The 57,671-nt window shown below is 41.3% G+C and carries 41 protein-coding genes and 2 pseudogenes (1 of these 43 only partly in view); 22 read left to right on the top strand and 21 right to left on the bottom strand.

From position 1 onward, the window contains the following. From IR083_RS03880 to IR083_RS03865, 5 genes are all read right to left on the bottom strand, one after another. Nucleotides 1-5,048 carry the 5' portion of a hypothetical protein gene (locus IR083_RS03880; protein WP_194223309.1) on the bottom strand. The gene continues 1,066 nt to the left of window position 1, outside the view, so only the first 5,048 of its 6,114 coding nucleotides appear in the window; it begins with the start codon at nucleotides 5,046-5,048; the stop codon falls past the left edge of the window. Nucleotides 5,049-5,510: 462 nt separating this feature from the next. After that, nucleotides 5,511-7,304: a fimbrillin family protein gene (locus IR083_RS03875; protein WP_194223308.1), complete on the bottom strand. Its 1,794-nt coding sequence runs from the start codon at nucleotides 7,302-7,304 to the stop codon at nucleotides 5,511-5,513. Between the two features lie 288 nt (nucleotides 7,305-7,592). Then, complete coding sequence (locus tag IR083_RS03870; RefSeq protein ID WP_194223307.1) at nucleotides 7,593-8,834, bottom strand: DUF5119 domain-containing protein; 1,242 nt, start codon at nucleotides 8,832-8,834, stop codon at nucleotides 7,593-7,595. A 113-nt stretch (nucleotides 8,835-8,947) separates the two neighbouring features. Beyond that, the gene (locus IR083_RS24765; RefSeq protein WP_262893152.1) at nucleotides 8,948-9,073 is read right to left on the bottom strand and encodes a hypothetical protein; all 126 of its coding nucleotides are present in this window, start codon (nucleotides 9,071-9,073) and stop codon (nucleotides 8,948-8,950) included. A gap of 130 nt (nucleotides 9,074-9,203) precedes the next feature. Further along, nucleotides 9,204-10,421 (bottom strand): DUF3575 domain-containing protein, encoded by a 1,218-nt coding sequence (locus tag IR083_RS03865; protein ID WP_194223306.1) that lies wholly within the window; start codon nucleotides 10,419-10,421, stop codon nucleotides 9,204-9,206. Between the two features lie 1,121 nt (nucleotides 10,422-11,542). Between IR083_RS03865 and IR083_RS03860 the strand changes: the two genes are divergently transcribed. After that, nucleotides 11,543-13,072: an IS1182 family transposase gene (locus IR083_RS03860; RefSeq protein ID WP_242052355.1), complete on the top strand. Its 1,530-nt coding sequence runs from the start codon at nucleotides 11,543-11,545 to the stop codon at nucleotides 13,070-13,072. A gap of 83 nt (nucleotides 13,073-13,155) precedes the next feature. On the opposite strand, the gene IR083_RS03855 is transcribed toward IR083_RS03860, so the two are convergent. The 10 genes from IR083_RS03855 to IR083_RS03810 form a co-directional block, all read right to left on the bottom strand. Further along, nucleotides 13,156-13,374, bottom strand: a complete 219-nt coding sequence (locus IR083_RS03855) for a hypothetical protein (protein WP_242052354.1) — start codon at nucleotides 13,372-13,374, stop codon at nucleotides 13,156-13,158. A gap of 379 nt (nucleotides 13,375-13,753) precedes the next feature. Further along, nucleotides 13,754-14,062, bottom strand: a complete 309-nt coding sequence (locus IR083_RS03850; RefSeq protein ID WP_194223305.1) for an RNA recognition motif domain-containing protein — start codon at nucleotides 14,060-14,062, stop codon at nucleotides 13,754-13,756. A 29-nt stretch (nucleotides 14,063-14,091) separates the two neighbouring features. Further along, nucleotides 14,092-14,916: an IS982 family transposase gene (locus IR083_RS03845; protein WP_194223304.1), complete on the bottom strand. Its 825-nt coding sequence runs from the start codon at nucleotides 14,914-14,916 to the stop codon at nucleotides 14,092-14,094. A gap of 102 nt (nucleotides 14,917-15,018) precedes the next feature. Then, nucleotides 15,019-15,351: a cold-shock protein gene (locus IR083_RS03840; protein ID WP_410492846.1), complete on the bottom strand. Its 333-nt coding sequence runs from the start codon at nucleotides 15,349-15,351 to the stop codon at nucleotides 15,019-15,021. 142 nt (nucleotides 15,352-15,493) lie between these two features. Next, nucleotides 15,494-15,667 carry an RteC domain-containing protein gene (locus IR083_RS03835; RefSeq protein WP_242052357.1) on the bottom strand — a complete coding sequence of 58 codons (174 nt, stop codon included), beginning with the start codon at nucleotides 15,665-15,667 and terminating at the stop codon, nucleotides 15,494-15,496. Between the two features lie 34 nt (nucleotides 15,668-15,701). Continuing rightward, on the bottom strand, nucleotides 15,702-15,995 hold the full coding sequence (locus IR083_RS03830; RefSeq protein ID WP_194223303.1) for a hypothetical protein: 294 nt from the start codon (nucleotides 15,993-15,995) through the stop codon (nucleotides 15,702-15,704). 109 nt (nucleotides 15,996-16,104) lie between these two features. After that, the gene (locus IR083_RS03825) at nucleotides 16,105-16,773 is read right to left on the bottom strand and encodes a ParB N-terminal domain-containing protein (protein WP_410492845.1); all 669 of its coding nucleotides are present in this window, start codon (nucleotides 16,771-16,773) and stop codon (nucleotides 16,105-16,107) included. Continuing rightward, nucleotides 16,770-18,074 carry a DUF3440 domain-containing protein gene (locus tag IR083_RS03820; protein ID WP_194223302.1) on the bottom strand — a complete coding sequence of 435 codons (1,305 nt, stop codon included), beginning with the start codon at nucleotides 18,072-18,074 and terminating at the stop codon, nucleotides 16,770-16,772. Before IR083_RS03820 ends, IR083_RS03825 begins: the two co-directional genes overlap by 4 nt. Further along, nucleotides 18,071-18,472 (bottom strand): hypothetical protein, encoded by a 402-nt coding sequence (locus IR083_RS03815; protein ID WP_194223301.1) that lies wholly within the window; start codon nucleotides 18,470-18,472, stop codon nucleotides 18,071-18,073. Before IR083_RS03815 ends, IR083_RS03820 begins: the two co-directional genes overlap by 4 nt. Nucleotides 18,473-18,481: 9 nt before the next feature. After that, nucleotides 18,482-20,065 (bottom strand): hypothetical protein, encoded by a 1,584-nt coding sequence (locus IR083_RS03810; protein WP_194223300.1) that lies wholly within the window; start codon nucleotides 20,063-20,065, stop codon nucleotides 18,482-18,484. Nucleotides 20,066-20,618: 553 nt separating this feature from the next. On the opposite strand from IR083_RS03810, the gene IR083_RS03805 reads away from it, so the two are divergent. Both IR083_RS03805 and IR083_RS03800 read left to right on the top strand, forming a co-directional pair. Next, entirely contained in the window at nucleotides 20,619-21,659 is a 1,041-nt protein-coding gene (locus IR083_RS03805; RefSeq protein ID WP_194223299.1) for an endonuclease/exonuclease/phosphatase family protein, read from the top strand. A 253-nt stretch (nucleotides 21,660-21,912) separates the two neighbouring features. Continuing rightward, nucleotides 21,913-25,953 carry a two-component regulator propeller domain-containing protein gene (locus tag IR083_RS03800; protein WP_194223298.1) on the top strand — a complete coding sequence of 1,347 codons (4,041 nt, stop codon included), beginning with the start codon at nucleotides 21,913-21,915 and terminating at the stop codon, nucleotides 25,951-25,953. A gap of 42 nt (nucleotides 25,954-25,995) precedes the next feature. On the opposite strand, the gene IR083_RS03795 is transcribed toward IR083_RS03800, so the two are convergent. The 3 genes from IR083_RS03795 to IR083_RS03785 form a co-directional block, all read right to left on the bottom strand. Beyond that, nucleotides 25,996-28,287 (bottom strand): glycosyl hydrolase family 95 catalytic domain-containing protein, encoded by a 2,292-nt coding sequence (locus IR083_RS03795; RefSeq protein WP_194223297.1) that lies wholly within the window; start codon nucleotides 28,285-28,287, stop codon nucleotides 25,996-25,998. A 105-nt stretch (nucleotides 28,288-28,392) separates the two neighbouring features. After that, entirely contained in the window at nucleotides 28,393-30,294 is a 1,902-nt protein-coding gene (locus tag IR083_RS03790; protein WP_194223296.1) for a RagB/SusD family nutrient uptake outer membrane protein, read from the bottom strand. Between the two features lie 17 nt (nucleotides 30,295-30,311). After that, on the bottom strand, nucleotides 30,312-33,692 hold the full coding sequence (locus IR083_RS03785) for a SusC/RagA family TonB-linked outer membrane protein (RefSeq protein ID WP_194223295.1): 3,381 nt from the start codon (nucleotides 33,690-33,692) through the stop codon (nucleotides 30,312-30,314). Between the two features lie 224 nt (nucleotides 33,693-33,916). Here IR083_RS03785 and IR083_RS03780 point away from each other — a divergent pair, with 224 nt between their 5' ends. From IR083_RS03780 to IR083_RS24760, 12 genes and pseudogenes are all read left to right on the top strand, one after another. Next, the gene (locus IR083_RS03780) at nucleotides 33,917-35,170 is read left to right on the top strand and encodes a DUF2264 domain-containing protein (protein ID WP_194223294.1); all 1,254 of its coding nucleotides are present in this window, start codon (nucleotides 33,917-33,919) and stop codon (nucleotides 35,168-35,170) included. Nucleotides 35,171-35,179: 9 nt separating this feature from the next. After that, nucleotides 35,180-37,093: a heparinase II/III-family protein gene (locus IR083_RS03775; protein WP_194223293.1), complete on the top strand. Its 1,914-nt coding sequence runs from the start codon at nucleotides 35,180-35,182 to the stop codon at nucleotides 37,091-37,093. 4 nt (nucleotides 37,094-37,097) lie between these two features. Then, nucleotides 37,098-38,354 (top strand): glycoside hydrolase family 88 protein, encoded by a 1,257-nt coding sequence (locus tag IR083_RS03770; RefSeq protein WP_194223292.1) that lies wholly within the window; start codon nucleotides 37,098-37,100, stop codon nucleotides 38,352-38,354. 40 nt (nucleotides 38,355-38,394) lie between these two features. Continuing rightward, a pseudogene (locus tag IR083_RS03765) lies at nucleotides 38,395-40,285 on the top strand (beta-galactosidase). A 41-nt stretch (nucleotides 40,286-40,326) separates the two neighbouring features. Continuing rightward, the gene (locus IR083_RS03760) at nucleotides 40,327-41,007 is read left to right on the top strand and encodes a TIM-barrel domain-containing protein (protein ID WP_194223291.1); all 681 of its coding nucleotides are present in this window, start codon (nucleotides 40,327-40,329) and stop codon (nucleotides 41,005-41,007) included. Then, the gene (locus tag IR083_RS24980; RefSeq protein ID WP_410492848.1) at nucleotides 40,994-41,350 is read left to right on the top strand and encodes a TIM-barrel domain-containing protein; all 357 of its coding nucleotides are present in this window, start codon (nucleotides 40,994-40,996) and stop codon (nucleotides 41,348-41,350) included. The genes IR083_RS03760 and IR083_RS24980 overlap by 14 nt, the downstream gene beginning before the upstream one ends. Nucleotides 41,351-41,525: 175 nt before the next feature. Then, nucleotides 41,526-41,918, top strand: a complete 393-nt coding sequence (locus IR083_RS03750) for a hypothetical protein (protein WP_194223289.1) — start codon at nucleotides 41,526-41,528, stop codon at nucleotides 41,916-41,918. A gap of 6 nt (nucleotides 41,919-41,924) precedes the next feature. After that, a complete protein-coding gene (tnpB, locus tag IR083_RS03745) occupies nucleotides 41,925-42,287 on the top strand; it encodes an IS66 family insertion sequence element accessory protein TnpB (RefSeq protein ID WP_194223288.1) in 363 nt (120 codons plus the stop codon). A 71-nt stretch (nucleotides 42,288-42,358) separates the two neighbouring features. After that, complete coding sequence (gene tnpC / locus IR083_RS03740; RefSeq protein WP_242052352.1) at nucleotides 42,359-43,732, top strand: IS66 family transposase; 1,374 nt, start codon at nucleotides 42,359-42,361, stop codon at nucleotides 43,730-43,732. After that, nucleotides 43,720-43,890, top strand: coding sequence for a transposase domain-containing protein (locus IR083_RS24580; RefSeq protein WP_242052351.1), 171 nt, complete (start codon nucleotides 43,720-43,722; stop codon nucleotides 43,888-43,890). The genes tnpC and IR083_RS24580 overlap by 13 nt, the downstream gene beginning before the upstream one ends. 431 nt (nucleotides 43,891-44,321) lie before the next feature. Next, nucleotides 44,322-44,579, top strand: coding sequence for an IS66 family insertion sequence element accessory protein TnpA (gene tnpA / locus IR083_RS24975; protein WP_410492844.1), 258 nt, complete (start codon nucleotides 44,322-44,324; stop codon nucleotides 44,577-44,579). A gap of 115 nt (nucleotides 44,580-44,694) precedes the next feature. Beyond that, a complete protein-coding gene (locus IR083_RS24760) occupies nucleotides 44,695-44,820 on the top strand; it encodes a hypothetical protein (protein ID WP_262893151.1) in 126 nt (41 codons plus the stop codon). 155 nt (nucleotides 44,821-44,975) lie between these two features. Here the strand turns inward: IR083_RS24760 and IR083_RS03735 are convergent, their stop codons facing one another. The 3 genes from IR083_RS03735 to IR083_RS03725 all read right to left on the bottom strand — a co-directional run bounded on the left by IR083_RS03735 (nucleotide 44,976) and on the right by IR083_RS03725 (nucleotide 46,801). Continuing rightward, nucleotides 44,976-45,878: an IS3 family transposase gene (locus IR083_RS03735; protein ID WP_194223324.1), complete on the bottom strand. Its 903-nt coding sequence runs from the start codon at nucleotides 45,876-45,878 to the stop codon at nucleotides 44,976-44,978. Further along, nucleotides 45,800-46,321, bottom strand: coding sequence for a helix-turn-helix domain-containing protein (locus tag IR083_RS03730; RefSeq protein ID WP_194223287.1), 522 nt, complete (start codon nucleotides 46,319-46,321; stop codon nucleotides 45,800-45,802). The genes IR083_RS03735 and IR083_RS03730 overlap by 79 nt, the downstream gene beginning before the upstream one ends. A 93-nt stretch (nucleotides 46,322-46,414) precedes the next feature. Next, nucleotides 46,415-46,801, bottom strand: coding sequence for a DUF5856 family protein (locus IR083_RS03725; protein ID WP_194223286.1), 387 nt, complete (start codon nucleotides 46,799-46,801; stop codon nucleotides 46,415-46,417). A gap of 359 nt (nucleotides 46,802-47,160) precedes the next feature. Here IR083_RS03725 and IR083_RS03720 point away from each other — a divergent pair, with 359 nt between their 5' ends. The 7 genes and pseudogenes from IR083_RS03720 to IR083_RS03690 all read left to right on the top strand — a co-directional run. After that, the gene (locus tag IR083_RS03720) at nucleotides 47,161-47,748 is read left to right on the top strand and encodes an RNA polymerase sigma factor (RefSeq protein WP_194223285.1); all 588 of its coding nucleotides are present in this window, start codon (nucleotides 47,161-47,163) and stop codon (nucleotides 47,746-47,748) included. 79 nt (nucleotides 47,749-47,827) lie between these two features. Beyond that, a complete protein-coding gene (locus IR083_RS03715) occupies nucleotides 47,828-49,021 on the top strand; it encodes a FecR family protein (protein ID WP_194223284.1) in 1,194 nt (397 codons plus the stop codon). A gap of 242 nt (nucleotides 49,022-49,263) precedes the next feature. Further along, a complete protein-coding gene (locus IR083_RS03710) occupies nucleotides 49,264-52,545 on the top strand; it encodes a SusC/RagA family TonB-linked outer membrane protein (RefSeq protein ID WP_242052350.1) in 3,282 nt (1,093 codons plus the stop codon). 31 nt (nucleotides 52,546-52,576) lie between these two features. Beyond that, complete coding sequence (locus tag IR083_RS03705) at nucleotides 52,577-54,388, top strand: RagB/SusD family nutrient uptake outer membrane protein (RefSeq protein WP_194223283.1); 1,812 nt, start codon at nucleotides 52,577-52,579, stop codon at nucleotides 54,386-54,388. A gap of 36 nt (nucleotides 54,389-54,424) precedes the next feature. Further along, nucleotides 54,425-55,264: a discoidin domain-containing protein gene (locus IR083_RS03700; protein ID WP_194223282.1), complete on the top strand. Its 840-nt coding sequence runs from the start codon at nucleotides 54,425-54,427 to the stop codon at nucleotides 55,262-55,264. A 172-nt stretch (nucleotides 55,265-55,436) separates the two neighbouring features. After that, nucleotides 55,437-56,981, top strand: coding sequence for a DUF3472 domain-containing protein (locus IR083_RS03695; protein ID WP_194223281.1), 1,545 nt, complete (start codon nucleotides 55,437-55,439; stop codon nucleotides 56,979-56,981). 46 nt (nucleotides 56,982-57,027) lie between these two features. Next, nucleotides 57,028-57,671, top strand: a pseudogene (locus tag IR083_RS03690) (phosphoglucosamine mutase); the annotation flags it as partial.

Below are 57,671 nucleotides of genomic sequence, written 5' to 3'. Positions count from 1 at the left end.
TTATAGTTTACGGTTAAGAAAGAATCTGTGACATCCTCCTCGCCAATTATACAGGAAATATAATGCAAAATAGTGTCGACACTTTCTTTTACTCCATTCTCATTTATTTTCCTGTTCCAGTTATACAACAGGCTCCTTATATTTAGGAACCGGTCAAAAGAATCAGAATCTTGAAGTACATTCGTTATGGAGACATATCTGTTATCCGGTTTATATTTAGCAATTATAGTATCAAAGTTTTCAGTATCTATTATTTCTTCCCGATTAGCAATTTCTTTACTCATGAAATATTCCCAGAATCTTTCTATTGCGGCTGTGTTCTCCAATCTCAATAATCTTAAATAATGATTGAAATCCCCATTTTTATTATTCGTTCCAGATCCGCTATTTCTGAGACTTTGAATATTCTTTTCCAATTTAATGGACTTGGTTTCATGCCCGTTAATTAATTCCTGTATATATGTTATAAGATGATATATTATTTTTTTTGATGATATATCACTCTTTTTTACAGTTTTATATTGTTCGAATTCTTCCTTAAAACGATTTGATTCGGAAAATATTTTTGCAGAGAATGGTGAATTATCATCGCTCAAATTGTTATCTTTTATCTGACATTCTATTGAGCTGGTATCAATATTTTTCAAAAAAGATTTAACATCTCGATACTCTTCAAATAAAATTATGTTCTCCATTAAATAATTATATATTTCCAGTTTCCCGGGTAAATAGGCAGTGGTATTAAATAAATCCAACAACTGGTCACAGGCATCCGTTATTCTACGTTTGTCGTGTTCATAAACCAATGTGATTAGTTTATCCATTGCCTTGAAACATCCAGGATGGATTATATAATTGCTCTTTAACTGGACACTTCTTTTTAACAGGAATTTAAGCTCTTGAAATTTAGAATAACCGGATGGTAGACTGAAAAAAGATTCTAATTCTTTATCCGGGCCTGTAAGGTTATATATCCGGTTGATTTCCGATACTAATTCTTCTAATTGGCTGATTATCCAATCAAATGTTGACATCCTTATGTCCTTATAATATATCTGGGGTGTCCCGCATAGTATTTTCAGGAGAACATATCTTAGATTATCTCTATATGTTTTAATTATCTCTGTGTTTTTTGTGTCTGATTCCAACTTACTTAAAAGCTTGTTTTCCAACACGGCCAGACCGCTAATATCTTTAGTAAAGCATTCATTTATGGTATTATCCCGGCTGCTTTCTTCAAATAAGGTATAGAATTGGTTTAAGACTAGAAATTGGAAGAGTTTCCTGTTATGATAATCTTTTTTGGCAGGTATAGCTATATCAGGTATAGCTATATCAGGTATAGCATTACTGATATCGACAGTATCTAATTTTTTTATTTTTTTATGAAATAATTCCTTAACTGCATCTACGGATGAAGTCTCAGCTAAGTAGCCGTATCTGGTTCTCTCTTTTATGAGGGGAAACTCATTATTCAGTTCTTCTATCGGAGGGCAGTTGAACTTTGCATAATACAAAAAACGAATAGTTTCATTAGGGATATCGTTCAAATCGGAATTGTCATTTTTTAGGCTGATCAACAGGCTGTTTTCTTTGTCATATGTCATTCTGTTGATAAGAGCTATACAATAATCGATACCTTTACCCGTCTCTATTTTATTTTTTGTTATTTGGACGATATGGTTGGTGCCGGTAAAAGACGCCGATGAGGCAATGACATCATCCACATAAATAATTAAATCTGATTCATGTAATCCGTCGGCATATAGTGATTCCACATTTTCAATATAATCTTCAGATAAGGGGATCGAAAGGATGCTTGCCGTATATTTGAATACATGCTCATTTACTAAATCTATGAATTTGGATTTATGCCCTGTGGCAGGAGTTACCAATACAACCTTTTTATATTCTGATAAAACGGAATTGAATACTTTATCCCGTAAACCTTTCAGCCAGTCCCTTATAGGTTTTTCATTCGCATTAACGATCCTGCCTGTCGGGGTAAAATACAAATAATGATTCCTGCCTCTTTTCAAATTTCCATAGAACAGGAAATTTTCTAAAGACAGTATATTCCCCCCGTATTTATTGGAAGTATTGGTCTTAGGGCAATCAAAAATTAAATTGGGGGTTATCGAGGCTTTACTTGTTTCGATTAAACATTCTTCTTCTGTAATTTTTGCAGGATAACACAACTCGCAATCATCAGTGTTGTGCCACCGGGTATAAACGGGTATAAAATATTTTTGCTCTATTTTATTTTCTTGTACGGAGTTATCCATAACCTTTATTACTTTTTTCTTTTTGTTTATGGAATGCCATTTATAACAAGTGCGTAAAAGGTTGTCTTCATACAGAAAAAAAACAGGTTCTGTCTCATCCGGCCTTCCTGCAATATCTTCAAAGCTTATCTTATTCTCATTCTCATCTTTATGGCTATGGCCGACAAGCAAAATATTTATATTTTCATCTATAATGTTATATTTACTTGTATGGTTATTTATCCTGAATATTTCTTCTAACCTGTTATGTATCTTTAATGGAGTTGAAAATGTAGTAGCGATAGGGACTATAATTATAATATTTTTTTTTAACGTTGTCAGGTCCATGGATAATTTCCCGTCTTTTATTGTATTATGGTTTAATTTATATTCCGGATTATGCTGTTGCAATTTTTTTTCGAGGATATTCCGTATATTACCAATCAATTGGGCGGAATAATCTTCATACCCCATTAAGGTGATTTCGTCAAATGCATCATGTACTATCCCGTATATATAATCAGATATCAGATAGGATAACGGCATCGTAAAGAAACTATTCTGGAATAGCCTTTTTGCATAATAAAAATCCTGAATATGGACTTTCGATCCCAGCTTAAAATGAGTTCGGGAAATTTTATAGCCTCTATTATTTGTTTTGTCATTTTTGATATCATATTCTTTATTCAATGAGTATTGGACAGATTGTTCAAACAAAGTCATAGAACTGCCACCCTTATATTCATTCGCTATTAACAATTCAAAAAACGACAGGTTCCCGTTAGAAAAAAGCTTTGATTTGGAATAGTCAGGTTTTATACCAGCTTGTTCAACTTTTTCTATTTCAGCCCTATGCTCCTTTTCTATTTCAGAAAAGAAATCGTTTCTGAAGCTATAATGATGTCGCCATATATTTTTGTTGATAAAATAAAAGGTCCCGATATCCTGTCCGGTCAATAGAGTCGCACCATACCGGCGATAGATATCCCCATATATATCCGGCTTCTCTTTGTAAGAGTAAAAAAGCACCCTGCTGTCCTGATTCCAGAATTTTAAGCCGGGTAAATCTATTACACTTTGCCTGATTCTGATAATTTGCCTTACTGTTTCGTTTTCCAGATTATAGATTATTAAATCAGGTATCAACAGGCTTAATCCGGCAAGCAACCTGACCCATTGGCTATCGGATTCAAGATGTTTTAACTTACAGCCATTAATCAATATTATATTCTCTCTTGCCCGTTGGGATACAGCCTTTATCTTTTCATAAATTTTCAGGAGATGATCATATTTATTATCAGAAGAAGGCGAAGGACTAAAACTTGAAATATTATAAATATATTCATACCGGTTATCTTCGATAATATCATTGTCCTTATCAGAGACATCTATAATTTTATATTTATCTAGTTCTATAAAAGTATTTATTTCTTCATTGGCAAGAGTCGAGGGTACGGAAATGATGTGGTTGGAATTTTGCCTGGTTTTATTTACAGGTATGATGCAATTATATGCCGTGCCGTATCCTACGATATCTGGGCATTTAATAATAATATCTTCATTGTTTGCTGCTTTTTTATAAATATAAACTCCTTCACGGGAAGAAGATGTCTTTATAAACCCCGAATAGTTCTCTTTAACAATATATGTAAAATAATGGAGCCCGTACCTGCTTATTATCTTATTTTGCTGATGAGAGACATGTATAAACTTTTCGAAATTTATCACAAAGAAATCTTCATAGTTATATTTTTCCTGTATAATATTTTTATCTCCGGCCGCTTCCTCTTTTGTAGCCTGGGATTCCCCCTGGCTTTCCAGATTTGAAATATACGTTTCCCGGATTGAATATTTTCCCAGATCGATGACATTCAAATCCAGAAAGAAGTTATCGTCGATTTGTTGCAAATACCTTTTCTCTGAATCCCCTTTGAGTAAAGACAATCTCTGCTTATCAAAAAAACGGCAGGTGATAACTCCCTTCTTCCCGGAAGAGTGTTCAACAACATTCATTGCCAATTCTTTTACTCCCACCGAGATATCCTTTACAAACTCTTTATATTCCTTTATCCGCTTCCGGTCATTTTGTATTATTCCTGCCTTTTCAGCACGATTTTTTCTCCTGTCTTCATAAATTTCAGGGGAAAGGAGTAAATTAAAGACGCAGATCTCAAAAGCACTAAGGTCATCCGGATTGAATTCATTAAAAAAGGAGTTAATAGGCTCATCTCCGGATTTTGTCCGTTCAACAATGTCATTTATTAATCTGTTATAGTATTCGTTTAATAATGTATTTTTGTTATTCGATGCGGAGAATTTTTTATTAAAATATTTGTCTATATCTGCCTTGTTTTCAATAAAAAACGGAGGTATGAATTTTTGAGACCTGTTTGGTTCCTTATTTAAGTCATACCGGGTTTCTTTGATCTCACCGGTTTCTTTGTTTAAATAACTGCCCTTAAGGTATATTTGATTCGAGAACCTGCCTGAGATAGAGATTATTTGTTGTAATTGTTCCCTAAGGCTGAACGCCCGGTCTGCTATCGTATAATCTTTGATGACAAATTCTACCTTGATATTGGGAAACTCACTCAAAAACAATATGATATAAGATAAAAAGACAGGATCCATCTCTCCGGTAATATCACCGGATTTTTCTTTCTTGCCAGTGATATTTATATTAATCTTATTATAGACAATTGGAGTAACCTCCCTGTAAAAATTGACAAACTCATTTATTATTTTAGAGTCTACGTTATTTTCAATAATAAATTCTTTTACCATACTGTTTATTTAAAAGTTTCCTGTTTAGAATCCGGTGATACAGGATGAATATCCCAGGTTTCCATTTAGTCTTATCCAAATCCCTGTCAATAAGTATTACGTCGAATAGTTAATTATGAATCATTTTTTATCTCTGTTTCAAACTCCGTTTTTTTAAGCAATTTATTTTTCAGTTAAAATATTACTAAAAATAAGATTTACGCCCTATGTGCCAGCAGCACATAAGCGACTTACTACTTTTCATATACTCACTTATATAGAAAAACATTTTATCCGGTAACAATTATTAGACATAATCCCGCCCTGCATAACGTCAGGGCGGGATTCCGCATATTGGTATAGTTACGACTTGTTTTACCATCGGCTGAGAGGTCGCGGGATGACCCTATGTAAGGTAGCCGACGGATTTCAACCAGCGACTATGGAAGCAGCAAGATTCCTCATGGATTTAATTTCTAAGTTCTAGAAAGCCACGACGGCTATCGCGAATCCCTGGTCATAAATCGGGTTGCCTGGTCCATCGACGGTGCCAAATATAATTCCGCCAGCGGTACCTGCGCTACCCACAAGCTCAGTTAAAATCATGCAACGCACCCGCAGGCCACCATCCCAAAACATGGGTTCATAAGGTACGGCATAATAGTTTTCCGTGCCGTCGGTAGATAGAGATTCCACTCCGTTTGCCTTGAACCACGTCAGCAGAGCGTTGTCCGGTGGTATTATTGGAAATCCCCGGAGCCAACCGGTGGCCAGCCCGTCCTTACCCACAAAAGATGAGAAGGCAGGAGATATGGTATACAAAGATGATTTACTCCCCGCATCCAGGGTTTTTATATTATTGTAAAAAGGGTACTCAGTGGCCGCATTAGATAGCGCATCCGCCATTGCTGCATATGGGTCGGTAGCCCATGAATCGAACGAGTAACTAGAAGAGGTAGAGAACGCTCCATCCAGGCGGACAATAGCGTAGCCATGGCGGCTCGGGCTGGTCCCCTCGGGAGTAGTAGCGTAGACCACGCCATTCAAGCCATCAACCGTATAAGGGGCACCAACCGAATATTCTGTAGTTGCCGGTTGTGGCGTCGGTAAAGTCTGCGTAATTTCATTATCAAAGTCAGACACAGTCGGTAAGCTAAAGTCAATTCCATACCCGGCCATTCCCGGTACACCTAGTTTGAGTTGGAACGTGTATTGCCTGCCGGCCTCGAAGACGATACCGTCATCGTAATTATAAGGGTCATGCAACCTGAAATAGAAAGTCTTCTCATCTGTTACTACATTATCTGAATTAACTACCGCTATAGTCGCCTTCAGGTAAGAAGCATCAGTTGTGACTATATCCGTTTCTAGACCCAGCTCTGTTGATGCTCCGGAGAACTCACCCAAAGTCGTTTGCTGCGGCAGCACCATCAAGCCGTTGGAAGCATTGGTGATGTCGGTAAAGGTATTGGCGTCCGCGCTATATGGCACATGCACCTGCGTACTGCCCAGATCAACCTTGTAATCATGGGATTCTGCCTGTCCGCTCCATAAAGTTTGGTAGCCGCCTGTCCCGACCGGCTGGTACACGATAGGATCGGAGCCGTCCGGCAACGTACCCTTCAGATCGAGCGTACCTTTACTATACAGGTTTGTCAGGGCCAGTTCCTTAATGACGTAGGTTTTATCCAGATTTTGATTTTTCGCCTTAAACACAACCCGTGACAGGGCATGCTTGAAGTTCAGTTGCACCGGGTCGGCAGAATTTGCCAGATTTGTACTTTTAGCAACAAGCAAGTCTTCCTGCTGGGCGGCTGTTTTGGAATCGCCCACGAAGCCGGGAACGGTGTATGAGATTACGGGGCCGCCCGTGGCAGGTGTCCCGGATACGTCGCCCGCTTTCAGCCCGGTTGTGATATTCACGCTCGAAGCCGGAGCATAGGCGAAGAAGTCCACCTGTCCTTCGGCAGGCCAGCTTGCCTTGGGGAAATATTCCCATGTAGAGGTAGAGCCCCCCTCCCCGCGTGTTACGGTAACACCGTTCAGTACATAGGAGTCATAGTCTGCTGAAACAGGATGCCCCCATGCCGCCACAGTGAACGAGGTCAGGGTGCTTTGTGTGGTGACACTGGCTTTGACCTGCCTGTCTGTCCAGGTGGCAAAGCTGATTTCACGGCCATTGGTGAATTTAGAATCGTCAGAGCCGTCATCGGTGCAGCTGCTCAATAAGGCGAGCATCAACGCCGGAAGGTAAAATAATTTTCTAATACTTTTCATAATGTCAAAAAATTAATTAATAAAAAACTGATCTGTTATCTATATGAATCAGTTGTCACACTGCAATTTGTTGTCAGGTTTCAGAGGTTAGCTTTTTTATCGTTTCACGCCTGTTTTAATATTTTAATTAGAAGCTTGAACTCAATTCGAATACGAATAATTTTGAAAATCAGCAAATTATACGAAGTGATAAATAAGCAGGTATTCTTTCATTTAACCATATTCAAATCTGCTAATCCGCTAATTGACACATTATCCGTCACTTTTCACTTTTAGTTTTTCACTTTTTCATTCTCCTATCGGCACATCCACATTATCGAAATCGTCGACCGAGGTATCAAATCCCCCGCCTTCGCCGGGTTGCGGCTGGTCCGGGCCAACCACGAGCCGCCCGTCGTTATAGAGGATAATATCGAACCCTCCGTTTTTGCGCCGCCATGCGAGTTGCTCCTCACGCGTGCCATACTGCCCGAGGGCCCCGGCGATCTGTTCGCGCACGCCGTCTTCCCATTCTCCGCCCCAATAACCGGTATAGGACTTCTTCTGTGTATTAGATGCCTGTATATAAAGTATATTCCTTATATTATCGATGTCTGCGGGACCAAAGGTGCAGAAGGTTCCCATAACCCAGCCGCCAGTCCAGCCGCTGGCCGCATCGTCCCAGCCCTCGGGCCAATCCTGCAGATTGGCGTTTCCGGGAAAAATACTGTTCAGCAGGGATTGCGTCCAATTTATTTTTTGTGCATCGGCACGCCATTGCACGCGTCCCGTCCTTTGCCCGAATATGACGGTGGACGGAGTGCTGACCGGTTCTCCGGCGGCCATCCTGTAAGCGCCCGCCATGCCTGTGACCGCGCCCCGGACTGACGATATATAGGCTGCTCCCTGTACATCGTAAACAAGGAATGTAAATTCCCTGAGCACGTTATGGGGGTAAAAATGCAGGACAAGCGTATCACCGGCAGGCGGTTGGACAACACTGAATTTATCATCATTGCGCGCCACATAGAAAGTATAAGGGTAAGGCTCGGCTACAGCGGGTTCACCGCTGCTGGTCAATCCACCGGCCGGAACACTGTAGGCTTCGATGAGGCCACGGTCGCTATCGTTACGTATATAGATGTTCTCATTGCCGTAATAGTCATAGCTCATTGTATAATAGTCAACACCCCGGGGCAGTAACATCCCGCCGCCATCCGCAGGCAGGAGGCTTCGTACGGGTTGGCCTACACCTTCCCACGGAAACAGATGTACAGCCATTCCTTGCGGGGGCTTATCCTGTGGGGGGATACCGTCCCAGTGTATGTCGACCCTGATAAACAGGTTTCCGGTTTCAGTTTCACAAGGGTCGTCCTCGCTGAGTTCGCGCAGGCAACCGGTGAGCAGCAGGCAGAATATAATCAACAAATTAGCATATTTGAAGATTGGCAAATGGCGCGAAGCGACGAAATCATTTGCGAATTTGCGAATCTTCGAATTTGCTAATCGTTCCCTGCACAAAGCGGCCTTTTCATTTTCAACTCTGCTCATTTTCATATTGACTAAATATTTCACATTTCATTTTTACTAAAAAAAGAGCTATACGGGCTATCGCAGCTGGCATAGCCCCCCAAACATTATAAAAACTACACATTTCCTTAGGCTTAAAGCCAATACCTCTTATCACCAACGCCATAATAAATCAGCACGGGATACACGTTAAAAAAAACCACCTGCTTATTATAGCCCCTGTTTTCATCTTCTTTCCCTGCATTCTTAATTTTCTTCATTTGCTAATCTGCCCATTTTATTATCTGCTAACCTTCACATTAGCTGATTCCCACTTTTCACTTCATTCATTGGCACATGGCACATTAGTATATTAGCTCATTGGTTTTCATTTGCTAATCTGCTAATTTGCTAATTTTCAAATTGTCCCATTCCGAATTTATATACCAGCGATATTCCTACTCCCGTAGGCCCCCAGTAGTGCCTTTGCCCGGTTTTGCGTTCCGGATAGCAATCCGTACAGCGGCTGCGGTTGTATGTATGGTACTCCCCGGTTAAATAACCTGCGTTTATACTGAACTCCATGTTCAGCTTTGCGGACAGGGGTAAGGAATAACCATATACCGCACCGGCCGACCAACTCCAGTGGCTCAGGTAGCCGTAAGCGTCGAGGCTTTTGGTAAACAGCCGCAAGTCGTAAACCCCGCCTGTGAAGTACAGTCCCGCGAAATGGCCGTTCAAAGGATTGCCTTGTTTACCACTCCACCACCGCCTTACTTCCAGGCCTGCGTAATTCACCTGGTGGCTCCAATACTTCGGGCTCTTGGTGTCCCATTTGCTGAAAGCCCCGTTCAGGGTAACCGACCAGTCCCCGGCAAAAGGCAACTCTACCGAGAGGTTGGGCAGCAATGCCAGGTCGTAGAGCAGGTTGGTCTTTAGCGCCAGACGGAGCGGGGCTTTGCCGGTTACAGCCTGTAGTTCATCTACGGGTACAACATGCACTGTCTCTTTTTCCATATATACTGTATCACTTACCAACGTATCCTTATAGATATAAATCGTGTTGCGGTAAACGTTTTCGGGCAGTGACGGCAAGGTTGTCAGGCTGTCTTCTGCCAGGCTTTTAAGCGGGCTACCGTTTCCCCTGGGGATATAACTGCCGTCTTTCATTTTCAGACGCACCGACGCGTATTGCAGCAAGTCCCACATCTGTTTTTCAGTAAAATTGCGGCCGCTCTGCCGCAAAGCCTCATAGCCCTGCCAGTCGATACCCACAGGCTGTATTTCCACCGGATAGCGTTCGGCTACTGCACGGTGCTGCCAGCGCAGGTAGGTGATCATCGACCGGGAGCGACGCTGCGCCAGCCCTTGATTATACTCTTCACTACCCACCGGCGAACAACCGGCGATGATCTGGATCGTATCGATGCCTGCAACCACCTGCTCTATACGCAACAGGGAATCCAGCCTATCGAACATTTCGCGATTGCCGGCATAGTCGCGAAGCAGGTCGGAACGGTCGAATGGAAAATAATACACTTTCGGCCCATAGGGGTCGACGGTAACGGCAGGGAACTCCTGCGCACACGTTAACGCCGGCGACAGGGCGGACAGCAAAACGGCGATCATCAGCAATGGATGCCGCAGGCTACCCGGGCTTATGTCTGTTCTCTTTTTCATATTTTATGTAGTATGTTATATCGCGTTATCCCTGTCAGGCGCCGTGTATTAATTTTGCAATTAATAAATTGGCTCCGGCAAATCGATGGCATTGTCAAATTGATTTTAATTTCCACTTTATATCGGGACTCCACCACGTCAGAAACAGGTGTAAAAACCGGGACGCGCCAAAATGATAACCGACAGGCGGATGTTCCTGTTAAATGGTTAACCGGGACAAAATTTATGCCGGTTGGGCTGTTGGGAAACCTGCAGTCACAGAAATCCGGCTGAAGCGTATGTAAAACGGTGGATACAGGCACAGAAAAACGCCAAATTAAAGATGCCGGCAACAGCATGCTTAATTTGGTGTTTACAAATATATAGATATATTTCAGGTCAGGCGCGCGTAACATGTACCTACCTGTAATTATGGGTAAGGTTAGTCTCTCTAACAAAAGAAAACTAACTTTCAAATTTTCAGGGGGGAAAATGAAAGTGTATATCATAGAAAAAACGATGGATAATCCTCTAAACCTGTCTGTTCTATTCATAGAATTTCATTAAAAAAAATACAAAGGCCCACCCGTACGAAAAGGAAGCCTTCCTGTCTGATAAGTGTAACCGTTACAAAGAAAGCACCATCATATTCTAAAGGATTCCGGCATTTTCAGGTACCTAATACATATCAGTATAAAGTAACAATAAAGGTAGCTGTCAACGTTCAAAATACCGTTACCTATTTTTATCTATTTCTTATCTATTTTGCAACCGTACATATTTCTCGTATTTACTCGGTGGGCGTTATTAAAGTACCCGTATCCCCATAAAAGTATAAACACGCCGGGTCAGCAGGCCTGACAAAACGGTGCTTTTAGGGGTCATGGCACGGTATGGCCTCTATACTCCTCCAGTCCGGATATCGCGTTGCCGCCCGGTCTTATGTATTAGTTCTGTATTTCATATTTAATTCATAGTAAGTATTCGGCAGACTGTGCAAAAACCCAAAACATCCCCCATGTTTATCCCTGGATAATTAGGTAATCATCTGTTTTTTTCGTAAATTTATAGATATTCAAATCATCCGAACAATGGATCATATCACAGGTGCAGATCGCAATCAACTCCAGTTTGTCTCATTGGAACAAATGGTTTCCGAAGACTCTTGGGCTCGGGTAATTGACTTGTTTGTAGACATATTACCTATGAAAAAGTTGGGGTTTAAGAATCCCGGTACAGGAAAGGAAGGACGGCCATCTTACAATCCTTCTATGTTGTTAAAACTTTACTTATACGGTTACAAGCACGCTATCAGATCTTCCAGAAAACTTGCGCATTGCTGTACCATAAATGTAGAGTTATGGTGGCTGTTACACGGATTAAAACCTTCTTTTCGCGCAATAGCCTATTTTCGGAAAGAAAATGCTCAAGCATTCAAGGCAACTTTCAGAATGTTTGTACTCATGCTGAAGGAACTGGAATTGATTCAGGGGGAGACGATAGCTATTGATTCATTCAAGATATTTGCTCAAAACAATTTGAAGAATAATTTCAATCAGAAAAAGATAGATCGTCATATTGAGTATATCGACAGTAAAGTGGAAGAATATGAAGCACAGTTGAATGAATCTGATGCAGAAGAACGGAACGTATTGTTAAAAAAGAAGATTGCAGAAAAGTTGTCCAGCCGCAAAAAATATAAACAACTTGCTGAAAAACTGAAGCAAAGCGGCGAAAAACAAATCAGTCTTATTGACCCGGATGCACGAAATCTTCTATCATCCAAAAATATATCGGGAGTAGGCTATAATATTCAGGCTGCGGCCGACGCCAAGTATAAACTTTTGGTACATAACCACATTGGCGAAAGTACCGACAAACGAGAACCGGCCAGGACGGCATTATCTGTACAATCCCTGCTTGGTTTAACACACCTTAAAACACTAAGTGACGCCGGATATACCACCGGCGACCAACTATACATGTGCAAGCAGGCCGGTATTGTTACATACTCTTCTCCTATGCCAAGCACATCGCCTTATGTTGACTGTTATCTGTTGTCCCGTTTTATATACCATAAAGAAGGAAATTATTATATATGTCCTTCCGGTGAGAAAATGATTACTCATGCCGGCTGGTCGCACCGCCCTAATTACAGGTCAAGAGTTTATAAAACAAAAGCCTGCATAGACTGCTCCCTGCGGGAGAAATGTACTAAGAATAAGATTGGACGGGTAATAGAGCGGAGTGAGTATCAGGATATTATCGATGAGAATAACGGCAGGGTTATACTAAACCATGATTACTATAAGCTTCGCCAACAGATAATAGAACATCCCTTTGGTGTTCTTAAACGTCAATGGGGCTTTACTTATACTTTAATGAAAGGTAGAGTAAATGTATTAAGCGAAGTGAATATAATGATGATAGTATATAACCTAAGGAGATGCCTGTCTATATTGGGGATAGAGGGCTTAAGAAATAGGTTGAAAGGCCTTATGGAGCCTTTTTCAAAAATAAGTTGTGTGTTTTGTTCACTTATTATTATGTTATGTCCGTTTGTTACGAAAGAACGGAAGAAAAAGTTCATTTTGGAATATGCCAATTATTATACGCTCTAATATAATCCATTTTTTTAGACAGTTTTTGCACAGTCTGCCGAAATATTACACTATTTCTGCATTTCCATCCAATAATTTTTCGACTATCGCATAATGCTTTTTATCAAGCATCCCTCTGGATCAGTTTCGATATTATCCCAATCTATCAGTTCATCCATTACATAATTATTGGTTTTGAAGGGTAATACTTTTCCTACGATTTCAATATCCCTGACAAACTCTTTGGGGATACCAGCCATCTGAGGTATAGATTGATAGTTGTGTAATGTGTACGTTTTTAATTGATTACGGGACTTATTCATATTTACAGTTAAATCATTAAGCTACACTCACTTATATTCCAAGTGCAGGTATATTGAATTTGTTTTATGTTATTTTCGAGCGTACAGAAGGCATCTGCTGAATATTCATAATCAGTTAAGAGACAAGAAAGCAAACCTGAATAGAATTCAAGCCATATCAGATAAGGGTTATAAAAAAGTTGATCTTACCTGCAATAAAATATGTCACAACGATATATTGACTATCATATCCGGAACAAACACAGGTATAGCTAAAAGAATGCTATTGCGTTTGTATAAATGATTCCGGATTGTAAATATACAAAAAATAATCGGGGTACCGATTACAAAAACAGAAAACGGGTAAGAAAATCTCCTACCCGTTAACTATAGTATTTGATTAATAGCGATTTCTATTATATCCATCGTTTCCGCCCCGGTTATTGTATCCGCCGCTGCTTCTTTCGGTTTTTGGGCGTGCTACGCTTACGCCAATAGTCTTTCCTTCAAAATCGGTGTCGTGTAATTCCGATATGGCATTTTGCCCTTCGGTATCATTTGGCATTTCTACAAAACCGAATCCACGAGACCTTCCGCTTTCTCGGTCTGTTATAATCTTTGTAGATTCAACTTCACCATACGCTGCAAATAATTCCTGTAAACTCTCGCTTGTTGTGCTAAAGTTTAGATTTGATACATAAATGTTCATTCTTTTTCTTAATTAATTTAAGTTGCTATTTATATTTTGTACAATTTATCAAACGTATAAGCCCAAATGAACATAATGATTTTAATCAAAAACCCTGATTTAGTGACTACATGAATCTTTTTAGGCAAATGTTTGGCGATATCGGAGAACGCGGTTTCCACCTGCTTTCTGCCGATGGATATAAGATACTCGGTACAGGGATTATGCGGATGTCTGGTATTGCTTTTACGGTTGGCAAGCAATGTTATTCCATTCTCCAAGAGCATCTCTTCCATCAGATAATCGGTATATGCGGAATCTGCCAGAATCTCACTTCCTTCAGGCAGATTTACAGGCAGTTGCCTGAGTCCATCCAGATCATGTTTGCTTCCGGCAGTGAAAGTAAATTCCACGGGACTGCCACCCGAAGTAACTATCATATGGACTTTGAACCCATAGAACCAACAACGCTTGGATACACAACGTCCCCTGTACTCTTTTCCTCTGACAATCCGGGAGTTCGCGATACGGATATTCTGACAAACACTTACAGGAAAACTGTCGATGCTATAAACGGTTTGAAGATTCAACTCTTTTACGGCTTGTCCCGTGTAAAAGAACAGTTCGCTAAGGAGTTCCCCGATTTGATGCATCCGCCGGTTGAAGCGGCTTTTACCAAGAATAGCAGGCATCAGGCTGGTACATCGGACAAAGCAAAGGGACTTTTCAATATTGCCCGCAAAGTACTGGGCAGCCAACAAGATGACTGTGATTACTTCTGCATCGGTCGTTTTACGTCTTTCCGGCTCTTTATGATTCATAGATTTCAATATATCGTCAAAAAATACATATATTGCAACGGTTTTATTAACCATGGTCAGTCCTTTTTTGTGTGTTGGCACCGCAAAATTATAGGATTGGTCTTTTTTATTACAATACTTTATAAATAGCAACTTAAATTAATTAATTATTATTGATTACTGGCCGTCCTTATTGGCAAGAGTAATCCTTACGGCATTCATGCCTTTTTGACCACGTTCCAATTCGAATGTTACCATATTTCCTTCTGTAATGGAAGCCGGAGCACTACTTACATGGAAAAAATATTTATCCGTACTTCCTGTATGCTTTATAAAACCATATCCCTTATCGGGGTTAAAGTATTCTACACGCCCATTCAATATAGGATCTTCCATATCTTCTTTTTTCGGTGTAGAAACAGCTATATTTTCGATCTTGATTTTTCGTTTATTAGTGAGATCCGGGGGAGTACTGGTTATAACTCCGTTTTCATCCACATAAGCAATCATATCCTCAAAAGAATCGGCCGGATTATTTTTTCTTTCTTCCAGCTTTTGCTGTTTCTCTTTTGTTGCTTCTTTTTTTCTATTTCTTTATACTATACTTGACCAAAATGAAGAGAAGAATAAGTTGAATCTTGATTTTAACGAATTATGGATCAATGTTGAATAAAGATTCCGCTTTTCGCTGCATCTCTTTCAGGATAACCTTACCTCCGTTGATACTCTGTAATGAATAATTGCTGTATATTAGTTCCGCAAGGTCAACTTTCGATGCTGTCCATAACATGCGCGAGCGGTCTGAAACCGGCATCTTATGATCCAGTTTATCTAATTGTTCGGTCAGATATACTTCAATCTTATCCTTTGCAAGGATTCCATCTTAAAATCACAAGGCGGAGAGAACCGCGCATCCCGCTCGAAATAAAGATCATCCGAATCTGGAGAAATGCTGGACTTGCCTCTTTAAAGAAACAGATTTCTTCCCTCTCGTCTTTAAATACATATGACCCGGTAAATTTTTTAAGTCGTTTAAATACATTTCTCAACAAAAGGATAGCTCGTTGTGTCATGCTTAAAAGAGCTTCTTCTTTTTCCAAGACATGAAGCTGGACTTCTACTTCCTGCTTCAACAGATACATAAAATTCGTCATAAACTATAAGATTTAGTAAATAAAACAATTGCAGGTTGCAACCTCGATTATTGCAATCTGCTTACTTATATCTTATAGTATATTTAATATCTTTAAATTATCTGGTCATTCATTCTCTATCCGGTTTTCCGTCTATTGTCCTTACCGAAAACTCGCGATACTTAAACAGTTCTGCAATACCGGTCAATTGCTTTAACCTCAGGATTTCATCCATGTCCATCCCGATATGTTTTGATATCCATGTACCGGATTTTCCTATGGAGATCAGCTCCCTTACTATTTCCGACATCAGGGTTATGTCATGGGTGCCCCTGGCCCGGTTATGGCGTATGGTTGAAGCCATCCTTTCACTTAATTCCCGCCTGGACTCACGTATATAAGTCACAGGAAGCCTGCCATATGTACTTTGGGATATCTTCCGGGACTTGCGCTCAGCCTTCCTGCGGTGAAACCCGTCCACGATCCGGATGATATCCTCTTCCGGACTGCCGACAACAGGCATGGTATAGCCGTCTTCCTCAATAGATGTAACCAGCAGGGCCATTTCCGGCGGGGCAACACTGTTCGGGTTATAGTCGTTGCCTTCTATGTTTTCCGATCTTTCCCATGCGACGAAGTCTACCGGATGGTGTTTCATCGGGCTCACTTCATGCAACATTGAGCGGACATAATTCAGGGTGTCTATTTTTTCATCCGTATCTTTAATGTCTTTTATATACCGGCATATAGATGCAGTCATTTGTTGAAAAACGTAATTTTCTTCATTTTGATTTTTCATAGCATTTCTTCGTATTTCCGGATCAATTCCTGTTGCCTTAATATCTGCTTCTTTGTCATCGAGAAGGACAGTGTCCTGCACGTAATATCATTTTTAAGAATAGCCATGCACATACGTTTCCACGAGAGGAAATCCGTTTTGTTATCCAGGCCGGGCAATGCATCCGGTATGGTCTTGAAACGCACGACATATTTGTCACCCTTTCCCCGTTTGCTATACTGCCGGGTATTGACGATCATATCCGGGTCCAGTTCGAGGATGTCTTCTTCGCTGACGGGAGAACCGGTCCTGTTCCAGTAACGGATAAACTTGATGAATTTGGCCGTATATATCCTGCGGGTTTCTCCGGGAAGTGTTCTCAGCAGGAATTTGCAGTAGCTTTTCCATGTATGTCCCCCGGGGAGGCTTATCCTCCCGGCTCCCGTCGCTTTGGTCCCGCAATAGATATTCCCGAAGTTGGCTCCGCTGACACGGTCTACTACTCTTACCCATGTTTCGGGCTCCAATACTTTGAAAAGGTTTAGCCCGGCCTTTTGCTCATCCCCGTAAGGCTCGCATATCCGCATCCTGGACAAAGGGACTCCCGCCATATAAAACAGGTCATAGATACTATTGTAGGGCTTGCGGTACTTACCGTTGTATGTCCAGATATCCTCTGTGCGCCAGTCGCAGATGGGGTAAAAATTATAGGTCTTGTCCGATATCCGGGTTGAGTAGCTTTTATCCTTATAGGAAAGCTTATCCTTCCGGGATACGGCATGATAACGGTTCAGGCTTTCGTCCGCCCGGATACCTATCAGGCAGGCAGTCTTTTTACCCCCGTGCCGCCGGGCATACCAATCGCCGAACAGAGGAGTGAACTCTTCGAAAGTCATATTCTCCCTGTAAAAATCAAAGGGATGATTATCCTTATTGATAATGAAGTCATGTTCGGGCATCGGACGCACCCATTTATCTTTTTTGGCAGGGTCCCAGAAAATCCAGAATGGCTCGTACATGGAAACCGCATTGGTAGTTGTCATCGGAAGGCATACCCAATAGGGCTCGATAAGGTCAAGGTTGTTGAAGTACATCCGCTCTATAAAATCGACGGTTCTTTTATAGGAAGCTTCCACATCCATATACAGCACACCGATTTTACGCTTTATCCCGTGCCGGCGCATATAGTCGAGGACAATATTGAGCATCACGCCGCTGTCTTTGCCTCCCGAGAAAGCAACGTATATATTCTCAAATTCCGAGAATATATATCCGGTACGCTCCAGGGTAACCTCATAAACATTCTTTGCGCAGCCGTTCATATGATCTTTGCCATTTTAAAATACTTCGTCCATTCCTTTTCTACAGAGAAGCCCATTTCTTCAAGGAGAGGCCGGTCCGAATTGTCGGCAACGAAAGTAACGGGCGTCCCTTTCTCTACATCCATCAGGGCGCGTTCTATCAATATCCGTAACAAGTCCTTATCCTGCCAGGTAAAGTCATTGCACAAATGGTCGTTCACAATGGAAATGAATCCGGTAACCATATTCTTCCCTTTGACGGAAATATACCAAAGGTGGTCTTCTGTGTTTTTGAAAGGGTAGCCTCCGTTCAGGCGGATAACTTCCGGGTTCATCACAAAAGGGGCGATCAGTTCATACAGGCGGCCATCCGTACCCCAAACCTTTTCTATCCTTATTTCATCGTTGTTGTGTGTCATATGTATAGTTTATAAGCTTTCTGCAAATTCTCTCAGTTTCTGCCGGTCTGTAAACAGCCGGTTGACCTGGTTCGCCAGTTTTTCCTTGCGGGACAGGGCCTCCACGATCTTCCTGTCGATCCCGCTATTGGTTATAAAGCGTTTTACCGGGGTATCCCGGTCCGTGTCATTTTCCCTGATATAAGCGAGTTCCCTCCTGTAATTCCTGTACCTGAAAGAGAGGCTGAAGAAAATGATTTCGCATTGCGCCCCGACTCCTTCCAGGCATGTCTCCTGTATGCCCAATGTGGAAATAAGGTATTTCTTATTATTCCGCATAAACTGTGTCCTCTCGGTTCTCCTGTCGCTTCTGTTCCTGCCACAGAAAACAGCGCAGGATTTCCGTCCCCAGAAGCTTGTCAGCAGGTCCACTTCAAAGAGGTACTTGCAAAAGATAACATACCTGCATTCCCTGCATGCATGTTTTTTCAGCAAAAGCAATTTATTGGTATTGTAATAATGATCCTTTTTATGGCCTGTGGAAATATAACCGCACGCGATCCGTTCCATCTCTCCCATGATCCTGAAAATATCATATACCTGTATTTCATATTTTTCAATGAGTAAGAGCAGTTCATTCTTTTTCCTGCTGTAAGATTCTTTTTGAGTAGGAGTCAGCTCACAGATGTAGGTCCTGACATCCGGCTCGGCTTCCGGGGCTCCTTTCTCATCGACCGGGTAAGTATAGGGTTCTGCCAGTCCAACCAGATACGACAGGTTTTTATATCCTAATATCTGCTTGCCATCGACTCCTCCGTAAATAATATGCTTCCGGGAAAAATCGTCCCACCGGTAATATCCGAGTATATCCTTATTCAGTATCCGGTACTGCATATAAATATCATGGATGTTATTCACAATCAATGATTCGGTCATCAACAGTTTATAGTTGCACCGGTCGGCAATATCCATCATGCGCCGTGAGCGTATGGCGTCAGGAGATTTGAACAGATGGCAGTCATCGATTACAAGCATAGTCCGGCTATCTACGGATTTTAATAAGCTTTCATAAGCCTGTATGTTAAAACTTAAACTTTCGACCGGGATAAGGGATACCGGAAGGCTTATCCCCGGCCACTGCCTCTCCATCTCTTTTTTCAAAAGGGGAACCTGTACATTCGGTAAGAACAAGTATAATTTGTCGATCCGGTTATTCCGGTAACGTATCCAGGCAAGGGATAGCGACAGGAACCATTTATCCCGCCACCTCCCCGACAGTAAAATGGATACCTTCATGCCGCATAGGAAACGAAGGGCATTCTCATAATAAGGGATAAGGTTTTCTATGGCAGGGATGAGTTTATCCCGCAGGCGGGTAGCCAGGGGTATATTCCGGTATATCAATTCACAATCGAATATGATCTCATGGAATTGCTCTTCAAGTATCTGTTTAATCCGTGCAGCTTCCTGTCTGCACCATGAAGGGGTATAATCATTCGAAGAAATAGCCACATTGAGCCTCAATCTGTCGTTTACAATCTCGAAGTAGGCTTTTATCCTTACCCTGAACGGGGAATAATCCAGCTTGTAAGGGATATATACGCGACAACCCATATAGTTATTATGATAAAGTTTTGAACCCTTTATCCGGTTTGATAATTCTATAAGAAATTGTGGTACAACCATTAGTTTATAAGTTGTGTAATTGCGAACAATCAAATTTACGGGATTTTTTATTTAAATACAGTTTGTTAAAATGAATATTTTATCGAATATTTATTTTAATTAACATTATCATAAAATTCTATTCAGCGACCATTTTATTATCCTGTATTTGTTAAATGGTCTCTATGATAAAATACCATTGCATAATTATCCGAGGGCTGCTTTTTCTCTGTTTTTATATAAAAGTGGGCTGCCTTTCCTTATCCCGGGACAAACAACCATGATGAAGATAAAGAATCCCTCCGGAATAAACGGGGAAAAAGGCGACATTTATTTGATAATGTTCATAGATTAAATGAATTGATTGCTATCTTTCCGGCAGCCATCCGGTTTGAAGTAACCTTACATGAAAACATGATAAAATAGTTCCAAAAGTATTTTATTGATAATTTATTGTAATAAGAAAAAACATTTTGCTAATTTTAACACAAACTAATTAATTATGTATCTTAAGAATAGAATTTTATATATTATCATTTTTATTTTGGTCGGAGCTTCATGCAGCGCACAAAAACTACAGTTGAAAATACTCCAGTTCAATATCTGGCAGGAAGGAACAATAGTCCCTGATGGGTATAATGCGATTGTGGATCAAATATGCGAGTCCGGGGCGGATTTTATTACACTCAGCGAAGTCCGCAATTACAAGGATACCCGGTTCTGTGACCGTATAGTTCAGTCGTTAAAAGAAAAAGGCCATACTTTTTATTCTTTCCTCAGCTATGACACAGGATTATTATCCAGATACCCCATAATCGATTCAACAACAGTATTTCCCTGTATAGACGACCATGGTAGTGTATACAGGGCTTTAATAGATATGGACGGGCAGGAGGTCGCCCTCTATACCGCTCACCTTGATTATTTAAATTGTACTTATTACGATATCAGGGGTTATAGCGGCTCTTCATGGAAACCAAGGAAACCTCTGACGGATATGGATTCCATAATGATGAATAATGTGGAGTCGAAACGGGATAATGGTATCCAGGCTTTTCTTGAATATGCGAATCAGGACAAATCTAAAGGACGTATTATACTGCTTGGAGGAGATTTTAATGAACCTTCTTTTTTAGATTGGACGAAAGAGACAATGGATTTATTTGACCATAACGGATTAGTTGTTCCATGGACCGTAAGCACAATGCTATATGCGAATGGCTATGTGGATGCGTACAGGGAATTATATCCCGATCCGGTAACACATCCTGGCTTTACCTATCCAATGGATAACCCGCTGGTTGAGGTAAAGAAATTGACATGGGCACCGGAAGCCGATGAGCGGGAGCGTATTGATTTTATTTATTATTTGCCATACAAGGGATTGGAGTTAAAGAATGTCGTAATATGGGGTTCTGATGGTTCTATCTGTCGGAGCGAACGTATTAAAGAGCATACCCTGGATGCCTTTCACATATCCGGAAATAACTGGCCATCCGATCACAAAGCTGTATTGGCAACATTCAGCTTAAAGAGAAAATAGAGTAGAATTAATAAAAGAACCTTAGATTTAATCAATAAAAAAAGAAAATATAAATTGGCATTGGATGAATAAAGAGTAAAATCGTAAGACTGCATACTTTATAGGCTTATTAATTTTCTTATTGATAATATAAATGTATTCCTGTATTGCTTATAAACGAAGCATTGCATTTGAATAAGTTTTGCTTCATTAGGAGATTAAGATAGAAAATTGAATGGTTTGTAAATATTTGAACAATTGTATATACGGATTGATGAAACTTTTATTAAGTATAGTACTATTTATTATAGTAAGTGTATCTTACTATGGATCAGCTGCAAGTAATAATGATATTTATTTTTATCATATAGGGATACAGGATGGTTTAGCCCAGATCAATGTCATGTCGATTTATCAGGATGAAATGGGTACCATGTGGTTTGGAACGACAGAAGGCTTGAACCGGTATAATGGACAAACGATGCAGATATTCAGGCCATCGGAAGAAATAGACAGGATTACCCAAAATATGATCTATTCGATACAGGGGGACAAAGCCGGTTCTATCTATATACATGCCGATAATAACCTGATAAGATATGATATAGCCTCACAAAAGTTTAGGATATTACCTGTAAAGAATATAAAAGCGGTATTTTCACGGAAAAATTCCTTGTGGGTCGTGACAGGTAATGAAATTTTACAATATGATAAAAAATCCGACACGTTTATAAAATATGCCCAAATAACAGCCGACATAGGAAATATAAAATGCTTCTACATCAACGACAAGCAATCATGGGTGGGCGGAACAAAAGGTTTGGCTATCATTTCTGGCAATACTGGAGAAAAACAGGAACATATACTAAAAAATGAAGATGTCACATGTCTGTTCGAAGACAGCAGGGAATGTATGTATATAGGAACTTATTCGAGCGGCATGTATGTAATCTCTCCTTCCCGGGATATAACAAACTATAAGCATAGCCCCGGTAAGAATTCCATCTCAAACAACCAGGTGCGTACAATAATAGAAGATAATACGGGTGCAATATGGATCGGGACTTTTTTCGGATTAAACCGATATGATCCGGAATCCGGATTATGGAAAAAATATATCAGCAATGACAACATACCGTATGCCCTCAGCCATAATTCAGTCTTTGCCTTATTGAAAGATATTCAGGGAACAGTCTGGGTTGGAACTTATTTCGGAGGGGTCAATTATTTCAATACAGAAATAGATATGTTCCGGTATTATGGGGCCAGTTCTACAAACATAGATTTTTTGAGTTTTCCCTTTGTCGGAAAAATGACAGAAGATGGAAAAGGTAATCTTTGGATATGTACTGAAGGCGGAGCCCTAAATTGCCTAAATTTAGAAAGCAGGCAATTTTCCCGATTCATGTTTAAGAACAACAATCTTGAAACGACCGAATATAATAACCAGAAATGTATCTGGTACAGGCAAGGCACAGAACAGCTTTATATAGGTACATACAACGGAGGTCTGGTTATATATGACATAAATAAGCAAAATTTCAGAAGGATTCTGTCCGGTACAGCAAATCCTTATTCCCTTCCCAACAATACAATTAACAAAATGCAATATTATGATGGATGCCTGGTACTGTTAACGCAATCCGGATTTGCGAAAATGGATATGGAAAAAGAAGAGCTACACCCTCTCAGCACCAATCCGGACATAATCCGTCAGCTATCCGGTATTGGCTTATATACATTTCTTATCGACAGCAATGACAGGCTGTGGATACAAAAGGGAGGAATTACAAGTATAAATTTAAAGACCAAAGAAGTAAGAAACTTTAAACAGGATCAAAATGGAAAAGACATTATAAGTTCCAATATAACGGATATTTATGAAAGCAGTTCCGGTGATATTTACTTTTCAACTGTAGGACATGGAATTTTCAGATATACTCAAGAATCGGATAAAATAGAAACTTATACAAAAAAGGATGGTTTGAAAAGCGATTATTGTTATTGTATATCCGAACTGCCTTCGGGAAAATTGCTATTGCTTCACAATAAAGGCATCTCAATCCTGAGTCCGGAACAAATAAGCAAGCCCTTATTAATGACAACACCTAAATTCCCATTGACAGGATTCAATTACGGAAGTAGCGTATACGTCACCAAAAATAAAGAGATATTCATCGGCGGGGTGAACGGGCTGGTTTCATTTTACGAAGAAGACCTGAATAAAAAGGACAATAAATACACGTTATATTTTGACAAACTATATGTTAACCATCAACTTGTTGTGCCGGAAGACAAATCCGGTATATTAGATAAATCGTTATTTTTATGCGATGAAATAAAACTAGGTTCCGAACAAAACAATATTATCATAGAATTTGCCTCTTCCAATTATTTAAATACAACCCATAGTTATGAATACAAACTGGAAGGATACGACAATGAATGGATACATACGGACAATCCGGTAATAACCTATACCAATCTGAATGCTGGCTCATACAAGTTATTGATACGGGAGGAACAAGACGGAGAAAAATCCAGCCAGATTTATATGCTTGCCATTCATATCAGCCCTCCGTTCTATCTGAGCATATATGCTTATATATTATATTTTATATTAATAGTTTTAATTACCGGCGCGGTTTTCAGATTTTATTCACAGCGTATTAAACTGAAAGCCACCCAAAAGGAAAAGATACAAATAGAAGCCTTAAATCAGAACAAACTTCGTTTTTTCATGAATGTGTCCCATGAATTCAGGACACCCCTGACTTTAATTTCAGGACAGATTGAACTTCTGTTAACCCAAAAAGACCTGACAAATAAAGTCATACACAAACTTCTGCGAATTCAAAAAAATACAAACCATTTATTGAATCTGGTAACAGAGCTGCTTGATTTCCGAAAACAGGAACAGGGTTATAACAGGTTAAATCTAAAACAGGTTGAGCTTATAGCCTATATGAAAAGTGTATTCTCCATATTTCAGGAATATGCATTGAAAAAGCGGATAAAATTCACCTTTCAGTATTCCGAACCGGACATCACGATATATATAGACCCTGTACAATTTCAGAAAGCAGTCTATAATCTTTTATCAAACGCATTTAAATATACGCAGGAAGGAGGCAATATCAAGTTGGACATAGCAATTAAAGGACAACAGGTCTATATAAAAGTAATAGACAACGGTATAGGTATCCCACAGGAATCATTATCCAAAGTTTTCGACAGGTTTTATCAGGTAGAATACCCGGCATCCGGGATTACATCAGGTACAGGAATAGGGCTGGCTTTAACAAAAGGAATAGTTTTGGCGCATAAGGGTGAAATATATGTCAAAAGCACATTAAATGAAGGAAGTACGTTTGTCATCGTGTTAAATTTAGGAATATCGCATTTCTCCAAGCAGGAACTGGAACAAAAAGACACAAGCAGCCAGAGCTTCCTGCCTGTGATGAATGATAAAATTCAACTTAACGATCTGACAGAGGACGAAACAGAACCGGACAGTCCAAGACCAAATCCGGATGCACCTTCTGTATTATTTGTCGAAGATAATGAGGAACTATTGAAAATATTGACGGAAGCATTTTCAATACAGTATAATGTATATAAGGCCACTGATGGAAAAACAGGCTGGGATATTATCCTAAAATACCTGCCAGACATTGTGGTGAGTGATATAATGATGCCGAACATGACAGGTAAGGAATTGTGTTATAAGATAAAAAATAATATTTACACGTCTCATATCCCTGTGGTATTACTGACAGCACAGGATTCCGAACAGCAGATACTGGACGGATTGTTGTTCAATGCCGATGCATATATCACAAAACCGTTCAGTATGAGCATACTGTTATCTCAATGCAATAACCTGCTGAATAACAGAAATTTATTATATAAAAAATTCAGAAACAAAGAGTTTGTAACTGACAATAACGAAGCACAAATAACAGGTGATAATGACAATTTATTGCTCAATAAAGCAATAGAAATAATAAAGTCTAATTTTGAAAACACCGAATTTGACATGAACAGGTTAGCGACAGAACTGGGATTGGGACGAACAAAATTATACATGGTCATAAAACAGGAAACCGGTCTTACTCCAAATGAATTCACACTGAATCTCAAATTAAAAGAAGCTGTAAGATTACTTGAGAACCGTCCGCAGATGAATATTTCAGATATAGCTATTTGTTTAGGATTTTCTTCAACCAAATATTTCAGTAAATGTTTCAAAACTTTTTACGGTATTAATCCGCAAGACTGGAGACGTAAAAAAGACAAGCCGGAGGAAAATTAAATAATATGTAAAGTACCGGCTTTGAAAGAAAATCATAATATATCATTCCGGCTTGGCTTTTATCCCATAAACATTCCATTCCTTCTCCGGATGTTTCACAGGCTCCGGCATTATCGTTTCCCGGGTTCTATCAGTTATCCGTATCACATCCCCTTTCCGGGTATTTATTTCAATCAGGCCCTGAGCCTTATCGATAACAGAAAAAGCGATTCTTTTACCACCTGTATCCTCAATATTGAGGTTATCCGCATCCATGTTTGTCTGTAAATGGCACAATCCGCCCCTTTCACTCTCCACCTGTATAAACACTGTTTCTCCCTTATCACGGGCTGCGCTTACCAGAAAAGCCCCCTCCGTCCTGAAATTAATAAAGGATGCCTGTGGCCAGCTATCCGGCACAGCAGGAAAAACCCTTATTTTGCCTCCCCACGATTGCAGGTAAAGCTCTTGCAGGGAAGCTGCCCCGGCCAATGGGGTCTCTATCACCGGCCCTGTTTCCTTATACAGTGTATTGGGCTGTATATACCTGTCGAGCAGTCGCTGTAATTGGACAACAGCCTTTTGCCCGTCTCCTGTCATGGCATACATGGATGATGAGCCTGTAAAGGAATATCCCTGCAAATAATCCGGCATGCTTTGCCAATATGAGATACTCCTGGAGATAAGCTCCCTGTTTTCAGGTTGTTCCCAATTGACCAGATATAACGGGTATATCATCAGTAAATGGGAATAATGGCGGTGCGAACCGGTCAGGTTTACATTTTCTCCGATCATAAAGCCTTTTGCCGGATCGACGGGGTAAGGAGTCAGGTTGTCCCTGAAATCTTTCCAGTCGGGAGCTTTTTTATCATCTAACTTGTAAGTTTCATTTATTTCCAGCAATATTTTGAGTCCCCATTGAAGCAGGGACAGATCATAATTACAATTCTTCGCCGTTTTGTATTCGGGCGAGGCCGTTTCGGGAAGATGATATTTGCCGTCCGAACGCTTTTCCCTTATATGCTCATAATAGGCGATGCTCTTCTTTAAGAGGGGATAGAACTTATTCAACAGTTCATCCTCATCCTGCAAATATGTGCAATACTGATAGTAATAGTATAATATCCATGTCAGATTGCCGGTCTCGTAGAGCATTTTATTGTCTATATCCGGGTTCAAAGGTGAGAACAAATGGTAGCTGGTGCTCCTGCCTATAACAGCGGCATCGGCTTTCCATCCGTCAACCGTTACGTTGTCGATCAGGTTTTGCAGGTTGTCGTTTAATGAGCTCCATAAGGGTTCGGACAGTTCAGCCCTGTTTGCAGTAAACAAGGGGGAATATGTCAACTGAACATTCAGGTTCATCCAGATGGCCGGCCATGGTGTTTTCTCCATCGCCCAGGGTCCCTGCAAGTCTATGATATACTTATCCGGACGGGTCAGGCATCCTAATTTATACTGCTGTATCCAGTAAAAACTTTCCATTTTAGCATTGCCAAAAGTGGCAAAGCTCAATGGATAATAGCTGTGCCACCATTGCCTGTGGCTGTCTTCTATAGACAGGGCCGTTTCTTTCGATGCATCACCGATCGTTACTTTAGCCTTTTTTACAGCCGATTCTTCGTTTGCTTCCTGCGCGACAGTTATAAGGAACCGGCGGGAGTTTCCTTGTTTTCTTATCTCACACCATGCCACACAATAAGTCTTCCCGCTTAATAAATCCTGTACAGATAGATTATAGTTGCCATCCCTGTATATTTTCACATCCGGATTTGGATTATCAATATATTCCTGCGGGTAATCTTCTCCTCCTGCCGTATAACGGGGGCTGATAGCTTTTAACGGTCTCCATTCCCATTCGAAGTCACATTCGCTACCTTCCGTCTCTGTTTCCAGCACAATGACATCCCTGGTTGCATGCACATAACTTTTAAATGCGATTCTTCCCATGTCTGTCGTCACGGTTCCTATTGTGGTTGCGTCCCACAGATTAAGCCTCATGTGTTCGGAAAGTGTTTTTCCTGCGGGCTTCATCAGAAAGTAACCGATGGGAAGCCTTGCGCCGTGATATAAATTCCTGTATTGCGATTTATCCACAGGCATTCTCCCTTCGGTAACGTCAACCCTCCCGATATGGAATTTATACGCGTCACCTTCCTTATAGACATTATTGCCCAGAAGCCCGTTTCCCATGATAGCACCCGTATAGTAATCGGGAACTATCTTATCCCATACCAAGTCGTGCCGGGACAGGAAAGATGGCCAGTCGATTTGTCTTGTGGATACTTTCTTTTGGGGAAAAAGGATTGAAGAACAAGAAATGAACAACAGTAAAAAAAGGATATTTGCCTTCATTATATAAAATCTTTAAGATACCCAAAGAATAATGCCACAAAAGTAACAAAAACACCCTTGTGGCACTATACATATATATAATTTATTATAAGATATTACACCCCATCAATATTTCCAACCCGGAGTCTTTTGGAGATTTGGATTTTTCTCAATCTCTGTTTGAGGAACAGGCCAGATATATAAATCATTATCAACAGGCCAGGTATATGCACGGAAATTATTACCCCAAACGCCTTGAGAGCCCTTTCCCCGGTTAAATTTCATATCTTTCCAGGTACGCCATCGCATTTCGTCAAAGAAATCGACGCCTTCATTTACGAATTCACGGCGTCTTTCGTCACGAACATAATTGCGGGCAATCGTCTGATTAGCAAAACCGGCATCTAAAGTTGGCATGTCCACCCGGTCACGTACAAGCTTGACCATTGCTTTGGCTTTGTCTGGCTGATTCAATTCTACATATGCTTCCGCCTGCCAAAGCAAAACATTCGCATAACGGATAAGTGGCTCATCAAGAGGCCCGTCTTCCCGCCTGGCAAGTCCTGTACCTTCATAAACGAATTTCCGGTGGAAATAAGTAAAATTACTACCATCATCCGTTGCCATGTCAGCCCTTTGACTGGCAGCAGGCGCCGCACTATTCGAACCCAACGGCCATCTGGAGTAAACTTCCATCGCATTACCGGCTCCGGCAAAGCTATACCCCCCTATAAAGCCTGCATAAGGCGTGATAAAATTAGCTTCAAGTCTTGGGTCCCGGTTTGTGTACACCTTTCTTATACGCGCCTCGTTTCCATAAGGAAGATAATCATTTTTTGTATTCACGGCTTTATTTACAATATCCCTTACCTTTTTCCGGACTGTTTGGTCCAGTGGTTTTCCGTCCCCCTCCTGCTTAAGTATATTTCCGGATGCATCCAAAGTATCGCGTAAGAAATAAACTGCACGGTCGGCAGGTTCTGTAAGAGCGCTATATCCGGGAATCACATCATCCCAATTAAATGGTGCGCTATCCAAATTTTCGTACAAATCGGTACCGGCAGGAGCAGGAGTCTGATTTCCCCAACCGTTTGCTGTTCCCGAATAAGCGAAACGACTACCTACAAATTTTTGAGAAATAGTACCGTAATCCGTATCTCCAGTATGTTGTATACTGAAAATCATTTCTGCACAATGTTCATTGGCTTCGGTGAACAGTTCTTTATAGCCGCCCTGAAACAATCCGTAGCCACACTTTCCCACTTCTTCAAAATCGGCAACTGCTTTGTTCAACAAAGTTTCATCTTTGGAAACAGTTCCATCCTCAGCATATTTTGCTCCCTGATACAAATAGGCTTTACCACGCAAAGCATAGGCAGCACCTTTACTGACACGTCCCGTATTATCTTTATCAGGCAGATTTCGTTCATTAATAGCATCAGTGAGATCATTAACAATAAGAGCCCATACATCAGCTTCGGGAGATTGCCCTTTCGTACAGTCTTCGATAGCTACCGGTTCCGTGTAAACCGGTACGCCAAGCCCGTCCCGTCCGAATAATTCATTCAAACGGAAATAAAAATAGGCGCGTAAGAACTTAGCTTCCGCTATTAAACGAGCATTTTTTTCTGCCGAAGCGGGCGATTTTGCCGGAATATTTGCTATTGCATCATTGGCACGATGGACTCCTTCATATAGTTTTTGCCATGTTTTTTTAAAATAGTCGCTCCCCGGATTAATAGATCCGCTGGTAAGAGATTCTGCTCCGTGCAATTGTCCGGCCACACCCCAACGTTCAAATCCGAAAGTACTGCCGAACCCTTTATCAAAATCAGCATCATAAGCACCCGGAGCCCAATCGTACAAGGCGGAGTATATACCGGCCACACTCTGATCCACTGACTCTTCCGATTGCCACATACTACTTGATGCCAGAGCATTATAAGGTGTCGTATCTAAAATATCTGTACAGCTATAATATCCGGATATTATAATAACTGTCAATATATAAAATATATTCTTTTTCATAATTTTATTTTTTCAGGTTAAAAACTAACATTTACACCCAGAGAAAGTAAGCGGGAAATAGGGTATATATTCAGTCCACCTCCGATTTCAGGATCGACACCCGGATACTTGGTAATTGTCAACAGGTTTTCACCTGACACGAATATTCTGAGATTATTGACATACGCTTTCCGTGTCCACGCTTTTGGGAAAGTATAGCCTATTTGCAGCATTTTGAGTTTCAGGTAAGTGGCGTCATATAAGTACTGGTCATTTGCTGCATAGGGCCCATTTCCACCCGTACGCAGACGGGCATATTCAGCCGTCAGGTTATTGCGGGGATCATCCCAGATAGGAGCGCTAGTCTCTTTATTATACGCGAGATAATAAAATTTACTCTGGGTATCGAGAGGCAGAATATCTGTTTTAGAGGCCAGATTGTTTTGGTTAGCGCCTCTTTCACGCAAATAATACCAAAAGCCGCCTGCCCCAGCCCATGTCATACTTATATCAAAACCATTCCACTCAGCAGACAGGTTTAAGCCGAAGTTATACTTGGGAGATGACGATTTTCCGGTAAACTGGCGGTCATAATTATTTCCATAATTGCCATCTCCGTTCAGGTCGGCATATATATACTCACCGTACCATAAACCTTCGCCCTGTTTTACTGATGCTCCATTAAAAGAATTTCCTGCAGCAATCATATCCTGTACCCATTTCAGGTCGGCCTCGGAGCGAATCATACCGTCTTTAGGCCCCCCTTGAGGATTTACGCTACCATCATTATTATAATAAGTTCCGGTTCCATGATACCGTGTCCGGAGATAATATTCATCGAAAATATGGCCTTCCACACGAAGCGTCCCTGTTTCAGAACCAGCACTTGTCACTTCACCGATATTGCTTTGATATACACGCTTACCGTCCTTATCTACCCAGCCTTCTTCAAGCTTACCGAGATATTTCACTACCTTGTTCTGGTTGTAAGAGAAATTACCGCTTACAGCGTAACGAACATTGCCTATTTTATCATTCCATCCGAGTGTGACCTCCAGACCATTGTTACGCATGTCCGATGTGTTTTTTGTAGGTGCACTTGCAGTTCCCATGGTCAGGTAAATAGCCGGAGAGGTAAGGATACCTTCAGTCAGCCGGTCATAAATATCGAATTCAGCAGTCAGGCGGGAATTCAGGAATGAAGCATCCAGACCAATCCCTTTGGATGTCACACTTTCCCATTTCAACAGCGGATTTGCTATTTTTGATATTGCCACACCGTCGGAAATGACATTATTGAATACATACCGCGCCTTAGCATACACAGCCTGCCAGTCGTAATATCCGGAAGTTGCATTACCCAGCCGTCCCCACGAAGCACGAAGTTTTAAGTTACTAATCTTGTCATTGAATGGTTCGAAAAAACTTTCTTCACTCACACGCCATCCGGCAGAAAACGAAGGGAACGTACCCCAACGGTTATCGGGTGAGAAAAGGGATGAACCGTCGCGGCGAAAATTGGCCTCGAATAGGTAACGACCTTTATAAGCATAGTTTAAACGGCCAAAATAGGAAATCATTGCGTAATCCATTTCAGGCTTGTTCTTATCCTCACTCTCGTTGGGGTTACCACTTATTTCATACATATCCGACCCTGTGGTAATATCAGTAACATCAAAACTAAGCAATCCTTTTTTGGTAGCCTTTACACCCGACTTGTTAAAGTAGAACTGTTCATAGCCAAGCATAACACCTAAATCATGAGCTTCTGCGAATTTTGTATTGTAATTCAGTGTGACGTTCGCCGTGTATTGCTCCTGTTTGGCGTAGGACCGTGTAGTAGTAGCGTCTTTCAGAGTCGTACCCGGTTGTAATATAGTGCCTTTTCGGAATGTATAACTGTCCAGATGACGGGAGTATGTTTTACTATCATAGAAATAATTCTGATAGTTTATGCTAGCCCGTCCGGTCAGACCTTTGTAGATTTCCGCTTCTGCATACCACGTGGTATTGATACGTGTAGTCGTATTAACTCCTCCTATTGCATTTACATCCCGGAGAGGATTTCTTACATCGTTTTTCTCTTTCGGGCTTTCAGGCGCGCCGTATTTGCCGTCATAATAAGGGACGATACCTCCGACTGTCTGAAAACGGTATGTATTCACCTGATCGAGATTCCCGGGATCTTTACGTTGCCGCATAGCATAAGTTTGCGTCCCTATTTTCAGGAATTTTGTAATCCGGCTTTCAACATTTACACGCGCGTTAAAACGGTCTATTCCCGTATTCTCCAAAGTACCGGGATTGTCATAGTAACCCAGAGACAACAGATAGTTACTGTTCTCGCTCCCTCCCGATACAGACAGATTATGTTTCTGGGAATAAGTAGGAGCAAACAGGATATCACTCCAATTAGTATTCGGATATGCGAGATAGTTAGGTACTTGGTTCCCGTTGTCGGGATCGGTGTATATTCCGTTCGGGTTTGCCTTAGCCGCCCTCCATGCAGCAATTTCTTCACTGTCATAGGTACTGGTAGCCTTCGGATTATTGGAAAATTCAGCCATATTGTATAATTCCATATAATCGGCATAATCCGAAATAAAATCAAATACCCTGCTGGCTTTAGTCTGCGAGAAAATACCGGTATAAGTAACTTTTGGCGCAGCATTTTTTGCACCTTTTTTGGTAGTGACCAATATCACACCATTAGCTCCACGCGATCCGTAGATAGATGCAGAGGCGGCATCCTTAAGTAAGCTGACGCTTTCTACATCTTCAGGATTTACAGAATTCATATCGGCAACTGCACCGTCAATAATTACCAGGGGTGAACGATAACTTCCATCGAAAGTTCCGATACCGCGGATGCGGATATTCGCCCCGTCACTACCCGGGTTTCCTGAACTTTGCCGTACTGAGACGCCCGAAGCCAACCCTGTGAGCATCGTGGATAAGTTCGGAGCGGCACGGTTCTCGATTTTGTCAGCCTGTACTGCCGCAACCGAGCCAGTCAGGTTTATCTTCTTTTGTACGCCATAACCGACAACAACGACCTCATCCAGTTCTTTACTTAACTCTTCAAGCGTAATGTCAATTGTAGTCTGATTACTGACCTTTATTTCCTGAGTTTTGAATCCAACATATGAAACAACCAGAGTAGAATTACCATCAGGAACGTTTAAAGAATAATTCCCGTCAACATCCGTCATGGTTCCGTTGGTCGTTCCTTTTATCGAAATACTTACACCGGGAAGAGGCTCTCCATTACCATCTTTCACCACTCCTTTAACAATTTTTGCCTGCTGATATGTTTCGTTTACCGCGGCAAATGAATTTACAGGAATAACTCCTAAGAATAAACATACGCCTAATATAAATATAGGTATCGGCGTATAAAACCGGATTTTATTGTCCATAGATTTTTTTTAAGGTATTAAAGAATAAAAAATATTTTTCACAAATATTTATATATATATGTATTTTAGATTCTATTATTGTACGAATAAAGGGCCAGAATATTCCGCGCGTACAATTTTATACCATAATATGAACATTTTTACTACTTGCGGAGTATTATCCTCTCTACTTTTGTATATGGATACTATCTATTAAAAATATTTATGAAAAGCATATGAAATCTATGAAAGCATTTCGTTTTAAGCATACTATCTTGTTATGCTTGTTATTTGTTATATCCACAAGTGCCTTTTCTCAGAAAGGAAGATCTCATCAACCCAGAGTATCTGACAGGACTTATTGGGTTAGTTTGCTGTATGAGATATCCGAACCCGTGCTTATGAATATGAGCAAAGGCGAACTGAAAAAGAATATGGTTCTCGAACTAAGTCCCACCTGGGACGGACGAAATAAAGATGTAGCTTACACAGAAGCTTTTGGACGTTTGATGGCAGGTATAGCCCCATGGTTGGGCTTACCGGAAGATGATGCTACCGATGAAGGGATAAAAAGAAAACAATTAAAAGAATGGGCGTTAAAAAGCTATACCAATGCCGTGAACCCGGATAGTCCGGATTATTTGCTGTGGAGGGGGCATCAGCAGGCTCTGGTCGATGCAGCCTATATTGCCAATAGTTTTATGCGTGCGCCGGAAGCATTATGGAATCCACTGGACAAGGTCACAAAGGAGCGATATATTAAAGAGTTCAGGAATTTACGCTCTGTTCGTCCGGCATATAATAACTGGCTGTTATTCAGAGCCATCATAGAAGCCTTCCTTTTATCCACCGGAGAAGAATATGACGGCTTCGCTCTGGATCTGGCTATCCGTAAACTGGACGAATGGTATCTCGGAGATGGCTGGTATTCGGATGGAGCGGATTATTCCCTCGATTATTATAACGGATATGTGATGCATCCCATGCTTGTGGAAATAACGGAAGCCATGGAACAAAAGAAAATTTATACACCCCTCGGTTTTAACCTGGCATTAAGGCGTATGCAACGCTACAACCAGTTATTGGAAAGGCTTATATCCCCCGAAGGCACCTTTCCGGCGGTAGGCAGATCAATGACATACCGGCTGGGAGCTTTCCAAACCCTGGCATTGTCCGCATGGAAATACGGCTTACCTGAAACGATGACAAACGGGCAGGTGAGAAATGCCCTGACTGCTGTTATGAAAAATATGTTCTCTGTGGAAGGGAATTTTGGACAGGAAGGATTTCTTCAATTAGGATTTGTGGGACATCAGCCGGAACTGGCGGATTATTATACGAACAACGGAAGTCTGTACATGACTTCTCTTGTGTTTCTGCCCCTTGGCCTGCCGGCAGATCACCCTTTCTGGACAGATACTCCGGAAGACTGGACATCACGTAAGGCCTGGAGTGGTAAACCATTCCTAAAAGATTACCATGAATCTGTCCGCAAATAATATTCTGCTATGGTGAAAAAAATACTTTTAGTATTGTTATCTCTTATATGGCTGAATGTCCAGGCATATAAAGAAAGAAATCTGTTACAGAATATTGCGGATACCAATCGTTTAAAAACGGTTCTTATATCCGGCCAGAAATGGGTGCATTATCCGGCATACACAGACAGGGCGGGTTGGGATAAACTATTACAAGAAAATAAAATACAGATAATAGGACAAGGTGAAAAATTCCTGGATTACGAATGGAAAGTCGTAAAGGCTACCGATTATCTGGAATACAGCAGATCCGGAAACAGAAGCATTATGGAGCGCACACATAACGCTAACCTGAATGCTGTATCTACACTTTTCATAGCCGAAATAGCAGAGGGCAAAGGACGATTTATAGATCAGCTGATCAACGGGATATTTCATATTTGTGAAATGACCACCTGGTGTAATTCTGCACATCTACCATTGCAAAAAGTCAAAGGTTCCTTCCCGGACTACAGGGACCCTGTAATAGATCTTGTTTCAGGTGATGTAGGAGCAAATTTCTCCTGGATATATTATTTTTTAGGAAAGGAATTTGATAAAATAAATCCTCTGATATCCGAACGGTTATATCATGAGATAGACACACGCATTCTGACTCCATATCTGAAAGAAGACCGTTTTTGGTGGATGGCTACGGATGTCGGCAGCCAAGGCGGATTTGTAAATAATTGGAATCCCTGGTGCAATGCCAACGTATTACAGTGCTTTCTTCTGGTTGAGAAAGACCCGGATAGACGTTTGAAAGGAATATATAAAACAATGGTTTCTGTTGATAAGTTTATTAATTATAATAATGAAGACGGAGCCTGTGAAGAAGGGCCTTCTTATTGGGGACATGCCGCAGGAAAAATGTATGACTACCTGCAGATATTATATGATGCCACAGGTGGCGAAATATCTATATTTCAGAATCCTATAATAAAAGATATGGGCGAGTACATCTTACATTCGTATGCAGGTAACGGTTGGGTCGTAAACTTTGCGGACGCATTGGCCAAAAGTGACATTGATTACCGTTTGACCTACCGGTATGGGAAAATGGCTCATAGTACGGATTTAATGCATTTTGCCGCTTATTTGAAAAAAGAGTTACCAAAGGATATACCTTTTAACCGCGATATGTACAGGATATTAGAAGATTTATCGTTTGAAAACGAAATTGTCAGCATGGCACCGTTACATGTGTTTAAACCATTTGTCTGGTATCCGGAGACGGAATTTTGTTATATAAGCAATGGTAAGGCTTTTTTTTCCTGTAAAGGCGGTTACAATGACGAAAGTCACAATCATAACGATACCGGGACGTTTTCTTTATATGTGGATGGAACACCTGTGTTTATTGACGCGGGAGTAGGGACATATACCGCAAAGACATTCAGCAAGGACAGGTATTCCATATGGACCATGCAGAGCGATTACCATAATCTTCCCCGGATAAACGGCTATTCACAGGCATATGGAAAACAATATGCAGCCTGCAATGTAAAAGCAGATGAAAAGAGCAAAACTTTCTCCCTGGATATATCCCGGTCATATCCAGCCGAAGCGGGTGTTAACTCATGGATAAGGGAGTACAGATTAAAAAAGGACGCTCTCATTATCGAAGATAAATTCGATCTGAAACAAGCTAAAACCGCCAATCGGCTTAATTTTCTTACCTGGGGTAAAGCAGATCTGACAAAAGCCGGTATTATTACAGTTATAATAAACAATGAAACTTATCAACTAGAATATAACAAAGCTGATTTTGATATTGACATTGAAGTAATAAAACTTGATGACAAAAGGCTTTCAGATGTATGGGGAAATGAGATTTACAGGATATCATTAAATGCCCGAAAAATAAAAAATAACGGATTATATAGAATTAAAATTAAAATTTAAAAAGATGAATTTGAAACTTTCCACTAATTTATTTCTGATATTTGCCATTCTATTTTTGACCTGCTCCTGTAAAAGCGGACAAAAAAATCAAAAAGATTTATTTATTACAGAAAATATTGGATTCGCTGAGGCACAGACAGATAGTATGTTACATATAACAGGTGAACCCACAGGTAAAAATTATCCCCGTACAATGAAGAATGACGGGTCGTTAGTTGTTACCGGAATGTATGACTGGACACCCGGTTTCTTTCCCGGTTCACTTTGGTACCTATATGAACTGACCAGTAATGAAAAGTGGAAAATCGCAGCAGAAAAATGGACAGCATCGCTAGAACCATTAAAAACGTTTACCGGACATCACGATCTGGGCTTTATGATGTATTGCAGCTATGGAAACGCAGAACGTCTGTCGCCGAAGCCCGGTTATAAAGATATCCTTCTCGAAAGTGCCGAATCATTATCCTCCCGTTTCAACGAAAAAACTCAGACCATAAAGTCCTGGAATTACCGTAAAAACTGGAATGATACGACAGAATGGTATTATCCGGTAATTATAGATAATATGATGAACCTCGAAATGTTATTCTATGCATCCAAAATTTCAGAAAATAAGAAATATTATGATATTGCAGTAAAGCATTCGGAATCTACACTGAAAAATCATTTCAGGGAAGATTTTTCAACATATCATGTGGTTAATTATGATACAATTACCGGAAAGGTCCTGAATCAGGCCACCTGTCAGGGATACAGCGACAATTCCACCTGGGCCCGCGGGCAGGCCTGGGCTATTTATGGATTTACAATGGTTTATAGGGAAACACACGAACCGAAATTTCTTAATGCCGCAATAAAAGCAACAGACCTATATCTTAAAAATTTACCGGATGACCTGGTACCTGTTTGGGATTTCAACGTTGGACAGGAGGGCTATACTCCTACCGGAAAGTCATATGCCGTACAATTCCCGGGTAAAGGACTGAAAGATGCATCCGCAGCAGCAATTGTCTGTTCAGCCTTATTTGAACTGGGAGAATTGGCAAACAATAAAACTTATACAAACACCGCTATAAAGATGCTTCATAGCCTGGCATCGCCGGCATACAGGGCACAACTCGGCAGAAATGCCGATTTTATATTAATGCATAGCGTAGGAAGCCTTCCTCATGAGTCCGAAATAGACAAACCTCTGGTTTACGCTGACTATTATTTTTTAGAGGCATTAAATAGATACAGGAAAATAAAAAATGTTAATTAAATATTCTCAACTATCGATTTTAATTTATAACTTACAGGCCATGATAAAGAAAGTTTTTTTACTGCCACTGCTTTTGTTTCTTTTTTCACCTTTAGCAGTACAGGCTCAGACACACACCTTCGAGATAAAAGGAGGTGAATTTATGTATGACAATACACCTCTCCGCATCCTTTCGGGAGAAATGCACTATCCGCGTATCCCTCATCAATACTGGCGTCACCGTATGCAAATGCTAAAGGCGATGGGCCTGAACGCCGTGGCTACCTATGTGTTTTGGAATGCCCATGAACCCGAACCGGGTAAATGGGATTTTACAGGAGATAAAAACCTTGCTGAGTATATTAAGATTGCAGGCGAAGAAGGCCTGATGGTTATCCTTCGGCCTGGTCCATACGTGTGTGCCGAATGGGAATTCGGGGGATATCCATGGTGGCTTCAGAACGTTGAAGGTCTGGAACTAAGACGTGACAACGAACAGTTTCTGAAATATACACAATTATATATAAACAGATTGTACAAGGAAATAGGCGGTCTTCAAATAACAAAAGGAGGCCCGATAATTATGGTCCAAGCCGAAAATGAGTTCGGCTCTTATGTATCGCAACGAAAGGATATTCCACTGGAAGAACACCGCGTATATAATGCAAAGATTGTACAGCAACTAAAAGACGCAGGATTCAATATTCCGATGTTCACTTCCGACGGCAGTTGGCTTTTTGAGGGGGGGGGCTACTCCCGGGGCTTTGCCTACTGCAAATGGAGAAAGCAATATTGAAAATCTGAAAAAGGTGGTGGACCAATATAATGGAGGACAGGGGCCTTACATGGTTGCCGAGTTTTATCCCGGATGGCTGGCACACTGGGCAGAACCGCACCCGCAAGTGAGTGCCACAAACATTGCCCGCCAAACAGAAAAATATTTACAGAATGGAGTATCCATCAATTACTACATGGTGCATGGCGGAACAAATTTCGGATTCACCAGCGGAGCTAACTACGACAAAAAGCACGACATACAGCCGGATTTGACCAGTTATGATTACGATGCTCCCATTAGTGAGGCAGGGTGGGTAACCCCGAAGTTTGATTCTATCCGGAATGTCATAAAGAAATATGTGAAGTATCCTGTTCCTACGGCACCTGCCGCAATGCCTTTGATTGAAATATCCTCCATCAAACTGATGAAGGCTGCGGATATGCTGGAAACAATTAGTACGCAGGAACCGGTACAAAGCGATAAACCAATGACTTTCGAGCAATTGAACCAGGGTTATGGTTATATCCTGTACAAAAGGCATTTTAACCAGCCGATAAGCGGTAAATTGGAAATAGAAGGCCTGAGGGACTATGCACTGGTATATGTGAACGGAGAAAAGGTTGGAGAGTTGAACCGCTATTTCAATGCTTACAGCATGGAGATAGATATTCCATTCAATTCTAATCTGGAAATATTTGTCGAAAATATGGGCCGGATCAACTATGGTTCCGGAATTATACACAACAAGAAGGGTATAATCAGCCCTGTCAAGATAAACGAAAATATTATAGAAGGCGAATGGGAGATGTTCCGGGTACCTATGGATAAAACTCCGGAGCCTCAGAAAATGAAAAAAGAAAATGTGTATGATTCGAGTGTCGCCGGAAAGATAAAAGGCAGGCCCGCTATTTACTCAGGCGCATTTAATCTGGAAGAAACAGGTGATACATTCCTTGATATGGAAGACTGGGGAAAAGGCATTGTCTTTATCAACGGTATAAATATCGGCCGTTACTGGCATATAGGCCCGCAACAGACTTTATACATACCAGGCGTATGGCTTAAAAAAGGAGAAAATGAGATCGTTATTTTCGAACAGCAAAACGATAAGGTACATTCGGAAGTGAGGACTGTAAAAGTACCGATACTGACAAAGCTTAATACCGGGCAGTAAGTTTATAGACTGGTTGATAACAGGATATTGATTAACAGGCAATGAGAAAAATTATATTATTACTTATTATATCGATATTTATCACGGATCTTTTCGGTCAGAAAGTTTACGAAACCAAGATACCGTTCGAGCAGGGAGAATATTGGTGGGGAGGAGTTGTTGCCTATGGGCCACAGATGCCTTACCTCCAACCTGTAAAAGAATTTGACCTGGCCCTTCAGAATAGTAACAATCAGGTCGTTCCCTTTTTCCTTTCTAATAAAGGAAGATATATCTGGAATGAAAACCCGTTTCGTTTTGAAATCGGCTATAATGTACTGGATATAAGATCTGATAGTGAGCAAACAAGTGTTCAGCAAGCGGGTTCCACACTACGGGACGCTTATCTTGCGGCGGTTAAGCAATATTTTCCTCCTTCCGGGATATTACCCGATGAACTATTTTTCTCCATGCCGCAATATAATACATGGATAGAGCTGATGTACAATCAGAATCAAGAGGATATAATGAATTATGCCCGTTCTGTTGTCGATAACGGCTTTCCGAAAGGGGTTCTGATGATCGATGACAATTGGCAGAAGTATTACGGCAACTTTGATTTCCGACCTGAAAAATTTGCCAATCCTAAAGGGATGATTAAGAAATTGCATGAAATGGGTTTCAAAGTATGCTGTGGATATGCCCATTTGTTAGTGCCGATAGTCCCGAATACAGGGAGTTAGCTGCCAAGGGATACCTGATAAAGAAAAAGGATTCACAGTCCCAGCCATTATCTCATGGTGGAACGGACAAAGCGCCTGCTATGACCTAACGAATCCGGATGCCTTCAACTATTATGTCGGTATTCTCAAGAGGATGCAACAGGAGTACGGTATCGATGGTTTCAAATTTGATGCCGGGGATAATAGCTTTTACAATCCGCAGTGTATAGACAGCTATAAAAAAGATGCCACATCTATAGACCACACGACAGCGTGGATGAAAACAGGCTTGGAGTTTCATTCAATGAGTACCGTGCCGGTTGGAAAATGGGTGGACAACCACTGTACAACGGCTTGGCGATAAAGATTATTCGTGAAATGCCATGCAATGGAAAATCCTTTTGAAACTGTCCCCTTAAATCCAAAGTAAACCGATCCGTCATTCCAACGGAAAGTGATCCCCTAAATCCAGGTAAGCGTCTCCGGGTTGATGTCTTGATATGCTTCCTGTAATGCTTTATTTTTGCAAATAAAAAGGCATGGAAAATACTTCTGTGAAAAGGAATAAATCATCAATACAGATGAGAAGTATAGAAGGTTATAAGGAATGTCTGAAGACGGATCCGTGTTTATCCTTCAAATCTTATTGCCGGGATAATAACATTAAATATGAAAAAATCTTAGACTGGGCACAACGTCGTAGAATCTTTATGAGACGGCTCCAAGCCGAGGCAAGGGGAGAAGATACTATCAATGATGATCCGCAAACTTTTATCCAATTCAGGCCACCGGTTCGTCCTGTTATGTTCAATAGTGATCGCGTACTCAAAGGCGTCAGTATTACCTTCCCCAATAATACCAACCTGACCTTGCAGGAATGTACGGCAGATAGTTTAATTTCGTTACTATCATTATATCATCCGGAAAAATAGTGCCCTATGTTTGGTCTTAACGATAACACGAGGTACTTTATGTGCCAACATCCTGTGCGTATGAATAAGGGAATCGATGCTTTGTTCAATCTCATCAAGTCGGAATCCCCGCTTTCACCAATGAACGGTGATATTTATATCTTCTTTGGCCGGAACAGGCAAAACGTAAAGATATTAAAGTGGGATACCGATGGCTTCCTGTTATACCACAAGCGCCTTGAACGGGGTAGCTTTGAACTGCCTAAAATTGATCCGGCTACAGGCTATTATGAGCTATCGTGGGAGACTTTTAACTTCATCATGTCAGGGGTGTCGCTTGACAGCGTGCGCTTCCGCAAACGTTACAGCGTGCGCTTTGTGTCGATATAATTACTTGATAATCAATAATATAAATTACACAAATACTTGTATCTCCCAAAATTTCTTCATATCTTAGAGGCATGGCAAGAAGCAGGATGGATGATATATTGTCGGCGCAGTTGAAAGCAGCGAATGCTTTCAATAAACAGCTATTAGCCCAGGTAGAAACCCTATCAGCAACGGTTAAGTCTATGGAGGTAACCATAGACTCATTACAGGAAGCCCTGCTCCGGAAAGATGAAACCCTCTCTAAGTCAGAAAATAAAATCAGGGGCATATCCAAGCTTATATCCAATAAATCTGAAAAACAGTCCCGGCACAATCAAGAAGTTACGTCCGGGGAAGTAAAGCCAAAAGCTGACCTGAAAGCCCGTAAGAATAACGGGGCAAAACGGGATATGCATTATGAACTGGAAGAAGTGGTTAAAGATGTCTACCCGGATGATATGGATTTTGATATACGGGCAGCAGTAGAAATAGGCATCCGTGAATCTGTCAGGTATCAAATGATCCCGATGAAGTTCCAAAAGATCGTCTACAGGCTTCACACATACAGGCAGGATGAACGGGTCTTCTCCTGTAAGGCAAGCCAGGCTCCGCTCCAGAACTCAAGCTTTGACGGCTCTTTTATAGCCGGCATGGCACAGCTCAGGTATATCTACTCAATGCCTGTCGAACGTATCGTAAAGTACTTCAATGCCAACGGCTTTCACATAAGTAAAGCAACGGCAAACGGGCTGTTGTCAAAAACAGCGGATATGTTCGAAAACCTTTATAAAGCCCTTGGCCGGGCTGTATTGGAAGATGATTATATAAGTTGTGATGAAACATACTATAAAGTAATGGCCAAGGCTGAAAATCCGGATACGCCGAACATCAGCAAAGAATATATCTGGGCCATGGCCGCAATGAATCTTAAGCTGGCATACTACTTCTATGAGAATGGCTCAAGGGAGAAAGGCGTTATACATAAAAAACTGGAAAAATACAAAGGGACAGTTCAGAGCGATGGGTACGCACCTTATAAATCTTTAGGGGGCGGAATCATCAGGCTGTCATGCTTCCAGCATTGCAAACGCAAGTTTTTGGATATCCAGGGTGATCCGGCTGCAGATAAGATAACCGGGCTGATCAACCAGCTTTATAAAGAAGAGCATAAGCACCGTATTGGAGAAGATGGGTGGACCCGGGATGATAACTTGAAATGGAGAAGAAAATACTCCAAAGGCATCATGAAAGACTTGAAGGTTGCGCTCAAAAGAATAATATCTACGCCGGAATATCCTCCGAAGAGTCAGATGCAGGCAGCGGCAAACTATATGCTGGGTGATTGGGAAGGATTGGAAAATATCTTCACATGTGGACTATATAAGCTCGATACAAATACTATTGAGAGGTTAAACCGTTACGTCTCTCTTTCCAGAAGGAACTCGCTGTTTTTTTGGCAGCCATAAAGGAGCAGAAAGAGGCTCTGGCTTGTTCATGCAGGCTTCATGATATCAACTTCTTCGAATACCTTAGCGATGTAATCAACAAGGCTGCATCACTTCCGCCTAATACATCACTCGAAAAATACCGAAACTTACTTCCGGATAAGTGGAGTAAACAATAGCAGGGAAACATAACCATGCTTATTTTTTATGTGGTATACGTCAACCCGGAGACGCTTACAAATCCAGATGAAAGTGCCCCCTAAAAAGGGTAAAAAGTATTGATTGATTTAGAGATACAATGATGTTCTTCAAACAAAAATTAACAGAAGAACATACGTCATGTCGAACAAATTAATCAGTATGCAAAAATTGAGACAATTAATCCGGCTGCAACAGCCGAGAAAAAGGGACCAGGGCCATCGCCAGTGCCTTTATCAAATAGCTATAATTTGAAAATCGATTATGCTCAGAATGCTGCTTAATTTTGAACAGTTACTTATTTATTTACCTAGCTTATTGTTTAAGTTCTGCATATATTATGGTAAGTATTCGGTGAACCCTCTCTATCTATATCTTTACTACCTAGTATCTTTGCTATCAAAAGAATTATATGCGAAGCAAAAAGTGGACAATAGAAGTTTTTGAAGCGCTTTACAATCGTTATCTGGAGAGCGGTTTACCGCCAAAAGCTTTCTGTGCAAATGAAGGGATACACCTGGATCGTTTTTACGAATGGAGAGTAAAATTGTCCTTACCAAAAAGTAATATTTCGGATAAGTGTGTTTTGTTTAGGAAGTTAATCGGGCTTACCTTTGTGATAAAACAAGTATATAGAACCGAAAGATTATGTACGGGGTGTGGCCCTTAGCGAACCGGATGGGCTTTCGCTGATAGAAAGCTTTTACAGCAGTAAAAAGGGAGCAGATGCAATTGCACAACAAAACTCGATGTCGATTATAGGACATACCTGACAATAGGAATAGATGTTTAACACAGCCAATAATGCAGTGGATAGTTTTGGTAACGATAACGGTAGCCTTATCGGCGACTTAATGGCTATGAATTATGATGGGGGATGGGAGGCGGAGGCACTGCCAGTGACGGAATGATGCAACCGCAGTACAACCAGCCTGCTTTCGGCGGAAACAATTGAGATGTGTTTTTCGGCGACTTAGGACTTTGTGAAACTTATTTGTTTTAAAAACGGAGCACAAAAAGGCAGGATACAATGTGAAGTGCACCCCAAAAGTTAGACAGATTAGTACTAACTATATTTATATTGAGTTCGGTATTGTACCGGGCTCTTTCCGTTTAATCTAGATTTTATTCTTTGCTTATTATAATAATCAATATATTGTTCCAGAGATTTCACAAAATCATCTGCTGTTTCAAATTTTTCAGCATACAAAAGTTCTGATTTCATGATCCCGAAGAAACTTTCAGCCACTGCATTATCCAGACAATTACCTTTTCGGGACATACTTTGGATAATCCCATGTTTTTCTAAAGCTTTTCTATATCCATAGTGCTGATATTGCCAGCCCTGATCAGAATGAAAGATAAGTCTACTGGTATCCTGTACTTTATCAAAAGCTTTATCTAACATTTCATGTATCATTTGCATATTTGGACTTTTCGAGATGCTATAAGCAATGATTTCTCCATTAAACATATCAAGGATTGGGGAGAAGTATATCTTCTCATCTTTGATATTTATTTGGGTGACATCCGTAGTCCATTTCTCATTAGGTGAATTTGCCTTAAAGTTTCTCTCAAGTACATTGGGGGCAATCTTGCCAATTTCACCTCTGTATGAGCGATAACGTACTTTTCTCATCTTACATTTTAGATCTAATACTCCCATTAACTTTTGAACAGTTTTGTGATTTATTTTATAGCCTAAATTCTGTAGCTCAGCTGTTATTCGTCGATAACCATACCTGCCCTTATGCAAGTGATATATATGTATAATATCTTCTTTTTCACGCTTGTATTTATCCTCAGTATTCAACCTTTTACGGTGATAATAAAATACAGAGCGAGCCATCTGTTTACAATCCAAAAGGATTGAAACATTATGTTTAAGCCTTAGCTCCTCGATGGCTTTCGCCCAATCATACGTTCGTGGGCTTCTCGTTCCTCGACTAAGGCTTTGACTTTTTTTAATAAAGCATTTTCAGCTCTCAAACGAGCATTCTCGGCTTGAAGTTTCTCTAACTCTGTTTTTGGTTCTTGTTTCTTTGGAGGTCCCATAACTTTAGTCGGTCGTCCGCACTTTTTCTGTTGATGAAGTGCCTCATAACCATTGAGTCTTACAATTCTTACCCAACTTTCTAAAGCACTACAACTTACACCATATTGCAAAACAACCTGAGCCAAAGGTATATGTTTTTCTAGTATGAACCGGACAACTTCTTCTTTAAATTCAGGCGTAGCTCTAATATTAGGCTGTTTATGTAAACCTTGCCGACCATAACCATCATATTTGCGAACCCACTCTAATATCATCCCTTGACGAATATGACATTCTCGTGATATTTGCAGAATAGGTTTACCGTTTTTTACCTGAAAAACTATCTTGAGTTTCTCTTCAAATGTGTGTCGTGACATAAATAATACACCCCAAAAGTTTGTTGTCCAACTTTCGGGGTGCACTTCAAATGTTATATCCTGCCTTTTATTATTCTTACCCAGTGGAGAGAATTACTGTAGACGTTTCAGGCGGTACAACATTTGCTGTATCGCTTCCTGGTAATCATCTATAATGGCCTGGGTCAAAGACTCGTCAAACAATTCCCTTTTGCCTTCGCAGTATTTGAAGAAATCTTCGCTGTGCCTGATGATATCGGAAGGGTTCTTCGTTTCAGGAATTATAATATCCAAATCCCCGTACAAGGCATAGGATGTTTCCACAAGGCGGTCGGTAATATCGAGAAGATCTTCGATAGCCTGGTCCAGCGCAATGTGCTGCGAATAGCTTCCCTTTCCGGTAACATGCCAGTGATGGAGTTTCAAACTGTTGTTAAAAGAAAATACTTTTCCCAGGAATGCGGCTATTTCTACCGGTTGAGCACCTTTTTTCCCTTTCATAATTATAAAGTTTAAAGTTTAGGTTATATGTTATTCAAATTACAAATTTTACACAGTTGAATTATTCATGTATATCCATGTAAATATGGAGGACTAAATTATAATAAAATTTAATAAAATGAAAAATTGTCCGGGAAAAATATTCATATCACGCTATGAAGAAATAAGAAATGACCTCAAAGTATTCGAAAGAAATAAAAAAAGATAATGCTAACATAAATAATTTCGAATACTTTGAGGTCATTTTACAAAATAATTTATCTAGATTTGCAACATTAAAAACATTGATATTTTATTATATTTTCAACGAAGTAAATCTTCTGAAAATATGTCATTATCATGTTGATTAAACCTTAAATATGAATCAAGATACACTTGATCAGAAAACAAAAGAAGATAATACTTCCTATGCCGATTTTTACAAGAAGTATGTAAACGAATTATATAGTTATGCTATTAGCCTCGGATTTACCGAAAATAACTGTATGGATTCCATACATGATATTTTTGTCTCAATATTTTTTAATGGGGTAAAATTCCATGATACAGATAACATTAAATATTACCTTTTCCGTAGCCTTAAGAACAAACTTATAAATATCCGAAAACAAGAACAAAGACTTACTTTCGACAATATGGATCATTGTGACTTTGCGATAAACATATCTGCGATAGATACCATAATGAATGAAGAAGAACAGCTTCAAACAGAAAACACCGTCCGCCGGCTTATGGAATCTTTGACCAATAATCAGCGGGAAGCCATCTACCTGCGTTATATGCAGAATATGGAATATAATGAAATAGCCCTCTTACTGGATATAAATGTCGAATCAGTGCGTAAATTAGTGTACCGGGGGATGTGCGAGTTGCGAAAATCCCGCTTGGATATATTCTTCATCCTGCTTATATACCTCAAAGAATACAATTTTATTTCATTGGAATAATTTTTTCTTCAAAAACTGTCCATAAAAAAATATTTCATTGTCTTATATATACTGGTACAATATTTTAACTTTCCGGTATATGAATGAAAATATAAAAGAATATAAAAAGTACATTGATTTCCTTACAGACGAGGACTTTATAAAATGGCAGTTATATCCTACACAGGAACTTGATGATTATTGGAAAAACTTCATTGAGAAAAACCCGGATACCGAAGAAACGCTACAAACAGCTATCGATAAATTCAGATGTGTCCGTATAAACGATTGCAAGCTATCTACAGAACGAAGCGACGAATTGTATAACCGCATCCAAGGTTCCGTATCCAAAATGAGAAGAAAAAGAAAACTCTGGTATTGCCGGTCAGCCGCAGCATGTGCCATATTGATCATTGCATCCGCGTTTTGTATAAAATACATTAACAAAGATAATAAACAGAACGATGAAAACCAAAGTACGATAGTAGGTATAACCTTACCTTCAAAAGATATACAGCTTATATCCGGAAGCAATGTTGTCGAAATAAAACAGGATGCAGAGCTCCAGTTATCTCCTGACGGGCAAATTTCCATAACCGAGGGTGAAGAAGGTGGAAGCGGAAAAACATCCGGACTGGATATCTCAAAGGAAAACATAAATAAGCTGATCGTACCCTATGGGAAGAGGTCGGTACTTGTATTGGCAGACGGATCGAAAGTTTGGTTGAATTCAGGTACCGAGATTGAATTTCCTTCTCATTTTAACGGAAAAGAGCGAAAGATCAGCGTAATAGGAGAAATCTATATTGATGTTACCGAACGTAAAGAACAACCTTTTATTGTACATACCTCCCGGTTTGACGTGCGTGTATATGGTACCAAATTTAATGTATCTTCTTATCAGGACAGCTTTACAAATTCAGTAGTATTGGTCGAAGGAAAGGTTGAAGTACAGACAGGCGGCACTTCCCGGCTGTTAAATCCCGGCGAGCTACTGGCTGTTGAAGAAGGAAATCTCCGGCATGAAAAAGTCGATACAGATGAATATACCAGTTGGAAAGACGGTTTCTTTATCCTGAAACAAACCCCTGTATCCGAAATCCTGAAAAAAGTAGGACGGTATTATAATGTGGGCTTTAATGAGAACCAGTCGGCTCTTATGAAAAGGGCCTGTACAGGAAAACTCTTCCTTTCCGAGGATATAGAGCAGGTGCTGGACATCCTGTGTACAATTTCTAACACAACATATACACGGGATGGAAGCAAAATATATATCAACGATAAAACGAAATAAACGACAGCGTTTTTATAATAGATATAAATATTTTAATATTAATTCATTAACCTGAAAATTCAACAGCCTATGAAAAAACAATTTTAGAAAAAAGAACCGGATAGTGATGGCACACTATCCGGTTCAGGGAATTTAATCCACAGAATCAAATCATTGTAAATTAAATTTAATTCAAATGTATGAAACATAAGAGAAACCGAAGTCTTTTAATACAAAGAAAAAACAATTTTATTGTAAAAAGTATGAAACTATCAGTATTCCTGTTTTTCGTCAGTGTCTTTTCCTTGTATGCAAGGGATAATTATTCCCAGCAGCTGCTTCCTCCTATGGAGATGAAGAATGCAACATTGAAGCAGATATTTTCTGAAATAGAGAAAAAGAGCGATTATGTTTTTTTAGTTACCGAAGATGCGAATCCGGAGTTAACCAAGAAAATCAGCTTCAAGTCCGGCAGTAAGGCTGTAAGCGAAGTAATGGACGTAATCTTATCCAGCACGGAACTGGCTTATAAAGTGGTCGGTCGCCAGATTGCCGTTTACAGAAACTCCGAAGAAAAAATACCCTCAATTACACAGGCTGTTGTTCAGCAAAAGAAAACCATAACGGGGGTAGTAACCGATGCCGTTACAGGGCAACCGGTTATCGGGGCCAGCGTCTGGATCAAAGATTCAACGACAGGAACCTTTACCGATGCAGATGGGAAATTTTCCATACAGACGGGCGAAGCACAAGGTGTACTCGTATTCTCGTTCTTAGGATATCTCGCTCAGGAAATACCGATAGGAAATAAAATCGTGATTGATGTGCAGCTAAGGGAAGGTGAAGATACAAGCCTGGACGAAATTGTCGTTGTCGGTTACGGCACACAGCGTAAGAGTTCCATTACAGGGGCTATTTCTTCGGTAAATGTTCAAAGCATGAAAGATATTACCACTCCCAGTGTAGCGAATATGCTTCAGGGAAAGGTAGCGGGTGTCGCAGTATCGCCTGTTTCCGGGCAACCGGGAGCCGGAGTTACCGTACGGGTGCGTGGTACAGGTTCCATAAGGGGAATGCAGGATCCGCTCTGGGTGATCGACGGCGTGGTAGGCGATGCTGTCGCCGACCTTAATCCCAATGATGTGGAAGCTATTTCAATCCTTAAAGACGGTTCGGCTACGGCGCTTTATGGTTCGCGCGGGGCAAACGGTGTAATTCTGGTCACTACCAAGCGGGGAGCACAAGGAGTATCACAATTCGACGCATCGGCGAAACTGGGTATATCCACACTGCAAAAAGGTAACATGCGGATGATGAACGGCGCTGAATATTACGATTACCTAACAACAGCATATGAAAATGCAGGGATACTGGAGCAACAACACTGGCTGCAACCCTATCTGAGAGAGCAAAACACCGACTGGTGGGATCTTGCTACTCAGAATGCCCTGACTCAGAACTATAACCTGGGGTACAGGTATGGCAACGAAAAAATAAGGTCTTACATCTCTGGTGACTACTATAATGAGGAAGGTGCTATCAAAGGTTACAAGTATGACCGCTTTACCCTGAGAGTCAACACTGACTATATAGTCAATAAGCGGCTAACCCTCAAAGCAAAGTTAGCAACCAGTTACCGTGAAACCGATAATCAGGAACATTCCCTAAGTTATACCAGCTATTCTCCGTGGGATTCTCCGTGGGACTCTCACGGAAACCTTAAAGACGGAAGCCAGGGACTACCTACTCCCGATATGGCTCCTGACGCAGATCCGCGTGACTACTGGTACTCCGATGGCGGTACAAACTACCTGTACGACCGTCACCTGAACTGGAGCAAAGGCCGCCACAATGCCATGGATCTGGGATTAGGCTTCGACTTTAAGATTTTTGACTTCCTAACCTATGAGTCGAACAATAAGTTTGGGTTCAACAACAGTTATACCAATTCCTATACTGATCCTAACAGTAGAGGAGGAGCAGCAAAAAAAGGAACGGTGACAAGTGATAATAGTAACAAACGCGTCATCTATACCAGCCAGATATTGCGATTCCTTAAAACTTTTGCCGATAAGCATGAAATCAATGCCTTTCTGGGTTATGACTATGATGAAGTACGCAACTGGAATACAGAGGGTGAAGCCTCCAATATTTTCCCGGGTACCGAAGTTTTGAGCGGAGGAGCAGCTAATCCTGTAGCTAAAGGCGGTAAATCAGAGGAAAAGAACGCAGCGTACTTTTTTAACGGCAACTATGCTTACGACGGGAAATATCTGTTTCAGATATCGACTCGTAGCGATGGTTCGTCGCGCTTTGGCGCCAACAAGCGCTGGGCGTCCTTCTGGTCGGTAGGCGGCGGATGGAATATGCATCAGGAAGAATTTATCAAACAGTTGGCCTTTGTCGACGAATTAAAACCCCGTATATCGTATGGTATCACCGGTAACCTGCCGAGCGGCGCTTACGAGTGGACTACAAAATTGTCAACTGATGCAGAATATGGCAGCGAAGTAGCATTTATGTCCAATTATGCGGGAAATAAAAACCTGTCATGGGAACAAACCGGATCGTTAGACTTCGGACTCGACATCAGGCTGTTCAACAGGGTAAATATTGTATTTGACGCCTATTCCAAAAAAGTGAAAAACCTGATATACCTGCGCCACCTCACCGCCGTTACCGGATATAACAGGCAGACAGCTAATGATGGAAAGTTGGAGAATAACGGATACGAAATCACGATTACACCGGAAATTATCAAGACACGCGATTTCTTTTGGGATGTAAGCTTTAATATCGGATACAACAAAAATAAGATAACCTACCTTCCTGATGGAGATGAACTTGCCCAGCAAGCTGTGGCGGTGGGATACCCATACCGTAACTGGTATATGCGCGAATGGGCCGGTGTGGATGCTATGACCGGAAGCCCGTTATGGTTCATTGTCGATGAAGAAACAGGGCAAAAAACCACTACCGACGATTACAACGCTGCAACCCGGGTTTTATTAAACGCCTCACCTTCTCCTAAATATAACGGAGGCATCAGTACCAGCTTTGTATGGAAGGGTTTGTCACTGAATGCAAGCTTTACCTTCAGTGCAGGAGCAAAAATTTACAACGGAAAACGTGCAGGAGCGCTTGACCGTGATGCGGAACGTCCTTCGCAACCCGCTATGAAACTGGCGGACGGATGGAGCAGGTGGGAAAAACCGGGCGACATTGCCACCCATCCCAAACTGATTGCAGGAGGTAACAACAATGCGGCAAGCGAATCGACCAGATATCTGGAAAATGGCGACTATTTCAAAATGAAGACCATATCGCTCGCATACAGCTTACCGAAAAGGTGGCTGACTTCACTAGGCATCAGAGACCTGAGCATCAGTATAGGCGGTGAAAACCTGTTTACGATCACTAAGTTTTCGGGGGACGATCCGGAAATCCTACTTTCGTCAAGATATAACGGAACCACCAGCCCAAGCAGCGGACAGCTATATCCGACAACAAGGCGCTTCACGATGGGGTTGAATCTTAAGTTCTAATCAATTGTTATCCATCAAAAAATTATAGATTATGAAGAATATAATGAAATATATATTAAGCGTCTTGTGCTTGCTTTTCATTACAACAGGTTGCAACCTGGACGTAAAAATGTATGACGGGATTGTATCGGAGGATTTTGATCCCCGGAATATCGGAGAGTTGTCGCAGGGCAGCTACCGCCTGCTAAAAAATGACGGCGGGCTTATCGACAACGGATATTACTTCTGGGCTTACGGCGGTGACGACCTGTCCTGGTGTGGAACCTCTACAGGTGGCTCATTCCGGTTGTACAATTACAACAGGAACATTGCCAGCACTATAACCGAATATGCATGGGAACTCGGTTATCGTACGATAGGCAATTGCAATCTGGTTATTGAATTGGCAGAAGGATTCGGCAATGCCCGTACCGATGAGCAAACAATACTAATGGGAGAAAATTATTACCTGCGGGCCTTATCTTACTTTTTACTGGTCAATGAATTTGCCCAGCCGTATTCAAACAACCCGGCTCAAAATCCGGGCTTACCGCTGAAGCTGACAAGCGATCCGGACGACCTTCCGCAAAGCCGTTCTTCAGTTGCGGATATCTATGCGCAGGTAGAAAGCGACTTGCTTAAGGCAATCGATTATATGACCCTTCCCGGCGGTATTGAACCTAAAACGAATATCTATGCTACAAAAGAAGCGGCAGAAGCATTATTGGCAAGAGTATACCTCTATATGGAACGCTGGGACGATGCCTACACGATGGCAGACAACGTGATTCGATCAGGACGTTTCCATCTATTGCAAGGAAATGATTATGCTATCTATCCGCAACATACTCCCGAAACCAATAGTGAGACCATATTTGCCGTACGCCGTACTTTAGACAAGGATGACGACAGTTATAGCAGACCGGGCGGATTATATATACGGATTGACAATAACGGATGGGAAGAAATCTTTCCTTCGTCCCGGTATCTGGAACTTTTGGAACTGCATCTCAATAGCAATGGGATGCCCCGCGACCTGCGTAGCCGGTTTATCGTTAAAAGGTATGTGGAAGACGGCGCATCGGATTACTCAGTAAGCGGATATCCTGACAAAGTTTATCAAAACTGGCATTTCGCCTATGCTCGCAAACAACCGGGCGATAACCCCCATTACGAATACGGTAAAGTAAAAATAACAAAGCAAGCGGATGGCACATATACCATAACTTCGCCTACAGACGCTGCACAGTTTCAAAGCGCTACCATACAGTCGGAGCCGTATAACCTCGGAACACGCTACTATGTAACCGGAACAGACGGTACCAAATATACCGGACGCATTGAGCCGGAAGTTTACGACGCTGCGACAAAGAGGGGAAAAGACGCCCGTTTTCTGGTATATGCCATTAATAAGTTCTCATATCAGGAACAGCGCAGGCATTTGTGGTCGCCGGTAATTTCCCGCCTGTCCGAGATGTACCTTATCCGGGCCGAAGCGAATGCTGAAAAAGGCAATGCACAACTAGCGCTGAACGATGTGAATGAGTTGAGAAGAAGAGCTGGTATTCCTGAATGGACAACGTCCAATATGGCAACGGCTGAAGCAGGCAGTCCGAAAGATATCCGTAAAATTATCGAAGAGGAACGCATGCTGGAGCTTGCATGGGAAGGACACCGCCGCTTTGACGTATTCCGGCACAAGGGCACGCTGGACAGGCGTTATCCGGGAGGACATACGTTGAATATCGGAACCACTGTTATGAATGCATTCCTTGATATTCCCTACAACTCTCCTGCTGCATGCGAGTTTATCCCGCAGGCTCAATATGATGCTTACCCGTATCCATTGGGACAAAATCCCTGATCAGACCGGATTAATAATTTAAAACCAGATTTAGATATGAAATCATTATCATATATATTTGCATTACTGCTGATAGTTTTATACAGCTGTAAGGAAGAAGACCATCCGTACGTGGGCTATATCGTTATTGACCGCGCGGTTGTAGAAGCGGCAGGCGGTTCCGCGACCATGACAGCCCAAACAGACCTTTCAGACCCTATACAGCTGGAAGTGGACCAGTTCGGGGCAGAGTGGTGTTCAGTGTCTGTCAACGGTAAACAAATCACAGTCACAGCGACGGAAGCGAATCCCAGTTCCGAAGAGTTCAGGACGGCAACTGTTAATGTAAGGTGCGGAACCCGTGTTACTACGTTTACCGTATTGCAGAAACATATAGGACAAGAGTATCTTGAGTTCGACTGGAGTAAATTTTCAGCAACTGGAAGCGACGTACAAGCGGGTGACGGCGGTGGTTATCCCAGTTTGTTTAAGGAAGACCGTACGAATTTCTGGCATAGCCAATACTCGCCGGCTACCCCTAATCCCCATTGGCTGCTTATAGATATGCAAAAGGAATTGCCCGTATCGATGGTCAGGATTGCCAGACGGTATTACGCAGCAAATGGTAATAATTACCCGACAGTGAAAACGATGGAAGTTTATGCAGGAATAAACAAAGATGATCTTACCCTTGTAGGCGGATTTACCTTTGCATTACCGTGGACAGCTCCTGACGGAACCATTGTTAACGGGAACAGCCCTAAAGTTCCCCCATATGAAGATGTGATATTCAATGTTCCTGTGACAGCCAGGTACGTGAAACTCATAATCACAGAAACCAACAATACTACTGGCGTCTGTCAGGTCGCTTATTTTAAAGCATTCGAAAAAATATAGATATAAGCGGAGGTTTTCTAGAAAACAGGTGGGATATCCGATACCGGATGTTCCATCTGCTTAAAAACAGACAGATAGCTTCTTTTCCGATCTTGAAAATATAATATATATCAAGGCCAGGGATTCAAAGAATAAACATCTGTTATATATTTTTCACCTAATACTATTTAAAATGACAATAAATAAAATGTTCTATACTTTATTATTCCTAATCTTTTTTTCTTGCGGAGAAAAAGAACAGGACACGCCGCTTACAGCAAATCCTGCAGAGCTTGTTTACAGCTATAACCGTGGTACGAAAACAGTTACGCTTTCAGCAAGTATAAATGCAGCAGATATCACGGTCAGCGAATCAGGAAAGGACTGGTGTTCAGTCGAAATAAACGGTACGGTATTGTCTGTGACAGTTACAGAAAACGAAACATTGTTGCAACGCAAAGCTGTTGTGACAATCCGTTCGGACAGTGAAACAACAACCGTATCCGTTACTCAAAATCCTGTCAATTTACAGTTGACGACTAAGGAAATACCTCTGGGTGGTAACTCGTATGTAACAAGCGGTACATCGGGACAGGTTACGGACGCGGGTTTCTATGCATGGAATAGCGCCGAAACAGTTTTCAGCACCTGGTTCAGGGTGAACCAGAATGGCAATCTCAAATTATACCTGAAATATAATGCCGACACCGATGGCAATGTTATTAACGTGTCGTGTCAAGGGCATACTTTTGACGTAACCCTGCCGAAACAACAAACGACGGCATTCCTCGGACATATTGAGAATGTTGATCCGGGTTATATCCGGGTTGATTTCAAAGGCGTAGCACCACTCAAAGGAGCGGCATTTGCGACGCCTGCCTCTTTGCTAGTGAGCGGAACGGCTACCCAAAGCATGAACTTTGTCGGTGATTTTGACTACTACTGGGGACGCAGAGGGCCTTCGGTTCATATGAACTATCCGATCCCGGGGGGTACAACGGCAGAATGGTTCTATAATGAGGTAACTGTGCCCGTAGGTTTCGATCCTGTAGGCTCTTACTTTATGGCAAACGGTTTCGGACAAGGATATTTCGGTATGCAGGTCAATTCGGCAAGTGAACGGCGCATCCTGTTTTCCGTGTGGAGTCCTGCTAATACAGACGATCCCAACCAGATTGCGCCGGAAGACCAGGTATTACTGATAAAGAAAGGTATAGGCGTCTCTACCGGCAGTTTCGGTAACGAAGGTTCAGGGGGGCAAAGCTATCTGATTTACAACTGGACTGCCGGAACTACCTATAAATTCCTGAACCGCGTCCGCCCAATTACCGGTAACTATTCAGAATATACGGCATATTTCTTTGCGCCCGAAACAGATACATGGAAATTGATCGCCCAATGGAAACGACCGAAAATACAAACCTACTACACGGGTGCATATTCATTCGTAGAAAATTTTAACAAAGATATGGGCTACCTTACGCGTAAGGCATACTACAGGAACCAGTGGATATATACATCATCAGGACAATGGGTGGAGTTGCCCGACGGAAGGTTCACGGTAGATGCGACCGGAAGACCCGGTTGGCGCAAAGACTTCAAGGGCGGAACGAATGGAAATGGCTTTTTCCTTCAAAATTGCGGTTTCTTTGATGATTTTGTGAATCCGGATACTCCGTTTCAGAGAACTGCGGGCAGTCAACCTGTTGTGAATTTTGATGGTTTACCAAATGAATAAGAAGTTATCTAAATTATAATATTAAACAAACAGATTTTAATCACCCATGACCTTAATCAAAACAATTTCGGGCATCCGCGGTACGATAGGCGGGCGTATCGGGGAAGGCCTGTCCCCATTGGACATTGTCAGGTTCACATCGGCTTACGCTGTGCAGATCCGCCGGATAAGCTCGCAAAAAAGCAATAAGATCGTAATCGGGCGCGACGCCCGCATTTCGGGTGAAATGGTCGGTAATATCGTAAAAGGCACCCTGATGGGAATGGGTTTCGATGTGATCGACCTGGGGCTGGCAACCACCCCGACAACGGAGATAGCTGTCACAGACCAGCAGGCAGACGGCGGAATCATTATCACAGCCAGCCATAACCCCAGGCAGTGGAATGCCCTGAAGCTGCTGAACGAACACGGAGAGTTCCTCAATGCCGCACAAGGGGAAGCCGTGCTGAAAACAGCAGCAGACGAGGCTTTTACTTACGCGGATATTGACCATACCGGCTCATGCAGTTTAAATGATACATATAACCACATACATATAGACCAAATCCTCAAGCTGGAACTCGTGGATACTGAGGCTATACGGAAAGCTAATTTCCGTATAGCAGTCGATTGCATCAACTCCGTCGGGGGAATCATCATCCCCATACTGCTGGAAAGACTGGGCGTAAAATATGTGGATTGCCTGAATTA

It is taken from the genome of Dysgonomonas sp. GY75 (genome assembly GCF_015234155.1).
In the GTDB taxonomy this organism is placed as follows: domain Bacteria; phylum Bacteroidota; class Bacteroidia; order Bacteroidales; family Dysgonomonadaceae; genus Dysgonomonas; species Dysgonomonas gadei.
The sequence above is the reverse complement of the archived record's forward strand: the minus strand, read 5'-3'. Positions and strand labels throughout refer to the sequence as shown.

Bases quoted from the DNA above. Each gene is read 5' to 3' on its own strand.
- IR083_RS03875 (WP_194223308.1), bottom strand. From the start codon at position 7,304: ATGAAAAGTATTAGAAAATTATTTTACCTTCCGGCGTTGATGCTCGCC.
- IR083_RS03870 (WP_194223307.1), bottom strand. From the start codon at position 8,834: ATGAGCAGAGTTGAAAATGAAAAGGCCGCTTTGTGCAGGGAACGATTA.
- IR083_RS24765 (WP_262893152.1), bottom strand. From the start codon at position 9,073: ATGAAGAAAATTAAGAATGCAGGGAAAGAAGATGAAAACAGGGGCTAT.
- IR083_RS03865 (WP_194223306.1), bottom strand. From the start codon at position 10,421: ATGATCGCCGTTTTGCTGTCCGCCCTGTCGCCGGCGTTAACGTGTGCG.
- IR083_RS03860 (WP_242052355.1), top strand. From the start codon at position 11,543: ATGGATCATATCACAGGTGCAGATCGCAATCAACTCCAGTTTGTCTCA.
- IR083_RS03855 (WP_242052354.1), bottom strand. From the start codon at position 13,374: ATGAATAAGTCCCGTAATCAATTAAAAACGTACACATTACACAACTAT.
- IR083_RS03850 (WP_194223305.1), bottom strand. From the start codon at position 14,062: ATGAACATTTATGTATCAAATCTAAACTTTAGCACAACAAGCGAGAGT.
- IR083_RS03845 (WP_194223304.1), bottom strand. From the start codon at position 14,916: ATGGTTAATAAAACCGTTGCAATATATGTATTTTTTGACGATATATTG.
- IR083_RS03840 (WP_410492846.1), bottom strand. From the start codon at position 15,351: ATGATTGCTTATGTGGATGAAAACGGAGTTATAACCAGTACTCCCCCG.
- IR083_RS03830 (WP_194223303.1), bottom strand. From the start codon at position 15,995: ATGACGAATTTTATGTATCTGTTGAAGCAGGAAGTAGAAGTCCAGCTT.
- IR083_RS03825 (WP_410492845.1), bottom strand. From the start codon at position 16,773: ATGAAAAATCAAAATGAAGAAAATTACGTTTTTCAACAAATGACTGCA.
- IR083_RS03820 (WP_194223302.1), bottom strand. From the start codon at position 18,074: ATGAACGGCTGCGCAAAGAATGTTTATGAGGTTACCCTGGAGCGTACC.
- IR083_RS03815 (WP_194223301.1), bottom strand. From the start codon at position 18,472: ATGACACACAACAACGATGAAATAAGGATAGAAAAGGTTTGGGGTACG.
- IR083_RS03810 (WP_194223300.1), bottom strand. From the start codon at position 20,065: ATGGGTTGTCGCGTATATATCCCTTACAAGCTGGATTATTCCCCGTTC.
- IR083_RS03805 (WP_194223299.1), top strand. From the start codon at position 20,619: ATGTATCTTAAGAATAGAATTTTATATATTATCATTTTTATTTTGGTC.
- IR083_RS03800 (WP_194223298.1), top strand. From the start codon at position 21,913: ATGAAACTTTTATTAAGTATAGTACTATTTATTATAGTAAGTGTATCT.
- IR083_RS03795 (WP_194223297.1), bottom strand. From the start codon at position 28,287: ATGAAGGCAAATATCCTTTTTTTACTGTTGTTCATTTCTTGTTCTTCA.
- IR083_RS03790 (WP_194223296.1), bottom strand. From the start codon at position 30,294: ATGAAAAAGAATATATTTTATATATTGACAGTTATTATAATATCCGGA.
- IR083_RS03785 (WP_194223295.1), bottom strand. From the start codon at position 33,692: ATGGACAATAAAATCCGGTTTTATACGCCGATACCTATATTTATATTA.
- IR083_RS03780 (WP_194223294.1), top strand. From the start codon at position 33,917: ATGAAAGCATTTCGTTTTAAGCATACTATCTTGTTATGCTTGTTATTT.
- IR083_RS03775 (WP_194223293.1), top strand. From the start codon at position 35,180: ATGGTGAAAAAAATACTTTTAGTATTGTTATCTCTTATATGGCTGAAT.
- IR083_RS03770 (WP_194223292.1), top strand. From the start codon at position 37,098: ATGAATTTGAAACTTTCCACTAATTTATTTCTGATATTTGCCATTCTA.
- IR083_RS03760 (WP_194223291.1), top strand. From the start codon at position 40,327: ATGAGAAAAATTATATTATTACTTATTATATCGATATTTATCACGGAT.
- IR083_RS03750 (WP_194223289.1), top strand. From the start codon at position 41,526: ATGGAAAATACTTCTGTGAAAAGGAATAAATCATCAATACAGATGAGA.
- tnpB (WP_194223288.1), top strand. From the start codon at position 41,925: ATGTTTGGTCTTAACGATAACACGAGGTACTTTATGTGCCAACATCCT.
- tnpC (WP_242052352.1), top strand. From the start codon at position 42,359: ATGGCAAGAAGCAGGATGGATGATATATTGTCGGCGCAGTTGAAAGCA.
- tnpA (WP_410492844.1), top strand. From the start codon at position 44,322: ATGCGAAGCAAAAAGTGGACAATAGAAGTTTTTGAAGCGCTTTACAAT.
- IR083_RS24760 (WP_262893151.1), top strand. From the start codon at position 44,695: ATGTTTAACACAGCCAATAATGCAGTGGATAGTTTTGGTAACGATAAC.
- IR083_RS03730 (WP_194223287.1), bottom strand. From the start codon at position 46,321: ATGTCACGACACACATTTGAAGAGAAACTCAAGATAGTTTTTCAGGTA.
- IR083_RS03725 (WP_194223286.1), bottom strand. From the start codon at position 46,801: ATGAAAGGGAAAAAAGGTGCTCAACCGGTAGAAATAGCCGCATTCCTG.
- IR083_RS03720 (WP_194223285.1), top strand. From the start codon at position 47,161: ATGAATCAAGATACACTTGATCAGAAAACAAAAGAAGATAATACTTCC.
- IR083_RS03715 (WP_194223284.1), top strand. From the start codon at position 47,828: ATGAATGAAAATATAAAAGAATATAAAAAGTACATTGATTTCCTTACA.
- IR083_RS03710 (WP_242052350.1), top strand. From the start codon at position 49,264: ATGAAACTATCAGTATTCCTGTTTTTCGTCAGTGTCTTTTCCTTGTAT.
- IR083_RS03705 (WP_194223283.1), top strand. From the start codon at position 52,577: ATGAAGAATATAATGAAATATATATTAAGCGTCTTGTGCTTGCTTTTC.
- IR083_RS03700 (WP_194223282.1), top strand. From the start codon at position 54,425: ATGAAATCATTATCATATATATTTGCATTACTGCTGATAGTTTTATAC.
- IR083_RS03695 (WP_194223281.1), top strand. From the start codon at position 55,437: ATGACAATAAATAAAATGTTCTATACTTTATTATTCCTAATCTTTTTT.